Raw genomic sequence first — 40,375 nt, 5'->3', positions numbered from 1 at the left:
CCGGGCAACGTTCCCGTGGGAGTGCACCGTGCGCAACCTGATTACCGACTACCTGGGCGTCCACGCCCAGGCCATGCCGTTGCGCGAACAGCGGATGAAGCTGATCGCCAGCAACCTCGGCAATGCCGACACGCCCGGCTACAAGGCCCAGGACCTGGACTTCGATGCCGCCCTGCGCCATGCCCAGGGGCAGGATGCCAACGGCCTGATGGCCACCACCCATGAGCAGCACTACGAAATCAGTAGTGGCCTGAACCCGTTCCAGATCGCGCGCGAGGGCGTGCAGCCCAGCCTGGACGGCAACACCGTCGATCCCGATGCCGAGCGTGCCGCCTATGGCCGAGCCGCGCTCGAGTACCGCGCCTCGCTCAGCTTCGTCGAGAGCAAGGTGCGTTCCATGCTGACCGCGATCACGGGGCAATAAGCCATGAGCAACCTGCCGATCTTCGATATCGCCGGCTCCGCGCTGCAGGCCCAGTCGGTGCGCATGAGCACCATCGCCTCCAACCTCTCCAATGCCGACACCGTCGCCGGTTCTGCCGACGCCGTGTACAAGCCGCTGGAGCCGATCTTCCAGGCCGTCACCAGCAAGAACGATCCCAACATCACCTCGGTGAAGGTGAAGGAGATCACCCAGAGCGAGGCGGCGCCGATCAAGCGCTACGAGCCGGGCCACCCGCTGGCAGACGCCGATGGCTACATCTACCAGCCCGACGTCGATCCGGTGGCGCAGATGGTCAACCTGATCTCGACCTCGCGCAATTACCAGGCCGGCGTGGAGATGTTGACCACCGCCAAGGAACTGGCCCTGGCCACCTTGACCATGGGCCGCTGAGGCCCGCAGCACCGGATACCGCCATGACCACCGCCGTCAACAACCAGACCAGCCAGGACGTCTATTCCGCGCTGGGCCTGAACGCCCCCAACAGCAACGCCACGAAAAAGAAGAACACGCTCGACCAGGCCGACTTCCTGCGCCTGATGACCGAGCAGCTGCAGCACCAGGATCCGCTGAAGCCGATGGACAACACGCAGATGGTCGCGCAGATGGCGCAGATGTCCACCGTGCAGGGCATCACCGATCTGAACAAGACGGTGAAGGGCTTCCAGGAATCGATGGCCAGCGACCAGGTGCTGCGTGGCGCGGCGCTGGTCGGCCACCAGGTGCTGGTGCCATCGGAAAAGCTGGTGCTGGAGAAGGAAGGCAGCGTCGAGGGCACGGTGGCCGCGCCGTCGGCCGGCATCATCACCGTGGATATCACCGATGCCACCGGCGCCAAGGTCACCTCGCTGAGCGTGGAAGCCAAGGCAGCAGGCGAAACCGCCTTCCAGTGGGACGGCAAGGACGCCAACGGCAAGCGCATGGAGCCGGGCAAGTATTCCATCGTTGCCAACCATGTCGATACCGCCGGCAAGAGCACCAAGCTGTCCACCTATGTGCAGGCGCCGGTGGAAAGCGTGACCGTCGGATCCGACGGCCTGTACCTGAACCTCAAGGGCCTGGGCACGGCCCCGATCGACTACGTGCTCCGCGTCAGCTGAGCCGCACATCCCGCATCAACCAGGAGCATCCCATGGGCTTCAATGTCTCGCTGTCCGGCATCAATGCTGCCAACACCGACCTGAGCGTCACCGCCAACAACGTCGCCAACGTCAACACCACCGGCTTCAAGCAGTCGCGCGCCGAGTTCGCCGATCTGTTCGCCTCCACCAGCTATGGCCTGTCGAAGAACCAGACCGGCTCGGGCGTGCGCGTCTCCAACGTCGCCCAGCAGTTCATCCAGGGCCACAACGAGCAGACCGGGCGCAGCCTGGACATGGCCATTTCCGGTGAGGGCTTCTTCACCATGAACATGAACGGTTCGCGTGTGTACTCGCGTGCCGGCAACTTCCAGACCGATTCGGCCGGCTATGTGGTCAATCCGCAGGGCGCGCGCCTGCAGGTGTTCGCGCCGAATGCCGATGGCACCAACTTCGATGCCGGCCGCCTGGTCGACCTGCAGCTGTTGACCACCGACAGCCCGCCGAAGCAGACCAGCGAAGTGAAGGTGGGCTTCACCCTGCCGGCCAACGCCAAGCAGCCGACCGTGGCCACGTTCGACCCGACCGACTCCAACAGCTACAACCACTCCAGCGGCGGCATCACCGTGTACGACTCGCTGGGCGTGAGCCACATCCAGGTCTCGTACTTCGTGAAGGGCGCCAACCCCAACGAATGGACCGTGCACAACTATGTCGATGGCCAGCCCACTGGCACCCCGACCGCGGTCACCTTCGACAACAGCGGCAAGCTGACCGCCCCGGCCAACGGCAAGGTTGGCCTCGGCACCTTCACCCCGACCACGGGCGCTGGCCAGCTGAACATGACGCTGGACATCAGCGGTTCGACCCAGTACGGCGAGAAGTTCGCCCTGCGCAACACCCAGCAGGACGGCTATGCCGCCGGCAAGCTCAACGAGATCACTGTGTCCGAGTCGGGCGTGGTCTATGCGCGCTACTCCAACGGCGACGACAAGCCGCTGGGCCAGGTCGCACTGACCACCTTCAACAACACCCAGGGACTGGAATCGAAGGGCAACAACCTGTGGGTGGAGACCTTCGAGTCAGGCACGCCGCGCACCGGAATGCCGGACACCTCCAATCTCGGCAAGATCCAGGCCGGCTCGCTGGAAGCGTCCACCGTCGATCTCACCGAGCAGCTGGTCAACATGATCACCGCGCAGCGCAACTTCCAGGCCAACGCGCAGATGATCACCACGCAGGACCAGATCACCCAGACCGTCATCAACATCCGTTGATGAGCTGCTGACCCTGTCACGGAACTCCCCGCATGGATAAAGCCCTTTACGTGGCGATGACCGGTGCCCGCGCCTCCCTGCAGGCGCAGGGAACGCTCAGCCACAACCTCGCCAACTCGGACACTCCTGGCTTCAAGGAAGCGCTGGCCAACACCGAAGCCTTCCCGATCAAGGGTCCGGGCTTTGCCTCGCGGGTGGATGCGCTGCACGTCGACGCCGGCTTCAACCGCCGGCCCGGCGCGCAGCACATCACCGGCAAACCGCTGGACCTTGCACTGCAGAGCGGCACCTGGCTGGCGGTGCAGGCGAGCGATGGCAGCGAAGCGTATACGCGTGGCGCAGCCCTGTCGGTGACGCCGAACGGCCAGCTGGTGACCTCTGGCGGCCGTCCGGTACTGGATGACAACAACAACCCGATCGCCATTCCGCCCTACCAGGCGATGGAGATCGGCGCCGACGGCACGATCTCGATCATCCCGCAGGGCGAAGGCCCGCAGACGATGGCGCAGATCGGCCGGATCAAGGTGGTGCAGGCGCCGGACGAGCGCCTCGAGCGCGGCCTGGATGGCCTGTTCCGCAACACCGACCCGCGCCAGCCGTTCGCACCGGCACAGGGCACCGCCGTGCACAGCGGGCAACTGGAGGGCAGCAACGTCGATGCCGCCGGTGCGCTGGTGCAGATGATCCAGCTGCAGCGCCAGTACGAAATGCAGGTTCAGGTGATCAAGCACGGCGACGACAACGCGCGCAGCGCCAACAGCCTGCTCCGCCTGGGCAGCTGACGGATTTCCGGCGCCGCCCGGGCGCGGCGCTGGCACACCGCTTGCACACCCGCTACCAAGGGCCGCATTGCGCGGCCGGCTTCACCCAGACAGGACTCCGAAGATGAACCAGGCATTGTGGATCGCGAAAACCGGACTGGATGCGCAGCAGATGCGCATGTCGGTGGTTTCCAACAACCTCGCCAACACCAACACCACCGGCTTCAAGCAGGACCGCGCCAGCTTCGAGGACCTGCTGTACCAGCAGGTGCGCCAGCCGGGCGGCTCTTCGTCGGCGCAGACGCAGCTGCCGACCGGCCTGCAGCTGGGTACCGGCGTGCGCGTGGTCGCCACCGCCAAGAACTTCGAGCAGGGTGGCCAGCAGCAGACCGGCCGCGCACTGGACGTGATGGTCAACGGACGCGGCTTCTTCGAAGTGCAGATGCCCGACGGCAGCTCGGCCTACACCCGTGATGGCTCGTTCAAGATCAACCAGGACAGCGAGCTGGTCACCAACAGCGGCTACCCGGTGCAGCCGGGCATCCAGATTCCCGAGGGCGCGCAGTCGGTCACCATCGGCAGCGACGGCACCATCAGCGTGAAGATGGCCGACAACGCCGCGTCGGTGGAAGTCGGTGCGCTGACCCTGACCGACTTCGTCAATCCGGCCGGCCTGCAGGCGCGCGGCGAGAACCTGTTCCTGGAAACCACGGCCTCGGGCCCGGCACAGAACGGCAATCCCGGCCTGAACGGTCTCGGCACCGTGGTGCAGGGTGCGCTGGAAGGCAGCAACGTCAATGTGGTGGAAGAGCTGGTGTCGATGATCGAAACCCAGCGCGCCTACGAAATGAATGCCAAGGCGATCTCCACCACCGACTCGATGCTCGGCTATCTCAACAACAAGATCTGACCGGCCCAACCGGGAAACCGCCATGTCGCCCATTTCCAACCTCGCCCGTACTGCCCTCGCCTGCACCGTGGTCGCCCTGCTCGGTGGCTGCGTGATCGCGGGCGACGTGCGCCCCTATCCGGCGATGGCACCGATCCAGCCGATCATGCCGCCGCAGGCCGCGCCCACCGCCGGTGCGATCTACGCCGCTGGCCCGACCCTGCAGCTGTATTCGGACCGCCGCGCACGCGATGTCGGCGACCTGCTGACGATCACCCTGCTGGAAAACACCACCGCGCAGACCAGCGCCAACACAGCCACCAACAAGGAATCCAACCTGAGCCTGGGCACGCCGTCCATCCTTGGTGCGCCGGTCACCCTGGGCGGCAAGGACATCCTCAGTGCGACGGCCAAGGGCGCGCGTGACTTCACCGGCAAGGGCAACAGCGCGCAGAGCAACCGCCTGCAGGGCAGCGTCACGGTCACGGTGATCCAGCGCCTGCCCAACGGCAACCTGGTGGTGCAGGGGCAGAAGAACCTGCGGCTGAACCAGGGCGATGAACTGGTGCAGGTGCAGGGCATCGTGCGCCCGGGCGACATCAGCCAGGACAACACCATTCCGTCCAGCCGCGTGGCCGAGGCCCGCATCGTCTACGGCGGCCGCGGCCCGGTCGCGCAGTCCAACGCGATGGGCTGGCTGAGCCGCTTCTTCAATTCCGGCCTGACGCCGTTCTGAGTATGGCCATGAAAGCTCTCTTCTCTTCTACGTGGCAGCGACGCATGGCGTCGCTCTACGGATCATTCTTCCTTCTGCTGGCAATGGCTGCGCCTGCCAGCGCCGAGCGCATCAAGGACCTGGCCCAGGTCGGCGGCGTGCGCGGCAATGCGCTGGTGGGCTATGGCCTGGTGGTCGGCCTGGATGGCAGCGGCGACCGTACCAGCCAGGCACCCTTTACAGTGCAGAGCCTGAAAAACCTGCTTGGCGAGCTGGGCGTGAACGTGCCGCCGAACGTCAATCCGCAGCTGAAGAACGTGGCCGCCGTGGCGATCCACGCCGAACTGCCGCCGTTCGCCAAGCCGGGCCAGCCGATCGACATCACGGTGTCTTCGATCGGCAACGCGGTGTCGCTGCGCGGCGGCTCGCTGCTGATGGCCCCGCTGCGCGGCGCCGATGGCCAGATCTATGCCATCGCCCAGGGCAATCTGATCGTGGGTGGCTTTGGCGCGCAGGGCAAGGACGGCTCCCGTGTCTCGGTGAACGTGCCCAGCGTCGGCCGTATTCCCAACGGCGCCACCGTGGAGCGTGCCCTGCCCGATCCGCTGGCCAACGGCGGCGACATCACCCTGAACCTGCACAACAACGATTTCACCACGGTCTCGCGCATGGTCGCCGCGCTGAACAACGCATTCGGCGAAGGCGCGGCGCGCGCGATCGATGGCGTGACCGTCGCCGTCACCGCACCGACCGATCCGGGCGCACGCATCGGCCTGCTGGCGCGCATCGAGAACCTGGAACTGACCCCGGGCAGCGCCCCGGCCAAGGTGGTGGTCAATTCACGCACCGGCACCGTGGTCATCGGCCAGCAGGTGCGCGTGGGGCCGGCCGCGATATCGCATGGTTCGCTGACCGTGACCATCCAGGAAAACACCAACGTCAGCCAGCCCAATGCGCTGTCGGGCGGCCGTACCGTTGCCAGCCCGCAGTCCACCATCACCGCCACCAACGACGGCAGCCGCATGTTCAAGTTCAGCGGCGGCACCACCCTGGACGAAATCGTGCATGCGGTGAACGCCGTAGGCGCGGCACCGGGCGACCTGATCGCGATCCTGGAAGCCCTGAAGCAGGCCGGCGCACTGAGTGCCGAGCTTGAGGTGATCTGACATGCGCATCAATCCCGCATTCGACCTGCACCCGGCGCAGCAGAACGATCCAGCGAAGATCGACAAGGTCGCTCGCCAGCTGGAAGGCCAGTTCGCACAGATGCTGGTCAAGAGCATGCGCGATGCCAGCTTCGGCGACTCGCTGTTTCCCGGCGAGAACAAGATGTTCCGCGACATGTACGACCAGAAGATTGCCGAGGCGATGACCCGCGGCAAGGGCCTGGGCCTGTCCGGCATGATCACCCGCCAGCTGTCCGGCCAGGCCGCCGAAGGTCCGGCACTGGATACCCGCGTGGATCCGGCCAAGGCCAGCCGCGCTTACCAGCTCAACGCGCCGGCCAGGCCGGCACCGTCGCTGCCCCTGGAAGATGGCAGCCAGGCCGTGCGCATGCTGCAGCAGATGGCCGCAGGCGCGCAGCACGGTGCGCAGGCCGCGCTGGCACCGATGGAGCAGGCACTGGACCTGATCGCCGGCCGTGAGAGCAGCGGCCTGCACCGCTCGCTGGGCACCGAGGATCCGTACATCGGCAGCCTGCAGGGCGAGGACTGGGCCGCCAACAGCGACCAGTGGACGGCGACGGCCAGCAATCGCGGCACGGCCGTGAGCCGGGCCGATGCCCTGGCCACGCGCACCGCGGTCGCCCAGCTCGGCGAGCATACCCCGGAGGGCTTCGTCGCCAGTATCTGGCAGCACGCACAGAGCGCGGCCAGGGAACTGGGCGTGGATGCCCGCGCCCTGGTCGCGCAGGCCGCGCTGGAGACCGGCTGGGGCAAGCGCCACATCAAGCATGCCGATGGCAGCACCTCGCACAACCTGTTCGGCATCAAGGCCACTGGCTGGAACGGCCAGCGCGCCACGGCCGGCACCCATGAATATGTCGATGGCGTGCGCCGCAACGAAACCGCCAGCTTCCGCGCCTACGGTTCAGCGGCCGAGAGCTTTGCCGACTACGTGCGCCTGCTGAAGACCAGCCCGCGCTACCAGCAGGCCCTGCAGGCCGGCACCGACGTGCAGGGCTTCGCCCGTGGCCTCCAGCGCGCCGGTTACGCCACCGATCCGCGCTACGCCGCCAAGATCGCTGCGATCGCCGGCGGCCCGACCATCGAGCGCGCCGTAGCCGCCGTGGCCGACGCCGGCTCGCGCCTTGGCCAGACCTTCGCCAGCACCGCGACCGCGGCGCTGGGTATCACCCGTCGTTGAGGAACACCATGTCCAGCGTACTTTCCACCGGTACCGGTGCCCTGCTCGCCTTCCAGCGAGCGTTGGCGACCACCAGCCACAACGTGGCCAACCTCAATACACCCGGCTACAGCCGGCAGAAGGTCAACTTCGCCACCGCCGATCCACAGAACTATGGCTACGGCACGGTCGGCAACGGCACCCGCATCACCGACATCCGTCGCACGGCCGACCAGCTGGCGATCTCGCGCCTGCTCGACAGCAGCGGTGAGCTGGCGCGCCTGAAGCAGCTTTCGGGCATGGCCGACCGGGTCAACGCCCTGTTCTCCGATGCTGCCACCAACGTGGCCGGCGTCTGGTCGAACTTCTTCGACTCGGTCAGTGGCCTGTCGTCCAACGCGGCCGGCACCGCCGACCGCCAGAACATGCTCGACGGTGGCAAGGCGCTGGCCAACCGATTCGTGCAGCTCAACACGCACCTGAACAATCTCAACAGCGAGGTCAACAACGGCCTGCTGGCCGGTGCGACCGAGGTCAACCGCCTTGCGCAGGAGATCGCGCAGATCAACGGTGCCATCGGCACCAACATTGCCTCGGCTGCACCGGACCTGCTCGACCGCCGCGATCAGCTGATCACCCAGCTGATCGGCTACACCGGTGGCACCGCGGTGATCCAGGACGGCGGCATCATGAATGTCTACACTGCCGGCGGCAACGCGCTGGTGGTGGGCACCACGGCGACCAAGGTCACCACCGTGGCCGATCCTTACCAGCCCGAGCGCCTGCAGTTGGCACTGGAGACCCAGGGCAACACCATCCGTCTCGACCCGAAAGCGGTCGGTGGCCAGATCGGGGGCCTGCTGGAATTCCGCGACACCGTGCTGACGCCTGCGCAGGCCGAACTGGGCAAGCTGGCGGTGGGCCTGGCCGAGAGCTTCAACCAGGTCCACCACCAGGGTGTGGATCTGTATGGCCAGATGGGCGGGGACTTCTTCAACATCGGCAGCCCGCGCGTGACCGGCAACAACAGCAATACCGGAACCGCCAGCCTCAGCGCCACCTATGGCGACCTGGGCAAACTGGACGCGCAGAACGTGGTGCTGCAGTTCGATGGCACCACCTGGAAGGCCAGCCGCGCCGACACCGGCGCCAGCATTCCCCTGACCGGTACCGGCACCGCCGCCGATCCGCTGGTGATCAACGGCGTGAACCTGGTCGTCGGCGGCACCCCGGCGGCCAATGACCGCTTCCTGCTGCAGCCCACCGCCGGCGTGGCCGGCAGCCTGGAGATGGCCATCACCGATCCGTCGCGCATTGCCGCGGCCGCCGCAGTCAAGGGCGCAGCCGCCACCGCCAACACCGGTACCGGCAAACTGAGCGGCGTCACCGTCACCGATTCGGCCAACGCGAACCTGCGCAATCCGTCGGCGATCGTGTTCACCTCGGCGACCACCTACACCATCGACGGTGGCCCGCCTCAGACCTATACGCCTGGCCAGACCATCAGTGCCAACGGCTGGAGCTTCGTACTGGACGGTGCGCCGAAGGTGGGCGATACCTTCAACATCACCCCGACCCCGGCCGGTTCGTCGGACAACAGCAATGCCTCCAGGCTGGCCAAGGTGGAAAGCACGAAGGCCTTCAACGCCGGAACGGTGACACTGAACGGTGCACTGGGTGGCCTGACCACCCAGGTCGGCGCCGCCGCCCGCTCGGCCGAGTACTCGCTCGATGCGCAGCTGGTGATCAATGACAAGGCACAGGAAGCCCGCGACGAGGTCTCCGGCGTGAATCTGGACGAAGAGGCCGCCGACATGCTGCGCCTGCAGCAGGCCTACCAGGCTGCCTCACAGCTGATTTCCACCGCCGACAGCATGTTCCAGACCATCCTGGGGGCCGTCCGCCGATGAGCAGCCGCATCTCCACCAGCATGATGTTCAACCAGTCGGTGTCGCTGATGATGGCCAAGCAGGCCAAGCTCAGCCACCTGGAGCAGCAGATTGCTACTGGCAGCAAGATCGTCAGCGCCAAGGACGATCCGGTTGCCGCCGGCACTGCAGTCGGCCTTGACCGCAGCCTGGCCGCACTGGACCGCATGAAGCTCAACGCCGGCAATGTGCAGAACCGCCTGGGCGTGCAGGAAAACACCCTGGCGCAGGTCAACGACCTGATGGCGCGCGTCAACGATCTGACCATCCAGGCCAGCAATCCGGCACTGAGCGCGGCCGACAAGAAGACGCTGATCACCGAGGTCAACCAGATCCGCGATGGCCTGCTGTCGCTGGCCAACGCCGACGATGGTACCGGCCGCTACGTGTTCGGTGGCACCAACGACGGTGACCCGCCGTTCGCCAAGATCAACGGCAAGGTCGTCTATCGCGGCGACCAGACCCAGCGCCAGGTTGAAGTCGGCCCCGATACCTATGTTCGCGACGCCCTGCCCGGCAGCGAGATCTTCATGCGCATCCCCACCGGCGACGGCTTCGTTGACGGCAGCGCCGCGGCCGGCAACACCGGCAACGGCGTGCTGACCAACATCACCCGCGACGGCAGCGACAGCTGGAACGGCCAGGGCTTCAGCGTGCGCTTCACCACCGGCACCCAGTACGAGGTGGTGGATGGTGCGGGCAACGTGACCGGCACCGGCACCTACAAGGCTGGCGACGACCTGGAAGTGAACGGTGTGCGCCTGCGCATCACCGGCGCACCCGCAGCGGGCGACAGCTTCAGCGTACAGGCCGCCAGCAGCCGCGACATCTTCGCCACCATGGACAACCTGGTCGCCGCGCTGGGTGCCGACACCGGTACCACCGCGCAGATGACTGCGCAGCAGAATCAGCTGCAGAGCGCACTGCGCGACGTGGCGCGCGCCTCGGAGCGGATGATCGATTCGCGCGCTGCCGGTGGTGCGCAGTTGAAGGCGCTGGACAACGCGGCGGAGATGCGCGAGGCCAATGGCGTGACCCTGAAGACCACGCTGTCGCAGATGCGCGACCTGGATTACGCCGATGCACTGAGCCAGTACCAGCTGCAGAGCACCGCACTGCAGGCGGCGCAGACGATCTTCTCGCAGATGCAGTCGATGTCGCTGTTCAACAAGCTGCGCTGACGCCTCTCCTGCGTCACCCCTGAAAGGCCGCGATGCCCTGCATCGCGGCCTTTTTCGTTTGCGCGCCTGCCCGCCACCACGCGGCCCTCTGGCCATCTCCGGCCGATTCTCCGTGATTGCCCATCAAGCCGGGTCGCACCCCGCCGATACCTTCATCAGCGCTGGTCAGGCCCTGCCCGACCGCCCCGCCCGGGGTCGCTTCCATCCTGGCAACAGGGCTGAAAACCCCGGGAAAAAAGCTTCAGGCAACGAATTCCGGCTTCAGCGGAATTCACGGCTAAAGGTTGTTGACAAAGCGCCGTTATTCATTTGGCAACGGCGAAGCACACAGCCACACAAAAAAACAGGCGGCGCTTCGTTTCATTCACCAACGGGTTCCATATAAGAGGAGACGACCCCATGGCACAGGTAATCAACACCAATACGATGTCGCTCAACGCTCAGCGCAACCTGAGCACCAGCGGCAGCTCGCTCGCTACCACCATCCAGCGCCTCTCGTCCGGCCTGCGCATCAACAGCGCGAAGGACGACGCGGCCGGCCTGGCCATCAGCGAGCGCTTCACCACCCAGATCCGCGGTCTGGACGTGGCCATCCGCAACGCCAACGACGGCATCTCGCTGGCCCAGGTCGCCGAGGGTTCGCTGAACGAAGTCGGCAACAACCTGCAGCGCATCCGCGAACTGGGTGTGCAGGCCTCCAACGCCACCAACTCGGCCAGCGACCGCAAGGCCCTGCAGGCGGAAGTGACCCAGCTGGTCTCGGAAATCGATCGTGTGGCCAAGCAGGCCGACTTCAACGGCACCAAGCTGCTGGACGGCAGCTTCACCAGCCAGCTGTTCCAGGTGGGCGCCAACGCCGGCCAGGCCATCGCCATCAACAGCGTGGTCAACGCCAAGGCCGATTCGCTGGGGGCTGCCACCTTCGCCAACGGCTACACCGGTACTGCGCTGGCGGTGGACAAGGCCACGGCCGACACCACCTACTCCGGCCTGCAGGTCTCGGTCACCCCGCCGGGCGGCACCGCCACCACGGTCACCATCAGCGACTTCACCGTGAAGGCCGGCGAGTCGATCACCTCGGCCACCGCTGCGGCGATCAACAACAAGCTGGGTGAAACCGGCGTGGTGGCCTCGGTCAATGCCGGCGTCATCAGCCTGGCTTCGGTCAAGGATGGCCAGACCTTCGCCCTGGGCGTCAGCGCAGCAACCCCGCCGGCCGGCGTCACCGCCGCGACCATCGCCGGCCTGGGCCTGACCGAGACCAGCACCAACGGCGGCACCCTGACCGGTGCGGCGGCCAGCTTCGTCAAGGACCTGAACGTCACCACCGCCGAAGGCGCACAGAAGGCGATGTCGATCGTCGACAAGGCCCTGGAATCGGTCAACAGCGTCCGCGCCGACCTCGGCGCGATCCAGAACCGCTTCACCTCGGTGGTCGCCAACCTGCAGACCTCCTCGGAGAACCTGTCCGCATCGCGCAGCCGCATCCGCGATACCGACTTCGCCAAGGAAACCGCCGAACTGACCCGCACCCAGATCCTGCAGCAGGCCGGTACGGCCATGCTGGCCCAGGCCAACCAGGTACCGCAGAACGTGCTCAGCCTGTTGCAGCGCTGACATGAGCCGCCCCCGGGGCACGTCGGGGGCGTCTGACCCAACTCACGTGCAACCGCTCAAGGACCTCTCCTCATGGCACAAGTCATCAACACCAATACGATGTCGTTGAATGCTCAGCGTAACCTGAGCACCAGCGGCAGCTCGCTGGCTACCACCATCCAGCGCCTGTCCTCCGGTTCGCGCATCAACAGCGCCAAGGACGACGCCGCCGGCCTGGCGATCTCCGAGCGCTTCGGCACGCAGATCCGCGGTACCGACGTCGCCATCCGCAATGCCAACGACGGCATCTCGCTGGCCCAGGTCGCCGAAGGCTCGCTGACCGAGATCGGCAACAACCTGCAGCGCGTCCGCGAGCTGTCGGTGCAGGCCGCCAACGCCACCAACTCGGCCAGCGACCGCAAGGCCCTGCAGGCCGAAGTGACCCAGCTCGTCTCGGAAATCGACCGCGTCGCCAAGCAGTCCGACTTCAACGGCACCAAGCTGCTGGACGGTTCGTTCTCCAGCCAGCTGTTCCAGGTCGGTGCCAACGCCGGCCAGGCCATCGCCATCGACAAGACCATCGATGCCAAGGCCAACGCCTTGGGCGGCGCCAAGTTCGACACCAACTCGCTGGCCCTGGCCGACCCGGGCACCAACGCCGACCTCAAGGTCACTGGCCTGCAGATCAATGGCGTGACCATCGCCGACGTCGATGTCAAGCAGGGTGCCGACGCCGCTGCCACCGGCAAGGCCTCCCGCGAGGCGCTGGTGACTGCCATCAACGCCAAGATCGGTGAGACCGGTGTCTACGCCGAAGTGAACGGCACCGCTGGCGTCACCCTGACCTCGGTCAAGGACAGCGTCAACGCCGATGGCTCGTTCAAGGCCATCACCGCTTCGGTGGGCACCTGGACCGGCGCTACCGCACCGACCTTCACCGCCACGCTGGCGACCGCCGCACCGGCGTCCAAGTTCGCCAGTGACCTGGACGTCAGCACGGTCAAGGGCGCACAGCAGGCGATGGAAGTGGTCGACAAGGCCCTGAGTGCGATCAACAGCACTCGTGCCGACCTGGGCGCCGTGCAGAACCGCTTCACCTCGGTGGTGGCCAACCTGCAGACCTCGTCGGAAAACCTGTCGGCTTCGCGTAGCCGCATCAAGGACACCGACTTCGCCAAGGAAACCGCAGAGCTGACCCGCACCCAGATCCTGCAGCAGGCCGGTACGGCCATGCTGGCCCAGGCCAACCAGGTGCCGCAGGGCGTGCTCAGCCTGCTGCGCTGATCCGCTCCCTGATCGACCTCCGGGCGCCGCATGACGCCGCGCCCGGATCCTGAAACACGTTCCACCTTCGCCAAAGGAAAAGCACCATGGCACAAGTCATCAACACCAACACCATGTCCCTGAATGCTCAGCGCAACCTGAGCACCAGCGGCAGCTCGCTGGCCACCACCATCCAGCGCCTGTCCTCCGGTTCGCGCATCAACAGCGCCAAGGACGACGCCGCCGGCCTGGCGATCTCCGAGCGCTTCGGCACGCAGATCCGCGGTACCGACGTCGCCATCCGCAACGCCAACGACGGCATCTCGCTGGCCCAGGTCGCCGAAGGTTCGCTGACCGAAATCGGCAACAACCTGCAGCGCGTCCGCGAGCTGTCGGTGCAGGCCGCCAACGCCACCAACTCGGCCAGCGACCGCAAGGCGCTGCAGGCCGAAGTGACCCAGCTGGTCTCGGAAATCGACCGCGTTGCCAAGCAGTCGGACTTCAACGGCACCAAGCTGCTGGACGGCTCGTTCTCCAGCCAGCTGTTCCAGGTCGGTGCCAACGCCGGCCAGGCCATCGCCATCGACAAGACCATCGACGCCAAGGCCAACGCCCTGGGCGGTGCCCAGTTCGCCACGGCCACTGCTGCCGTCACCGGTGCCGACAACGTTGATACCGCTGTTGCCGCGTTCACCATCACCGACAGCAAGGGCACCGTCGTCAACTTCGACGCGATGACCGTGAAGAGCGTCGGCGATGCGGCCGCCAACACCGCGGCAGCCGGCAAGGCCGTCGCAACCGCGATCAATGCCAAGATCGGCGAGACCGGCGTCTATGCCGAAGCCGACGCGGCCGGCGCGCTCACCCTGACCTCGGTCAAGGACAGCGTCAACAATGCCGGTGCTTTCACGGCCTTCAGCAGCACCATCGCTGGGTTCACCGCAGGTGCCGCGCCGACCGCCAAGTTCGCCGACAAGATCGACGTGTCCACCGTGAAGGGTGCACAGCAGGCGATGGAAGTGGTCGACAAGGCCCTGGGTGCGATCAACAGCACCCGTGCCGACCTCGGTGCGATCCAGAACCGCTTCACCTCGGTGGTGGCCAACCTGCAGACCTCGTCGGAAAACCTGTCGGCTTCGCGTAGCCGCATCAAGGACACCGACTTCGCCAAGGAAACCGCAGAGCTGACCCGCACCCAGATCCTGCAGCAGGCCGGTACGGCCATGCTGGCCCAGGCCAACCAGGTGCCGCAGGGCGTGCTCAGCCTGCTGCGCTGATCCACGGCAAGAAGGCGCCGCTACCGTCGGGTCGAACCGACAGTAGCGGCAACCGGGAAGCCACGATGCACGAAGGCGCGGGCCATGCCCGGCCCGGGATGAGTCCCGAACCGGCTTGGCATCGCCCGCTCCTGCGGACCTCTCTTTCAGCGCTGTACCTTTGACTGTACGTACCGGGCGGCTTCGTCTCCCCCCGATTGTCAGTAGTCTGATCCCTCCCCTGCATTGGGGGAGGGCTTTTTGCAGACTCCCGGCAGCCCGCGGTGAACCCACCCGCACCCTGCCCCAGCCCACCTGCAACCCGCGTGCCAGAACCCGCGCCAGGCGATTGGCACGGCACGTGCATCAACGAAGTCCTCAAGACCCAGCGGCGCAGGCCGCTATTTTCGTTGACGACGGGCCAGCGCACGACGGCCGGGCCCGGATACCAGGAGAAACGACGTGGCAGACTTTGGATACGGTGGCATTGGCTCGGGGCTCAACATCTCGGACATCGTCAACCAGCTGGTCGCAGCCGACCGCAAGCCCGCCGACAATGCGCTGAACCTGCAGCAGTCCAAGGCCAAGATGCAGCTGTCGTCGATCGGCACCATCACCTCGGCCTTCGACAAGCTGAAGACGGCGCTGACCGCACTGAAGGCCACCACGGCGTTCGACACGCGCACCGTGACCGCAAGCAAAGGCGGCGACAAGGGCACCGACGAGATCCTGACGGCGTCGGTCGCGCTGTATGACGTCGGCACAACCAAGGCTGCCGCCTCCAATGGCACGCACGTGGTCAATGTCACCTCGCTGGCCACCGCGCACAAACTGATCGCCGATACCTCGGTACCCAAGACCGACACGTTTGCTGCCGGAACCTTGACGCTGACCGTTGGCGTGGGCGACAAGGCCAAGACCATGAACGTGGAGGTGGAGGACGGCGACACGCTGACCACCATCCGCAACAAGATCGATGCGGCTGGCCGCAAGGAAGGCGTGCAGGCCACCCTGATCAGCTCCGGCGACAACCAGTACCTGTCGATCGCCCAGGAGAAGACCGGTGCCGCCAACGCGATCAAGCTCGAATACGCAGGCAGCGACGCCAAGCTGGGGGGACTGGTCAACAGCCTCAAGCAGAACACCGCCGCCGCCGACGCCGAGCTGACCATCGATGGCGTGAAGGTCGTAAGCGCCAGCAATACGGTGGCCGATGCGGTTCCGGGCCTGACCCTGAACCTGAAGATGCCGGGCACCAGCACGGTGACCATCAGCACCGACACTGCGGCAGCCACCAAGGTGATGCAGGAGTTCGTCACCGCCTACAACGCCGCACTGGCGGCGATCAACACCGAAACCAAGTACGACGCCAAGACCAAGGAAGCCTCCACGCTGACCGGTGATGCGCAGATGCGCGGCGCCACCAGCCAGCTGCGCTCGGTGATGTCGAGCGTGCTCAAGGACCTGGCTGGTGACAAGCTCGATGCCAAGGCGATCGGTCTGGATACCCGCGGCTACCCCAATGCCGACGGCACGCTGATCCTGGACACCACCAAGTTCGCCGCCGCACTGGCCAGCCAGCCGGAGAAGATGCGCCAGGCGATCACCGGAGATACCGGCGGTGCCGGCAAGCTGTACACGCTGGTCGACGGCTATGTCAGCACCACGGTCGGCAAGGAAGGCGCGTTCGTCGCGCGGACCAAGGGACTGAACACCACGCTGGACAACATCGACAAGCGCCGCAAGGATCTCGACACGCGGATGAAGAGCGTGGAAGAGCGCTACAAGAAGCAGTTCATCGCGCTGGACAGCCTGATGGGCAAGTTGCAGCAGAGCAACACGGCGCTGCAGCAGCAGCTGGCACAGTTGAACCGCTGACGATGCGTGCGTGGCACTCAAGTTTGCCGCGCAATGCACCGATAACGGACGCAACAGCAATCATCGCCGCGCCGCCGGCACCGATCCCCACGATCGCCCGGCGGCACCCCGCGCAAGGAGAATCACGAATGTACGGTTCCAGCCGTCAATATGCCGAGCAGTACCGCCAGGTGGGAGTGACCAGTGCGGTCGCCGATGCCGATCCGCACAAGCTGGTGGCGATGCTGCTGGCCGGCGCGCTGGAGCGCGTGCGTCGCGCCCTGGCCAGCCTCGAGCGCGGCGACCAGGCCGGCAAGGGCAAGGCGATCGGCGAAGTCTGCGCGATCGTCGGCCACCTCAACGGCTCGCTGGACCATGAGGCCGGCGGCGAGATCGCCGGCAACCTGTCGGCCCTGTACGATTACGTGCTGCAGCGCCTGACCGAAGCCAACCTGCACAACGACCGCGCCGCGCTGGATGAATCGCTGCAGCTGCTGGGCGAGATCGACAGCGCCTGGAACGCGATCCCGCACGAACAGCGCCGCCCGGCCGCGGTGGCGCCATGAGCCTGCCCGAACTGCACGCGCAGCTGGATGCCTTCGAGAAGGCACTGGGCGATGACGCCCTGGACCAGGCCGACAGCCTGCTCGACGGGCACGACAGCACCCTGCATGCCCTGCTCAGCCAGCCGCTGACCGCTGCGGACCACGCGCCGCTGAGCGCCCTGTTCGAGCGCCAGCAGAGCCTTCTGGGCCTGCTGCGCCAGCGCCGCGATGCAGCAGCCGCACTGATGAATGACGGTCAGCGCTCTCTTCGCGCCGCCCATGCCTACCTGCAGGCAGAATCGCTGGCATGACCCAGCTGCCGACCACGTCGCTGCACCATCCTGCCGAAAGCGAGCTGTTCGACGAAACGCTCAGCTGCGAGCTGGCCCTGCCGGCCGAGTTCCAGGCGGGCAGCGCGGCCGGACGCACCAGCGGTGCCGAAGGCCTGTTGCGCAGCTTGGCACTGGTCGAAGACAGCCGTGTTGACGAGCACGACGAGCGCAACCAGGCCACCCTGCAGCTGCAACGCCTTGAAGCCAAGCTGGACCTGGCGATGGTGCTGCTCGGCCGCTTGGTGCGCCAGCAGGGCCTGGAACTGCCCCTGCGCCCGGTGCGCTGGTCGCGCCGTGGCATCCGCCTGCAGCTGGGCCCGCGCAGTGGTGCCAGCCCCGGACAGGCCGGCGTGGTGCGCCTGCAGCCCAGCGACTGGCTGCCCGACCACATCGACCTGCCGGTGGAAGTGATCGCCGAGGCAGCCGACGGCAGCGGCGGCCACTTCCTGTGGCTGCGCTTCCAGCGCCTCGGCGACGGCCTGGAAATGGCAATGGAACGGCACCTGTTCCGACTGCACCGCCGCCAGGTGGCCGAGGCGCGCCGGGCGCGCTGAAAGCTGCCACCATCACGCTTGGCGGGCAAGCCTTGGCGCGCCCGTTCAGCTAAGTTAAGGTGGACTCCCCTACACGGATCTGTTGCGTGCCTGTGCGAGTTCTCATCGTCGACGATCACACCCTCGTCCGCGCCGGCCTGGCGCGGCTGCTGCAGGGGTTTGCCGACGTGCAGCTCGTCGCCGAGGCCAGCAACGCCGAACAGGCACTGCAGCTGGCGCTGCAGCATGCGCCGGATGTGGTGCTGATGGATCTCTCGTTGCCGGGCCGCACCGGCCTGGAAGCGCTCAGCGACATCCGCCTGCGCGCCCCGGGCACCCGGGTGGTGATGATGACCATGCACGACGATGCCGCCCATGTGCGCGACGCCCTGGATCGCGGTGCGGTCGGGTTCGTGGTGAAGGATGCAGCACCGCAGGAGCTGGAACTGGCGCTGCGCGCCGCGCATGCCGGCCAGGTGTTCCTGAGTCCCCAGATCTCGGCCAAGATGCTGGCACCCATGCTGGGCCGCGAGAAGCCTACCGGCATTGCCGCGCTGTCGCCGCGTCAGCGCGAGATCCTGCGCCGCATCGGCAAGGGCGAAAGCAACAAGGAAATCGCCGCGGACCTCGGCATCAGCGTGAAGACGGTGGAAACCCATCGCGCACGCATGATGGAGTCGTTGGGCTGCCGCCGCGCCAATGACCTGTTGCTGCTGGCCGCGCGCCACCAGCACGAGCTGGAGTGATTGCCTGCGAATGGGGTCAGATCCCTTTCCGCAGGAAAGGGATCTGACCCCTGCCCGGCACTGCACCGGCGACGAATTCCCGTCACCCCGACATTCCCTGACAGGAATCCGTACACCGGCCGCTGCAAAACCCGCTGCGTCGGCACGACGAATCAATGACTTGGCGGCCCGTTTCGTCAATATCCCGAGCCAATGTAGGGATAACCCCTACATCCTGTCGGGACAACCACGAATCCCCTCAGGAACCCCCCGATTCCGCCCACGCCGGATCAAAAGCAAGATGCGTTCCACAAGGCGCCGGGGAGCGGCGCCGGGGAACCACGATGAAGGCTGCACTCTCGACCCAGCTGGGCCAACAACTTCACCTCACCCCGCAGCTGCTGCAGTCGATACGGCTGTTGCAGCTTGATGGCCTGCACCTGGAACAGGAAATCCAGCGCCTGCTGGACTCCAACCCGCTGCTGGAGATCGAAGAGGCCGAAGCGCCGGCCGCTGATGCCACCGAGGTCAGCGCCACCACGCTGGAAACCGCCGCGTTCGACGAGCTGCCGGAGTCTTCGATGTGGGACGTGGCCGGCGCCAGCTGGCAGGACGGCGACGACGACCGCATGGCGCGCATTGCCGCCGGTGAGTCGACCGACCCTCAGCTGCGCGTGCTGCAGCGCCTGGCGCTGGACATGGACGACAGCGAACTGGCGGTGGCCGCGTTCTGGCTCGACCACTGCGACGAGGCAGGCTACCTGCAGGCGCCACTGGCGCAGCTGCAGCTGCTGGCCAGCGCCCAGTTCGACATCGCCGCCGAAGGCGTCGAGGCCATCCGCCAGCAGCTGCTGCACGGTGAACCGGCTGGCATGGCTGCGCAGGACCTGCGCGAAGGCCTGCAGGCACAACTGCGCAGCCTGCACGGCGTGGTCCCCGCGCGTCACCTGGCCGCCCGCATCCTCGCTGGCGCGCTCGAGGCACTGGCCGCGCACGACTACCCCGCCCTCGCCCGCCAGCACGACGCCGAGATCGACGACGTGCGCGAGGCGGTGCGCCTGATCCTCTCGCTGCAGCCGCGCCCCGGCGACAGCCTGCTGCCCGAACGCAACGCTGTGGTAGTGCCGGACGTCGTCGCCTGGCACGCCGATGGGCAATGGAAGGTGGCACTGAACCCGGCCACCAGCCGCCGCGTCTCGATCAACAGCCAGTACGAACAGGCGCTGGCCGAAACCAGCGAAGCCGCGCCGGCACTGCGCGAGATGCTGCAGGAGGCGCGCTGGTTCAGCCGCGGCCTGTCGATGCGCTACGACACCCTGCTGCGCACCGCGCGCGTGATCGTCGAGCGCCAGGCCGCCTTCCTGGTGAGTGGCGAAGAGGCGATGGCGCCGCTGACCCTGAAGGAAGTGGCCGAGGAAATCGGCATGCACGAGTCCACCGTCTCGCGCATCACCACCGGCAAGTTCCTGCAGACCCCGCGCGGCACCTTCGAACTGAAGCACTTCTTCGCCGTGCGCCTGGAAGGCGCCAGCGTCTCCGGCCAGGCGGTGAAAGCCATGGTCCGCCGCCTGATCGACGCCGAACCCGCCGGCCGTCCGCTGGCCGACGAGGCCATTGCCGGCCTGCTGTCACGCCAGGGGGTGAACATTGCCCGCCGAACCGTCGCAAAATACCGAGAACAACTGGATATCGCCCCGGCCCGCGAACGGCGCCGGCTCAGCGCCAGGCAACCGCAGCTGGCCCGGGTGGGCTGAAAAGGATGTTGGACATGAACAAGCTCACGGTCCTGCTGGTCGATGACCACGAGGGCTTCATCAACGCGGCGATGCGCCATTTCCGCAAGATCGACTGGCTGCAGATCGTCGGCAGTGCCGGCAACGGCCTGGAAGCGATCGAGCGCTCGGAAACGCTGCGCCCGCAGGTGGTGCTGATGGACCTGGCCATGCCGGAGATGGGCGGCCTGCAGGCCACCCGCCTGATCAAGTCGCAGGACGATGCACCGTACATCGTGATCGCCAGCCACTTCGACGACGCCGAGCACCGCGAACACGCGCTGCGTGCCGGTGCCGACAACTTTGTCAGCAAGCTGTCCTACATCCAGGAAGTCATGCCGATCCTGGAAGGCCTCAGGGAGGAACAGTCGTGAGTGAATCGCGCATCCTGGTGCTGGACAACGACGCCGTGCGCGCAGAGCGCACCGTTGCCCTGCTGGAATTCATGGACTTCAATCCGCGCTGGGTCTCCGACGCGGCCGACTTCGACCTGGGCCGGCAGCGCCAGAACGACTGGATGGCGGTGATCGTCGGCAGCCTGGACGACAGCCCCGCCAGCACCGCGCTGTACAACTGGCTGGGCGGCAGCAGCCTGCCGCCTCCGGTGCTGCTGGCCGATGGTGATGCCGCAATGTTTGCCCAGCAGCACGGGCTGCATGAAGCGAATATCTGGCCGCTGGAAACGCCGCTGCGCCACGCACAGATGGAAGCCCTGCTGCGCCGCGCCAGCCTCAAGCGCCTGGATGCCGAGCATCAGGCCGGCGCCGCGCAGGACCAGGGACCCACCGGCAACGGCCCGGCAGTGAGCGCCCTGCGCACCATGATCGAGCAGGTGGCCGCATTCGATACTACCGTGCTGGTGCTGGGTGAATCCGGTACCGGCAAGGAAGTGGTGTCGCGCGCCATCCACCAGCGTTCGCCACGCCGTGACGGACCGTTTGTGGCGATCAACTGCGGCGCCATTCCGGCCGACCTGCTGGAAAGCGAACTGTTCGGCCATGAGAAGGGCGCCTTCACCGGCGCGCTCACCGCGCGCAAGGGCCGTTTCGAAATGGCCGAGGGTGGCACCCTGCTGCTCGACGAAATCGGCGACATGAGCCTGCCGATGCAGGTGAAGCTGCTGCGCGTGCTGCAGGAGCGCAGTTTCGAGCGCGTGGGTGGCAACCAGACCATCCGCTGCAACGTGCGCGTGGTGGCCGCGACCCATCGCGACCTGGAGACCCGCATCGCTGAGGGCAAGTTCCGCGAGGATCTGTTCTACCGCCTCAACGTGTTCCCGATTGAAGTACCCGCGCTGCGCGACCGTCGCGAAGACCTGCCGGCACTGGTGGAAACCATCGCCGCGCAGCTGGCCCGCACTGGCCGTGGCGAAGTGCGCTTCACCCCGGAAGCCCTGCAGGCGCTGGCCGGCTACGAATGGCCGGGCAACGTGCGCGAGCTGACCAACCTGGTCGAACGACTGGCCGTACTGCATCCGGGTGGCTCGGTGCGCGTACAGGACCTGCCGGCCCGTTATCGTGGCGATGCGGCACTGGCCGCCGTCGCTGCGCTGGCGCCGGCACCGCCCGCCGCCAGCGAAGAGCGACTGGACCTGCGCAGCTTCTCCTTCCACACACCCGGCAGCGGCAACCAGCCGGCGCTGGAACACGGTATCGCCGTCAATCGCCCGGCGGCACCGGCCGCACTGCCCGACGAGGGCATGGACCTGCGCAACCACATGGCCAGCATCGAACTGGGCCTGATCAACGAAGCACTGGAACGCACCCAGGGCGTGGTCGCCCACGCCGCCCAGCTGCTTGGCCTGCGCCGCACCACCCTGGTGGAAAAGCTGCGCAAGTACGGCATCGAACGCGAGCAGGCCGAACTGGCCGGCTGAACCGCGCCACCAGCATGAAGGGGGCACGAACGCCTGGGCTCGCCCGGGCGTTGGTGTTTTGGGCCCCTGGGCTCACATCCCCTTGCTGCGGAGCGGGATCTGAGCCCATTGCTTTTGCACGTTTTCCTAGAGACAACACCGCCGCAGTGCGGAGCATGGCGAGGACACCCCCAAGGAGGTTCCACCATGCATCGCCTTGCCCTGCTCGCCACCCTGCTCTGCCCGGCCCTGGCCACCGCGGCCAACTGCACGCTACCTGTCACGCTGGACCAGCGCCACTTCACCAACCTCAGCGATCCGTTGTATGCGCCGGACAATCCGAACGCCGGACGCATGGTGCAGGTCAGCTTCACCGGCAACCAGTACGTGCTGGATATCCTCGGCACCGACCTGCGCATCGGCGGCAGCTACCGCTACCAGCGCCTGGCCCCGCATATCGCGGAGATCCAGATGAGCGAAAGCCACCCGGCCGGCCCCGCACGCTACACCCTGCTGCTGACCTGCCTGAGCGACCGCCAGGGCCGCTTCATCTACACCCAGCACGACGGCCCCATCGCCCCGCGCCAGCGCCAGAATTCCGGCCACTGGACCCTGCAGCCGTAGGCCAGAAAACCGACGCCGGTTAAATGGCGCCTTCAATGGGGTCAGAGCCCGTTGCGTTGCAACGGGATACGACCCCGTGCCGACCAACGGTCGGCACCCACCATCAGTAGCAGGTTTCAACAGATCGCGGCCACCTGTCGCCGGACCCAGCCCGCCACCCCACGGATAGCCCGATTTTGACGTTGACGTTGATTCGGCGGGTGCAGGGCGCAGCCCTGCCAGCACACACACACCAGACCCTCACGTCACTGAATCGAAAACCGGTTTCGGCACGGCACTTGCACCTGCTCCAGCAGACAACCCCATCCCTGTTTCTGGAACCGTTGCAGATGTCCCACTCCGTCACTTCGATCCTTTCGCAGATCCGCTCCTATCAGACCCAGATGGGGCAGCCGGCGCTCAACCCGCTGGGCGAAACGCCGCGCAGCAACGCCCTGCCGGGCACGGTGCTGGACGCGCCGCAGGCCCAGCCGGCCAGCTTCACCGAAACCCTGCGTGGTGCGATTGCCGGCGTCAACGATGCGCAGCAGAAGTCCGGCGCCCTCGCCAAGGCCTTTGAAATGGGCGACCCCAGCGCCGACCTGGCCAAGGTGATGGTCGCCTCGCAGCAGTCCCAGATCGCCTTCCGCGCCACCGTGGAAGTCCGCAACCGTCTCGTCCAGGCCTACCAGGACGTGATGAACATGCCGCTGTAAGGAACATTGACGCATGGCACTGACGCTCTCCAAGGACAGCCTGAACGCCGAGAAGGCCGGGCAATGGTTCGACCGCCTGCAGAGTCTGCAGATCACCCGTCGGCTGGGCCTGATGGCGATGATCGCGGTGGCGGTGGCGGCAGGCCTGTCCGTGTTCTTCTGGTCACAGAAGCCGGGCATGGTCCCGCTGTACACCGGCCTGGACCAGAAGGCGACCGCTGAGGCGACCGACCTGCTGCGCGCCGCGCAGATTCCGTTCGCGCTCGATCCGGCCACCGGTGGCATCACCGTGCCGGAAAAGAACCTGCACGACGCTCGCCTGAAGCTGGCCGGCTCCGGCCTGACCGACAGTGGCAAGCTCGGCTTCGAGCTGATGGAACGCGACCCGGGCTTCGGCGTCAGCCAGTTCGTGGAAAGCGCGCGCTACCAGCACGCGCTGGAAACCGAGCTGTCGCGCACCATCAACACGCTGCGCCCGGTACGTGATTCACGCGTGCATCTGGCCATTCCCAAGCCCAGCGCCTTCACCCGCCAGCGTGACGTGGCCAGCGCCTCGGTCACCCTGGAACTGCGGGGCGGCCAGCAGCTGGAACGCAGCCAGGTGGACGCCATCGTGCACATGGTCGCGGCCAGCATTCCGGACCTGGCGCCGGAACGGGTGACCGTGGTCGACCAGAGCGGGCGCATGCTCAGCATCACCGACCCGAACAGCGAGGCGGCGGTCAACGCCGCGCAGTTCGAGCAGGTGCGGCGCCAGGAAACCTCGTTCAACCAGCGCATCCGCGAGCTGCTGGAGCCGATGACCGGCCCCGGCCGCGTCAACCCGGAAGTGAGCGTGGACATGGACTTCTCGGTGACCGAGGAAGCCCGTGAGCTCTACAACGGTGAACCGCAGAAGCTGCGCAGCGAGCAGATGAGCGAGAACACCACCAGCACGCCGGGTCCGCAGGGCGTGCCGGGTGCAACCAGCAACAGTCCGCCGGGCCAGCAGGCCGCGCCGGCCACCGCGCAGACCCCGACCGAAAGCAGCAAGAACGCCACCCGCAACTACGAGCTGGACCGCACCCTGCAGCACACCCGCCAGCCGGCCGGCCGCATCAAGCGCGTGTCGGTGGCGGTGCTGGTGGACAACGTGCCGCGCGCCGGCGCCAACGGCAAGATGAGCCCGCAGCCGCTGTCGGCCGCCGAACTGACCCGCGTCGAGGCGCTGGTCAAGCAGGCCGTCGGCTTCAACGCCGAGCGTGGCGACACCGTGTCGGTGATGAATGCCCCGTTCGTGCGCGAGACCACGCCCGAACAAGGCCCGGCCTGGTGGGAGCTGCCGTGGGTGCACGATGCCGGCCGCATGCTGCTGGGCGCGGTGGTGGTGCTGGCGCTGCTGTTCGGCGTGCTGCGTCCGGCGCTGCGCGCGATCACCGGCCAGAGCAGGAAGGCAGACGAGCAGGCGCTGGAGCCGCATACGGCGGATGTGCAGCTGGTCGATGACGATGGCATTGCGCTGCCAGCGCTGGGCACCGACCGGGCAAGCCTGGGCGGACCGGATGCGCTCGCACTGCCGGTGGATTCATATGAGGAACGACTGCGGATGGCGCGTGAAGCCGTGAAGACCGACTCCAAGCGCGTGGCCCAGGTGGTCAAAGGCTGGGTGGCCAATGACTGAGGCACAACTGACCGGAGTACAGCGCGCGGCCGTGCTGCTGCTTTCGCTGGGTGAGCTGGATGCGGCCGAAGTGCTGCGCCACATGGAACCCAAGGAAGTACAGAAGATCGGCATCGCCATGGCCACCATGACCGACATCACCCGCGAGCAGGTGGAGCGGGTGATGGACCAGTTCGGCCAGGAACTGGGCTCGAAGACCTCGCTGGGCGTGGGCTCGGATGACTACATCCGCAACATGCTGGTGCAGGCGCTGGGCAGCGAGAAGGCCGGCAACCTGATCGACCGCATCCTGCTCGGCCGCAACACCACCGGCCTGGACGCGCTGAAGTGGATGGACCCGCGTGCAGTGGCCGACCTGGTGCGCAACGAGCACCCGCAGATCATCGCCATCGTGATGGCGCACCTGGAAACCGACCAGGCCGCCGACGCGCTGAAGCTGCTGCCGGACCGTACCCGCGTGGATGTGCTGCTGCGCATCGCCACCCTCGACGGTATTCCGCCGAACGCGCTCAATGAACTCAACGAGATCATGGAGCGCCAGTTCGCCGGCAACCAGAACCTGAAGTCGTCGAACATCGGCGGCGTGCAGTGCGCGGCCAACATCCTGAACTTCATGGACAGCGGCCAGGACCAGGCAATCCTGGGCGAAATCGCGCGCATCGATGCGCCGTTGAGCAACCGCATCCAGGACCTGATGTTCGTGTTCGACGACCTGGTCGACCTGGACGATCGCGAGATGCAGCTGGTGCTGCGCGAGGTGAGCGGCGAGCGCCTGGGCCTGGCCCTGCGCGGCGCCGACATCAAGGTGCGCGACAAGATCACCCGCAACATGTCGCAGCGCGCGGCCGAGATCCTGCTGGAGGACATGGAAGCCCGCGGCCCGGTGCGCCTGTCCGACGTGGAAGGCGCACAGCGCGAGATCCTGGCGATCGTCAAGCGCATGGCCGATGAAGGCACCGTCACCATCGGTGGCAGCGCGGAGGCCATGCTGTGAGCAACGTCGTGCGCTGGCTTGCCCCGGACCTGCTGGCCCAGCCCGAACCGGTACTGGAGCAGGAGGGTGCTTTCGAACTCACCGAGCCGGATCCGGAACACGATCCGGAGCCGCCGCTGCAGCTGCCGACCCTTGAAGAGATCCAGGCGATCCAGGACAGCGCCGAGAAGGAAGGGTTCGAACAGGGCCATGCCGACGGCTACGGCCAGGGCCAGGCCGAAGTACGTCGCCTCGCCGCACAGATCGAAGGGATCCTGGACAACTTCAGCCGGCCGCTGGTGCGGCTGGAGAACGAAGTGGTCGGCGCCCTCGGCGAACTGGCGGTGCGCATCGCCGGCGCACTGGTCGGCCGCGCCTACGAAGCCGAGCCGGCACTGCTGGCGCAGCTGGTCGGCGAAGCGATCGACGCCGTGGGCGGCAGCACCCGCGAGGTGGAAGTGCGGCTGCATCCGGATGACATCGCTGCCCTCGCCCCGCTGTTGAATCTTTCGCCGACGCAGCGCCTGGTACCGGATACCAGCCTCAGCCGTGGCGACCTGCGCGTGCACGCCGAAGCCGTGCGCATCGACGGCACCCTGGAAGCCCGCCTGCGCGGTGCGCTGGATGCGGTGATCCGCCAGACCGGAGCGACGGCATGAGTGCCGGACCACAAACCACTCCGCCGCCGGCCGACTGGGCCGTAGCCCGCAACCTGCGCCTGGCGCGGCGCCTGGATGGCCTGCGCGTGGACACCGCGCATGGTCGCGGCCTGATCCGCGAGGGCGTGTTGCGCCGTGCGGTCGGGCTCACCCTGGAAGCGGTCGGCTGCGAAGCGCCGCTGGGTGCCAGCTGCAAGGTGGAAGTGGTCGACGGTGGCTGGGTCGATGCAGAAGTGGTCGGCTTTGCCGGCGAGCGCACCTACCTGATGCCCAGCGCCGAACTGCATGGCCTGCTGCCCAATGCCCGGGTGGTGCCATCGGCGCGCCGGGGCGGCGTGGAAGTGGGCGAAGGCCTGCTCGGCCGCGTCATCGACAGCGACGGCGTGCCGCTGGATGGCAAGGGCCCGATCCGCGCCGAGGGCCATGTTGGCATGGCCGGCGTGTCGATCAATCCGCTGGCGCGTGAACCGATCACCCAGCCGCTGGACGTGGGCGTGCGCGCGATCAACGCGCTGCTGCCGATCGGCCGCGGCCAGCGCGTCGGCCTGTTCGCCGGATCCGGCGTCGGCAAGTCGACGCTGCTGGGCATGATGACCCGCTACACCGCCGCCGACGTGATCGTGGTCGGCCTGATCGGTGAACGCGGCCGCGAAGTGCGCGATTTCGTCGAGACCACGCTGGGCGAGGAAGGCCTGCGCCGCGCCGTGGTGGTCGCCAGCCCTGCCGACCGGCCGCCGCTGGCGCGTCTGCATGGTGCCTACCGCGCCACCGCCATTGCCGAGTGGTTCCGCGACCAGGGCCTGAACGTGCTGCTGCTGATGGACTCGCTGACCCGCTTCGCCCAGGCGCAGCGCGAGATCGGCCTGTCGGTCGGCGAACCGCCGACCACCCGCGGCTATCCGCCGTCGGTGTTCGCCAAGCTGCCGGCACTGGTCGAACGCGCCGGCAATGGCGCCAAGGGCCGTGGCTCGATCACCGCGTTCTACACGGTGCTGACCGAAGGCGATGATCCGCAGGATCCGATCGCCGATGCCGCGCGCGCGATCCTCGACGGCCACATCCTGCTCTCGCGCCGCGTGGCCGACAGCGGCTTGTACCCGGCCATCGACGTCGAGTCGTCGGTCAGCCGCGTGGTCACTGAAATCGCCGACGAACCGTGGCGCCTGCGCATCCGCAAGTTGAAGCGACTGGTCTCGGCCTATTCGGCCAACCGGGACCTGATCGCGATCGGTGCTTACCAGCGCGGCAACGACGCGGCCACCGACGAAGCCCTGGAACGCTGGCCGGAAATCATGGAGTTCCTCGGCCAGGACGTTGCCAAGGCCGCAGATCTCCCGCACAGCCAGGCGGCGCTGCAGCGCCTGGTGGAACAAGAGAGTTAAGCCATGAACCAGTCCAAGCGCATCGATCCCCTGCTCAAGCGGGCCCAGGAACATGAGGACGCGGTCGCCCGCGACCTGGCCGAACGCCAGCGCGTGCTCGACACCCATCTGTCGCGACTGGACGAACTGCGCCGCTATGCCGAGGAGTACGCCAACGCACAGATGGCGGCGACCAGCCCGGCACAGTTGCTCAACCGCCGCGCCTTCCTCGATCGACTGGACAGCGCGGTCGAGCAGCAGCAGGCCACGGTCAATGGCAACCGCGAAAAAGTGGAGGCCGAGCGCGCACGCCTGATCCTGGCCAGCCGTGACAAGGCGGTGCTGGAGCAGCTGGCCGCCAGCTACCGGGCGCAGGAAAAGGTGGTGACCGACCGCCGCGACCAGCGCGAGATGGACGACATTGGCGCACGGCGTGCACGCCTGGTGCAGGCCGAAGACCAGGACGGCGCCGAGCAGGGAGGCCGCTCGTGATGCCCGCCCCGCTCGCCAGCAGCGCCAACACGGCCACGCCCGCCACCAGCAACAGTGCCGCACGCGCCTCGCGCAGCGAAGGCGGAAAGGACTTCAGCCAGCTGCTGCAGGGCGGCGCACCGTCTGCACCCACGCCAGCCGGGAGCGCCACGACACCGATGCCATCCACGCCGAGCCAACCATCGACCGCCGACAGCAATGGCCAGGCACCGGGTGAACGCACCGCGGACGCCGAAGCGGCAACTGCTGAAACGCCGTCGCTGCCGCCCGTTGCCGTGACCCCGGCTGGACCCGGCACCGAAAAGAACAAGCCCGCCCCGACCGAGGACGCCCCGTGGCCACCGCCCGGCCTGGCCGGCCTGGTGCTGGCGATGCCGATGCCTGCCGATCCGGCCGCTGCTCTGCCGACCACCGCTGCACCGGCGCTGGCCAGCGACGGTAGCGCGCTGCCTGCTGCTGCCCCCGCCACGAACCCGACACTGCCTGCAGACGCACCGGCGACGGCCACCACAACCCCAGTGGCGGCTGACGCCAAACCGGCGGCGACCAGTGCGGACGGTGCCACGGCGCTGCCACTGCCGGAGATGATCCTGCCCGGCAAGCGCAGCGAGCGCGGCGAAGGCAGTGACGTGGCCGCCGTTGGCGACCGCGCCAGCACACCCCTGCTGCACGCTCCGGCAGCAGCCGCCGTACAGGACCTCAAGGCGGCGCTCGCCGCCGGCAATGCGATCTTCAATGGCGAGCCGACGCCGAAACCCGTGCTGGGTGACGATGGCTTCGACCAGGCCATCGGCGCACGCCTGGGTTGGCTGGCCGACCAGAAGATCGGCCACGCCCACATCCGCCTGAGCCCGGACGACATGGGCCCGGTCGACGTGCGCCTGCAGTTGAACGGCGACAAGGTGCATGCCAGCTTCAGCAGCCCGCACGTGGACGTGCGGCAAGCGCTGGAAAGCAGCCTGCCGCGCCTGCGCGAGCTGCTGGGCGAACAGGGCTTCCAGCTGGCCCACGCCGATGTCGGCCACCAGTCCCCGGGTGGTGAGGGCAATGCGCCGGGCCAGCCCGGTGGCAGCGGCATCATCGGCGACGGAGAACCGACGCCGGGCGATGCCAGCGTGTCGTCGGCGCAGTTGATCCGCCAGCGCGGACTGCTGGACGCCTACGCCTGACAGGCGTGCCGACCAAGGTTGGCACCTACCGGCACAGGGTTCCGACGGAATTCCGTCGCATCCCGCTGCCCGGCCTTCGGCATGCCCCTTGCATATCCCGGTGAAGCAACCCTCAGGAGCTTCACCCGTGGCCGCAGCCGCTGACAAAACCAAGAAGACCGCAGAGAAGGACAAGGCCGCCAAGCCGCGTAGTCCGATCCTGATCACCGCGCTGGTGGCCGTACTGGCCGCCGCTGCCGCCGGTGGCGGCGTGTGGTTCTTCACCCAGTCCAAGCACGAAGAGAAGACCGCGCAGGCGCCGAAGAAGAGCGCGACCCCAGCCCCGGCACAGTACTTCGCGCTGGACCCGGCCTTCGTGGTCAACCTCAATGGCCCGGTCGACGGCCCGCGTTACCTGCAGCTGGAGGTCCAGCTGATGACCCGCGACCCGGCCGCGCTGGAAGCGATCAAGACCCACGCCCCGGCCATCCGTGCGCGCCTGCTGATGCTGTTCTCGCAGGTCAGCCCGGACCAGATCGCCGATGTCGCCGGCAAGCAGAAGCTGCAGGCCGCCTCATTGGCCGAGGTGCAGAAGGTACTCAAGGCCGAGACCGGCAGCAACGGCGCCGACGATCTGCTGTTCACCAGCTTCGTGACCCAGTAAGGGCCCACCGATGAATGATCTGCTGTCCCAGGACGAGATCGATGCCCTGCTCCACGGCGTGGACAGTGGCGCGGTCGAGACCGATGCGGAACCCCCGTCAGGCGAAGCGCGCTCGTACGACTTCGCCAGCCAGGACCGCATCATCCGTGGTCGCATGCCGACCCTGGAAATGGTCCATGAGCGCTTCGCGCGCCTGTGGCGGATCGGCCTGTTCAACCTGATCCGCCGCTCGGCCGAACTGTCGGTGCGCGGCATCGAACTGATCAAGTTCAACGACTACATGCACTCGCTGTATGTACCGACCAACCTGAACCTGATCCGCTTCAAGCCGCTGCGCGGCACCGGCCTGATCGTGTTCGAGCCGACCCTGGTGTTCGCCATCGTCGACAATTTCTTCGGCGGCGACGGGCGCTACCCCACCCGCATCGAGGGCCGCGAGTTCACGGCTACTGAAATGCGGGTCATCCACCTGCTGTTGAAGCAGACCTTCGCCGATCTGCGCGAAGCGTGGGCACCGGTGATGGATGTCGACTTCGAGTACATCAACTCGGAGATCAACCCGCATTTCGCCAACATCGTGACCCCGCGCGAATATGTGGTGGTGTGCCGCCTGCACGTCGAGCTCGACGGTGGCGGCGGCGACATCCACGTCACCCTGCCCTACTCGATGCTGGAACCGATCCGCGAACTGCTCGACGCCGGCATCCAGAGCGACCGCAACGACCGCGACGAGAGCTGGGGCAAGACCCTGCGTGAGCAGCTCAACGTCGCCGAAGTCACCCTGTCCAGCGTGCTGGCCAGCAAGCGCATGACCCTGCGCGACCTGACCCAGCTGAAGGTCGGCGACATCCTGCCGATCGAGCTCAGCCCGCAGGTGCCGCTATGCGTGGAGAACATCCCCGTGTTCACCGGCGAGTTCGGCATCGCCAACGGCATGAACGCCGTGAAGATCACCGCTACCCATCCGCCGGGCACCCGCCCGCGCGTACCCGTCATCCAGGAAGACCCGCAATGAACGATATCGACGCCCTCGAACCGACCCCGGCCCAGTTCAGCAGCCTGCAGGCCGATGAGACAAATGGTCCGGACCTGAACCTGGACGTGATCCTCGATGTGCCGGTGACCCTGTCGCTGGAAGTCGGTCGTGCCCGCCTGCCGATCCGCAACCTGCTGCAGCTCAACCAGGGCTCGGTGGTGGAACTGGAACGCGGTGCAGGCGAATCGCTGGACGTGTTCGTCAACGGCACCCTGATCGCCCACGGCGAAGTGGTGGTGATCAACGACCGCTTCGGCGTGCGCCTGACCGACGTGGTCAGCCCCAGCGAGCGTATCCGGAGACTGCGTTGAGCCTGCTGGCCTCCACCCTGCTCGCGGTCGGCAAGGCCGCCGCGCCGATCGGCCCGCAGGTCGGCCAGCATGCGGCCGCCGCACCCAGCCTGTTCGGTGCGGTGCTGGCGCTGCTGGCGGTGCTGGCGCTGGTGATCGGCCTGGGCTGGCTGCTCAAGCGCATGCCTGGCAGCGGCTTCCGCCCGGCCGAAGGCATGAAGCTGGTAGCCAGCCTCAGTGTCGGCGCCAAGGAGCGCGTGGTGGTGGTGGAGGTCAATGGCCAGCAACTGCTGCTGGGCGTCACCGCCGGCGGCATCAATACCCTGCATACCCTGCCCGAGCCGCTGCCGCCACCGGCACCGGTGCGCGTGCCGGACTTCAAGAACCTGCCGAATTTCGCCCAGCTGCTGCAGCAGCGGCTGCGCAAGGATCCCTGACATGCGTGTCACCCGTACCCGACTTGCCACCCTGATGCCGTGGCTGCTGTTGCTTGCCCTGTGCCTGTTGCCGGCGCTGGCGTTGGCCGCGCCCGGCGCGCCGGCCACCCCTCTGCCGGACGTCAACGTCGGCAAGATCGGCGGCCAGCCGGTCAGCCTGCCGCTGCAGACCCTGCTGCTGATGACCGCGATCACCCTGATCCCGTCAATGCTGCTGGTGCTGACCTCGTTCACCCGCATCATCATCGTGCTGGGCCTGCTGCGCCAGGCGCTGGGCACCGGCCAGACGCCGTCCAACCAGGTGCTGCTGGGCCTGGCCCTGTTCCTCACCGCAATGGTGATGATGCCGACCTGGGACAAGGCGTGGAGCGCGGGCATGGCGCCCTACCTCAACGGCGACATCGACTTCCAGACCGCATGGACGCTGACCACGCAGCCACTGCGCGGCTTCATGCTGGCGCAGATCCGCGAGACCGACCTGATGACCTTTGCCGGCATCGCCGGGCATGGCACCTACGCCAGCCCCGACGCGATCCCGTTCCCGGTGCTGGTCGCTTCGTTCGTCACCAGTGAACTGAAGACCGCCTTCGAGATCGGATTCCTGATCTTCATCCCGTTCGTGATCATCGACCTGGTCGTTGCCAGCGTGCTGATGTCGATGGGCATGATGATGCTGTCGCCGATGCTGGTCTCGGCGCCCTTCAAGATCCTGCTGTTCGTGCTGGTCGATGGCTGGGTGCTGACCGTGGGTACGTTGGCGGCGAGCTTCAATCCGGCCTGATATCCCCCGTAACGCGCAGTCGAGCAGGGCTCGACTCTACATGAGCAGATGGAACCCGAATGTCTCCCGAACTTGCCCTGACTGAACTGCGTGGCGGCCTGATCACCGTGTTGTGGGTGGCCGGCCCGCTGCTGCTCACCGTGCTGGTGGTGGGCGTGGTGGTCGGTGTCGTGCAGGCCGCGACCCAGCTCAACGAACCGACCATCGCCTTCGTCGCCAAGGCGGCAGCGCTGACCGCAGTGCTGTTCGCGCTGGGCAGCCTGCTGATCGGCCACCTGGTTGAATTCACCACGCTGCTGTTCCAGCGCATCCCACACCTGATCGGCTAGGGCACGCGCTTCGATGGACGCCGCGACACAGATGGCGGCCGACGGCCTGCAGGCCTTCGGCATGATCGGCACGGTGCTGTGGACCATGCTGCGCATCGGCGCAGTGGCCATGGCCATGCCCATGGTCGGCACGCGTGCGGTGCCATCGCGGGTGCGCGTGGTGCTGGCCGGCACCCTGGCCATCGCACTGGCCCCGCTGCTCCCCCCGGTACCGGACTGGACCGGCTTCGACGCGGCTACCGTGCTGACCATTGCCCGTGAACTGGCCATTGGCGTATCCATCGGCTTCCTGCTGCGGCTGGTGTTCGAAGCCGGTGCGATGGCGGGCGAACTGATCGCGCAGGGCACCGGCCTGGCCTTCGCGCAGATGAGCGACCCGCTGCGCGGTGGTACCTCCGGCGTGATCGGACAGTGGTTCTATCTGCTGTTCGGACTGCTGTTCTTCACCGCCAACGGCCACCTGGCGCTGATCTCGCTGCTGGTGGACAGCTATCGCGCGCTGCCGATTGGCGCCCCGCTGCCTGATCCCCATGCCTTCTTCAGCATCGCTCCGACCTTCCTGCTGACCGTACTGCGCGGTGCGCTGACCCTGGCCATCCCGCTGACCGTGGCGATGTTGGCGGTGAACCTGGCCTTCGGTGTCCTGGCGCGTGCCGCCCCTGCGCTGAACCCGATCCAGCTGGGCCTGCCGGTCTCGCTGCTGCTGGGCCTGTTCCTCCTGGCGCTGCTGGCCGGGGAAATGGGGCCGCCGGTACAGCGCCTGTTCGACGCCGCCTTCCAGGCCGCGGACGCGGTCACACGCTGACCCGGTCATCACGTATTGCCGCTTGAAGTCCCCCCCGGTCTGCGCGTTAGAGTGAATGCGCGGCAACCGGGGGGATGCCGCACCTGGCCGGCGCCCGTTCGCGTTGGCCTGCCTCATGCATGCCCCACCGTGGTTTCCGTCGACAGGCAGGTCCGGGAGACTGACGAATGCTGGTAGGCACGTACAACCCGTGGCTGGTGGCGATCTCACTGCTGGTCGCCGTGATGGCGTCGTACACGGCGCTGGCCATGGCAGGGCGCACGGTCACCGCCCCGGGCAGGGCAGCTGCCTGGTGGTGGCGCCTGGGGGGCGGATTCGCCATGGGCCTGGGTGTCTGGTCGATGCACTTCATCGGCATGCTGGCCTTCGATCTGCCCATTGCACTGGGCTACGACCTGCCCATCACCCTGCTCTCGCTGGCCCTGGCGATCGCCTCGTCGGTGTTCGCACTGTGGCTGGTCTCACTGCGTACCCTGCCCCATCCTCGATTGGCCGGTGGTGCCCTGCTGATGGGCACCGGCATTGCCGGCATGCACTACGTCGGCATGGCAGCGATGCGCATGCAGCCCGGGATCGACTACGACCCGGGCTGGCTGCTGCTCTCCCTGGTGGTGGCGGTGGCCGCTTCGTGGACCGCGCTGTACGTGGCGTTCCGCCTGCGCGCGCAGCGCACCCGCGTCGGTGACCGGTTGGCGGCCGCCGGCCTGCTCGGCCTGGCCATCGTCGGCATGCACTACACCGGCATGGCCGCCGCGCGTTTCCCGGAAGGCAGCATTTGCGGCGCCGCGGTCGGTGATGGCCTGCAGAGCGAGTGGCTGGCGATGCTGGTGGTGGTGTTGACGGTTGCGATCCTGGCGGTGGTGCTGGTGGTCTCGTGGCTGGACCAGCGTGTGGAGGCGCAGCTGCTGCGGCTTCGCAACTCGATGCTGAGCACCTCGTTGACCGATGCCCAGCAGGAATTGACCCAGGCCGCACTGCACGACCCGCTGACCCGCCTGCCGAACCGCCTGCTGCTGCAGCGGCGCATCGTGCAGGCGCTGGCCGAAGCCGAACAGGGCGGCAGCCGTTTCGCGGTGATGTTCATGGACCTGGACGGATTCAAGCAGGTCAATGATGCCTACGGCCATCAGGCCGGCGACGCACTGCTGGTGGCGGTGGCCGAGCGTACCCGCCAGCTGCTCCGGCCCAACGATATGCTCGCCCGTCTGGGCGGCGACGAATTCGTGCTGGTGGTGCGCATCGAGCACGACGAGGACCTGCCCACCCTCGCCCGGCGCATCCTGCAGGCGGTGGGCAGCGGCCCGTTGCTGCCGGACAACGAACTTCAAGTGACCGCCAGCATCGGCGTGGCGATCTGCCCCGACCACGCTGCCAGCGAGCGCCAGTTGATGGCCTTCGCCGACGCGGCGATGTACCAGGCCAAGGAATCCGGACGCAACGCCTTCGTGCTGTTCGCCGACTGGATGAACGACAGTGCCGAGCAGCAGTTCCGGCTGCTGGCCGACCTGCGCCGTGCGATCGGCAGCGAGCAGCTGTTCCTGCACTATCAGCCGAAGATCCGCGTGGCCACCCAGAAGGTGGCCGGTGCCGAAGCGCTGATCCGCTGGAAACACCCGGAGCACGGACTGATCCCACCGGACCGCTTCATCCGCCTGGCCGAACGCAGCGGCGCGATCAACGAGATCGGTCGCTGGGCACTGGACCAGGCCTGCCAGCAGCTGCGGCGCTGGCGCGACGCCGGGCATGAAGGCTGGTCGATGTCGGTGAACCTGTCGCCGGTGCAGTTCAGTTCGCCACACCTGCTGCAGGATGTGCGTGAAGTGATCGAACGCTATGGCATTGCCCCGCGCCACCTGGTGCTGGAGATCACCGAAAGCACGGTCATGCGCGATACCGATACCAGCCTTCGCCTGCTGCAGGCGCTGTCGGCGCTGGGCGTGGGCATCTCCATCGACGATTTCGGAACCGGCTATTCCAGCCTGCTGTACCTGAAGCGGCTGCCCGCCACGGAGATCAAGATCGACCACGCGTTCGTGCGTGACCTGGAACACAGTGCGGAGGACGTGGTGATCGTCTCTGCGATCGTGGCGCTGGGCCATGCCCTGGACATGGACATCGTCGCCGAAGGCGTGGAAACCGCCGCGCAGCGCGCCTACCTGGAGCGCCTGGGCTGCGACTTCCTGCAGGGTTATCTGCTCGGCCGCCCGGTCGACGCGGCGCGCTTCATGCAGCTGCACGACCTGCCCCGGCCGCGGGTGGAACTGGCGCAGAGCCCACCGCCGCAACACCCGCCCGGCTGACTCCGGGCCGCGCGCGCCCCATCACGCAGCAGTTCCTGCGACACGTTCCTGTAGAGCCGAGCCGACACTCGGCTGCGCTTCTCGCCTGGACACAACCGCAGCCGAGCGTGGGCTCGACCCTACAACACCGGCGGTGGGCAGCACCACGCCACGCGTGGAACAGTTCTTGCACGCACCTGGGCAACCCCAGCCGCAGTGCCCGTGATGTCCGAGAACGAATCCGCCGGAGAAAAGACCGAACAACCGACCGAAAAACGCCTGCGCGACGCCCGTGAACAGGGCAACCTGCCGCGCTCGCGCGAACTCGGCACCGCCGCCGTGTTCGGCGGCGGTGTGCTGGCGGTGATGGCCATGAGCGGCTCGATCGGCCGTGGCGCCACGGCCTGGATGAAGCAGGCGCTCAGCCCGGAACAGAGCCTGCGGCAGAACCCGAAGGAACTGTTCGGCCACTTCGGCGACCTGCTGTTGCAGTTCATGCTGGTGATCGCACCGCTGGTGCTGGTCTGCCTGCTGGCCAGCTTCGTCGCCCCGCTGGTGATGGGCGGCCTGCGCTGGTCGCAGAAGGCGTTGCTGCCTGACATCAACCGCATGAACCCGATGAGCGGGCTCAAGCGCCTGTATGGCCCCGAGGCGATTGCCGAGTTCACCAAGTCGCTGCTGCGCGTGGCCTTCGTCGGTGTGGCCGCCGGGCTGGTGGTCTGGACCGGCTTTGACACCCTGCGCGGGCTGATCCACCACCCGCTGGAGACCGCCATCACCGACGGCCTCGGCTTCACCCTGCGCCTGCTGCTGGCCACGGCCGGCGCGATGCTGGTGCTGGCCGCCATCGACGCGCCGTACCAGCGCTGGAACTGGATGCGCAAGCTGAAGATGACCCGTGAAGAGCTGCGCCGGGAAATGAAGGAAAGCGAAGGCAGCCCCGAGGTGAAGGGCCGCATCCGCCAGCTGCAGCAGCAGATGGCCAACCGCCGGATGATGGAAGCGGTGCCCACCGCCGACGTGGTGGTGGTCAACCCCACCCATTACGCGGTGGCCCTGAAGTACGAAGGCGGCGCCATGAACGCCCCCACCGTGGTCGCGCTGGGCGTGGACGAGACCGCCCTGCGCATCCGTGAAGTGGCCGACGGCAACAAGGTCGCGATCGTCTCCGCCCCGCCTTTGGCACGCGCCTTGTATCGGGAAGGCCAACTCGGAAAGGAAATTCCCGTGAGACTGTATTCGGCCGTCGCCCAGGTCCTGTCCTACGTCTACCAGCTGCGCGCCTGGCGCACTGGCCCGATGCCGGACGCCCCGCACATCCAGGTGGATGAATTCGGCAAGGGAGGCCGCCCGTGAGCGCCCAGCCCGCCACCGGATTCAACACCCGCCGCGCCCTGGAAATGATCCGCCAGGGCCTTGGCGCGCCGCTGATCGTGCTGGCCCTGCTGGCCATGGTCGTGGTGCCACTGGCCGCGCCTGTCCTCGATGCGCTGTTCACCTTCAACATCGCCATCTCGCTGATGGTGCTGCTGGCGGTGGTCTACGTGAAGCGCCCGCTGGATTTCACCATCTTCCCGATCGTGCTGTTGATCACGACCATGCTGCGGCTGGCGCTGAACGTGGCCTCCACCCGCGTGATCCTGCTCAATGGCCAGAACGGGCACGATGCCGCGGGCAAGGTCATCGCCGCCTTCGGTGAATTCGTGATCGGCGGCAACTACGCGGTCGGCATCGTGGTGTTCGCGATCCTGACCATCATCAACTTCGTGGTCATCACCAAGGGCGCCGGCCGCGTCTCGGAAGTGACCGCGCGCTTCATCCTCGACGCGATGCCCGGCAAGCAGATGGCGATCGACGCCGACCTCAACGCCGGTTTGCTGACGCGTGAAGAAGCCAAGCTGCGCCGCGAGGAAGTCCGCGAGGAAGCCGACTTCTACGGTGCGATGGACGGTGCCAGCAAGTTCATCCGCGGCGACGCCATCGCCGGCATCCTGATCCTGTTCATCAACATGCTCGGCGGCCTGGCCGTGGGCGTGCTGCAGCATGGCATGCCGTTCGGCGAAGCCGCCGCCACCTATACCCTGCTGTCGATCGGTGACGGCCTGGTGGCACAGCTGCCGGCGCTGCTGGTCTCCAGCGCGGTGGCGATGCTGGTCACCCGCGCCTCGCGCTCGCAGGACATGGCCCAGGCCATGACCGGCCAGGTGTTCGGCCAGTACCGGGCGCTGGCGATCACCGCCGGCATCATCGGCCTGGTCGGCCTGGTGCCGGGCATGCCCAACGTCGCTTTCCTGACGCTGGCCTCGATCCTCGGCTTCATCGCCTGGAAGCTGTATCGCAAGACCAAGGCACCGGCTGCCGATGCGACAGGCAGTGGCACCGATGCCGCCGCGCTCACTGCGCTCGGCCGCCCGGCCGCCGCGGCCCCCACCGCCGAACTGAGCTGGGACGAACTGCGCCCGGTCGATCCGCTGGGCCTGGAGGTCGGCTATCGGCTGATTCCGCTGGTGGACAGCAACCAGGGCGGCGAACTGATGGCGCGCATCAAGGGCGTGCGTCGCAAGCTGACCCAGGATGTCGGCTTCCTGATCCCGTCGGTGCACATCCGCGACAACCTGGAACTTCCCGCCAACGGCTACCGCGTGCTGGTGCACGGCGTACCGGTGGCCACCGCCGAGATCCACCCCGACCGCGAGCTGGCCCTGGATCCAGGCAGCGCGCTCGGCGCACTGGAGGGCATTGCCGGCAAGGATCCCGCGTTCGGCCTGGATGCCACCTGGATCCAGCCGCACCAGCGCGCCCAGGCCGAAACGCTGGGCTACACGGTGGTCGACCCGGCCACCGTGGTCGCCACCCATCTGTCGCACCTGATCCGCGAACACGCGCCGGAACTGCTCGGCCACGAAGAAGTGCAGCACCTGCTGGCCAACCTGGCCAAGAGCGCGCCCAAGCTCGTCGAAGATCTGACGCCCAAGGCGCTGCCGCTGTCGGCGGTGGTGCGCGTGCTGCAGAACCTGTTGGTGGAGCGCATTCCGATCCGCCAGCTGCGCAAGATCGCCGAAGCGCTGGTCGAACATGCGCCCGCCAGCCAGGACCCGGCCGTGCTGACCGCCGCGGTGCGCACCGCACTGGGCCGCTTCATCGTGCAGGAGATCGCCGGAATGTCGGCGGAGCTGCCGGTGTTCACCCTCAACCCGCAATTGGAACGTGTCTTGCAGGAGTCCACGCAGGGCAACGGCGCCGCGCTGGAACCCGGACTCGCTGAGCGACTGCACCAGAGCCTGGCCGAATGTGTCAGCAAGCAGGAAGCCCGCAACGAGCCCGCGGTCGTGCTGGTACCTGGCCCGGTGCGCGCCGCGCTGGCCCGCCTGGTCCGCCACAGCGTTCCGTCGCTGTCGGTGCTGGCCTACAGCGAGGTGCCGGAGGACAAGCGCCTGAAGCTGGTCGGAACGATCAGCTGACGCCCGCCCGCCGATGCGCCAGAAAACAGACACCGCTTTCGAACCAACGCAACTGACAGACACCAAGGGGAACCCGCACCGTGCAAACCACCGACCACCCGAGTTCCCCGACCGCCACCCCGCCGTCTTCGCCCCGTGACCACAGCATGAAAATCAAACGATTCGTCGCCGCCGACATGCGCTCGGCCATGAACCTGGTGCGCAAGGAACATGGTCCTGACGCCGTGATCCTGTCCAACCGCCGGATCGAGGAAGGCATCGAGATCGTCGCCGCCGCCAACTACGACGAGAGCGCGGTGCAGCGTGCGCTGGAAGCCTCGCGCCGTGAC

At 67.2% G+C, this 40,375-nt stretch carries 40 protein-coding genes and 1 pseudogene; all 41 read left to right on the top strand.

Features of this window, described 5'->3' with window-relative positions; genetic code table 11:
- The first annotated feature begins 28 nt into the window (after positions 1–28).
- Positions 29–424 carry a flagellar basal body rod protein FlgB gene (gene flgB / locus N5E02_RS08685; RefSeq protein WP_005409576.1) on the top strand — a complete coding sequence of 132 codons (396 nt, stop codon included), beginning with the start codon at positions 29–31 and terminating at the stop codon, positions 422–424.
- A gap of 3 nt (positions 425–427) precedes the next feature.
- Positions 428–835: a flagellar basal body rod protein FlgC gene (gene flgC, locus N5E02_RS08680; RefSeq protein WP_005416461.1), complete on the top strand. Its 408-nt coding sequence runs from the start codon at positions 428–430 to the stop codon at positions 833–835.
- 23 nt (positions 836–858) lie between these two features.
- Positions 859–1,542: a flagellar hook capping FlgD N-terminal domain-containing protein gene (locus N5E02_RS08675; protein ID WP_005416460.1), complete on the top strand. Its 684-nt coding sequence runs from the start codon at positions 859–861 to the stop codon at positions 1,540–1,542.
- A gap of 32 nt (positions 1,543–1,574) precedes the next feature.
- Positions 1,575–2,798: a flagellar hook protein FlgE gene (flgE, locus tag N5E02_RS08670; RefSeq protein WP_279946184.1), complete on the top strand. Its 1,224-nt coding sequence runs from the start codon at positions 1,575–1,577 to the stop codon at positions 2,796–2,798.
- A 32-nt stretch (positions 2,799–2,830) separates the two neighbouring features.
- Positions 2,831–3,580 (top strand): flagellar basal body rod protein FlgF, encoded by a 750-nt coding sequence (locus N5E02_RS08665; RefSeq protein WP_279946183.1) that lies wholly within the window; start codon positions 2,831–2,833, stop codon positions 3,578–3,580.
- Positions 3,581–3,683: 103 nt separating this feature from the next.
- The gene (gene flgG / locus N5E02_RS08660) at positions 3,684–4,469 is read left to right on the top strand and encodes a flagellar basal-body rod protein FlgG (RefSeq protein WP_005416457.1); all 786 of its coding nucleotides are present in this window, start codon (positions 3,684–3,686) and stop codon (positions 4,467–4,469) included.
- A gap of 22 nt (positions 4,470–4,491) precedes the next feature.
- A complete protein-coding gene (flgH, locus tag N5E02_RS08655) occupies positions 4,492–5,184 on the top strand; it encodes a flagellar basal body L-ring protein FlgH (RefSeq protein WP_005416456.1) in 693 nt (230 codons plus the stop codon).
- A 2-nt stretch (positions 5,185–5,186) separates the two neighbouring features.
- The gene (locus tag N5E02_RS08650) at positions 5,187–6,329 is read left to right on the top strand and encodes a flagellar basal body P-ring protein FlgI (protein ID WP_032954158.1); all 1,143 of its coding nucleotides are present in this window, start codon (positions 5,187–5,189) and stop codon (positions 6,327–6,329) included.
- A 1-nt stretch (position 6,330) separates the two neighbouring features.
- Positions 6,331–7,530 carry a flagellar assembly peptidoglycan hydrolase FlgJ gene (flgJ, locus tag N5E02_RS08645; protein ID WP_065178554.1) on the top strand — a complete coding sequence of 400 codons (1,200 nt, stop codon included), beginning with the start codon at positions 6,331–6,333 and terminating at the stop codon, positions 7,528–7,530.
- 8 nt (positions 7,531–7,538) lie between these two features.
- Positions 7,539–9,419 carry a flagellar hook-associated protein FlgK gene (flgK, locus tag N5E02_RS08640; RefSeq protein WP_053496686.1) on the top strand — a complete coding sequence of 627 codons (1,881 nt, stop codon included), beginning with the start codon at positions 7,539–7,541 and terminating at the stop codon, positions 9,417–9,419.
- Complete coding sequence (flgL, locus tag N5E02_RS08635) at positions 9,416–10,618, top strand: flagellar hook-associated protein FlgL (RefSeq protein WP_053496687.1); 1,203 nt, start codon at positions 9,416–9,418, stop codon at positions 10,616–10,618. Before flgK ends, flgL begins: the two co-directional genes overlap by 4 nt.
- Before the next feature lie 399 nt (positions 10,619–11,017).
- Positions 11,018–12,235: a flagellin gene (locus N5E02_RS08630; protein WP_005416451.1), complete on the top strand. Its 1,218-nt coding sequence runs from the start codon at positions 11,018–11,020 to the stop codon at positions 12,233–12,235.
- A gap of 72 nt (positions 12,236–12,307) precedes the next feature.
- A complete protein-coding gene (locus tag N5E02_RS08625; protein WP_061478705.1) occupies positions 12,308–13,498 on the top strand; it encodes a flagellin in 1,191 nt (396 codons plus the stop codon).
- Positions 13,499–13,584: 86 nt separating this feature from the next.
- Positions 13,585–14,754 carry a flagellin gene (locus N5E02_RS08620; RefSeq protein WP_061478706.1) on the top strand — a complete coding sequence of 390 codons (1,170 nt, stop codon included), beginning with the start codon at positions 13,585–13,587 and terminating at the stop codon, positions 14,752–14,754.
- Between the two features lie 441 nt (positions 14,755–15,195).
- Entirely contained in the window at positions 15,196–16,611 is a 1,416-nt protein-coding gene (fliD, locus tag N5E02_RS08615) for a flagellar filament capping protein FliD (protein ID WP_005416448.1), read from the top strand.
- A 128-nt stretch (positions 16,612–16,739) separates the two neighbouring features.
- Entirely contained in the window at positions 16,740–17,156 is a 417-nt protein-coding gene (fliS, locus tag N5E02_RS08610) for a flagellar export chaperone FliS (protein ID WP_005416447.1), read from the top strand.
- Positions 17,153–17,446, top strand: a complete 294-nt coding sequence (locus tag N5E02_RS08605) for a hypothetical protein (RefSeq protein ID WP_005416446.1) — start codon at positions 17,153–17,155, stop codon at positions 17,444–17,446. Before fliS ends, N5E02_RS08605 begins: the two co-directional genes overlap by 4 nt.
- Positions 17,443–18,021 carry a PilZ domain-containing protein gene (locus N5E02_RS08600; protein ID WP_279946182.1) on the top strand — a complete coding sequence of 193 codons (579 nt, stop codon included), beginning with the start codon at positions 17,443–17,445 and terminating at the stop codon, positions 18,019–18,021. The genes N5E02_RS08605 and N5E02_RS08600 overlap by 4 nt, the downstream gene beginning before the upstream one ends.
- Positions 18,022–18,113: 92 nt before the next feature.
- On the top strand, positions 18,114–18,746 hold the full coding sequence (locus N5E02_RS08595) for a response regulator transcription factor (RefSeq protein ID WP_005413261.1): 633 nt from the start codon (positions 18,114–18,116) through the stop codon (positions 18,744–18,746).
- A gap of 323 nt (positions 18,747–19,069) precedes the next feature.
- Complete coding sequence (gene rpoN / locus N5E02_RS08590; protein WP_164093465.1) at positions 19,070–20,479, top strand: RNA polymerase factor sigma-54; 1,410 nt, start codon at positions 19,070–19,072, stop codon at positions 20,477–20,479.
- Between the two features lie 14 nt (positions 20,480–20,493).
- Positions 20,494–20,871 (top strand): response regulator transcription factor, encoded by a 378-nt coding sequence (locus tag N5E02_RS08585; RefSeq protein WP_005409556.1) that lies wholly within the window; start codon positions 20,494–20,496, stop codon positions 20,869–20,871.
- Positions 20,868–22,373 (top strand): sigma-54 dependent transcriptional regulator, encoded by a 1,506-nt coding sequence (locus tag N5E02_RS08580; RefSeq protein WP_279946181.1) that lies wholly within the window; start codon positions 20,868–20,870, stop codon positions 22,371–22,373. The genes N5E02_RS08585 and N5E02_RS08580 overlap by 4 nt, the downstream gene beginning before the upstream one ends.
- Positions 22,374–22,559: 186 nt before the next feature.
- A complete protein-coding gene (locus tag N5E02_RS08575) occupies positions 22,560–22,976 on the top strand; it encodes a hypothetical protein (RefSeq protein ID WP_049460596.1) in 417 nt (138 codons plus the stop codon).
- A gap of 329 nt (positions 22,977–23,305) precedes the next feature.
- Complete coding sequence (gene fliE / locus N5E02_RS08570) at positions 23,306–23,671, top strand: flagellar hook-basal body complex protein FliE (protein ID WP_005409552.1); 366 nt, start codon at positions 23,306–23,308, stop codon at positions 23,669–23,671.
- 13 nt (positions 23,672–23,684) lie between these two features.
- The gene (gene fliF, locus N5E02_RS08565; protein WP_049412900.1) at positions 23,685–25,331 is read left to right on the top strand and encodes a flagellar basal-body MS-ring/collar protein FliF; all 1,647 of its coding nucleotides are present in this window, start codon (positions 23,685–23,687) and stop codon (positions 25,329–25,331) included.
- Positions 25,332–25,338: 7 nt separating this feature from the next.
- Entirely contained in the window at positions 25,339–26,325 is a 987-nt protein-coding gene (fliG, locus tag N5E02_RS08560) for a flagellar motor switch protein FliG (protein ID WP_024958226.1), read from the top strand.
- 53 nt (positions 26,326–26,378) lie between these two features.
- On the top strand, positions 26,379–26,963 hold the full coding sequence (locus tag N5E02_RS08555; protein WP_231109035.1) for a FliH/SctL family protein: 585 nt from the start codon (positions 26,379–26,381) through the stop codon (positions 26,961–26,963).
- Positions 26,960–28,345: a FliI/YscN family ATPase gene (locus N5E02_RS08550; RefSeq protein ID WP_065178546.1), complete on the top strand. Its 1,386-nt coding sequence runs from the start codon at positions 26,960–26,962 to the stop codon at positions 28,343–28,345. The genes N5E02_RS08555 and N5E02_RS08550 overlap by 4 nt, the downstream gene beginning before the upstream one ends.
- A gap of 3 nt (positions 28,346–28,348) precedes the next feature.
- Positions 28,349–28,816: a flagellar export protein FliJ gene (fliJ, locus tag N5E02_RS08545; protein ID WP_005416437.1), complete on the top strand. Its 468-nt coding sequence runs from the start codon at positions 28,349–28,351 to the stop codon at positions 28,814–28,816.
- A complete protein-coding gene (locus N5E02_RS08540) occupies positions 28,816–29,985 on the top strand; it encodes a flagellar hook-length control protein FliK (protein WP_279946180.1) in 1,170 nt (389 codons plus the stop codon). The genes fliJ and N5E02_RS08540 overlap by 1 nt, the downstream gene beginning before the upstream one ends.
- A 127-nt stretch (positions 29,986–30,112) precedes the next feature.
- Complete coding sequence (locus N5E02_RS08535; RefSeq protein WP_005416435.1) at positions 30,113–30,628, top strand: flagellar basal body-associated FliL family protein; 516 nt, start codon at positions 30,113–30,115, stop codon at positions 30,626–30,628.
- Between the two features lie 10 nt (positions 30,629–30,638).
- Positions 30,639–31,643, top strand: coding sequence for a flagellar motor switch protein FliM (gene fliM / locus N5E02_RS08530; RefSeq protein ID WP_005416434.1), 1,005 nt, complete (start codon positions 30,639–30,641; stop codon positions 31,641–31,643).
- Positions 31,640–31,975, top strand: coding sequence for a flagellar motor switch protein FliN (gene fliN / locus N5E02_RS08525; protein ID WP_279946179.1), 336 nt, complete (start codon positions 31,640–31,642; stop codon positions 31,973–31,975). Before fliM ends, fliN begins: the two co-directional genes overlap by 4 nt.
- 17 nt (positions 31,976–31,992) lie before the next feature.
- Entirely contained in the window at positions 31,993–32,391 is a 399-nt protein-coding gene (fliO, locus tag N5E02_RS08520) for a flagellar biosynthetic protein FliO (RefSeq protein WP_171956126.1), read from the top strand.
- Position 32,392: 1 nt separating this feature from the next.
- Entirely contained in the window at positions 32,393–33,172 is a 780-nt protein-coding gene (gene fliP, locus N5E02_RS08515) for a flagellar type III secretion system pore protein FliP (RefSeq protein ID WP_049460579.1), read from the top strand.
- Positions 33,173–33,231: 59 nt separating this feature from the next.
- Positions 33,232–33,501, top strand: coding sequence for a flagellar biosynthetic protein FliQ (locus N5E02_RS08510; protein WP_005413254.1), 270 nt, complete (start codon positions 33,232–33,234; stop codon positions 33,499–33,501).
- Positions 33,502–33,514: 13 nt separating this feature from the next.
- The gene (gene fliR / locus N5E02_RS08505; protein WP_049460577.1) at positions 33,515–34,306 is read left to right on the top strand and encodes a flagellar biosynthetic protein FliR; all 792 of its coding nucleotides are present in this window, start codon (positions 33,515–33,517) and stop codon (positions 34,304–34,306) included.
- A 167-nt stretch (positions 34,307–34,473) separates the two neighbouring features.
- Positions 34,474–36,606 carry a bifunctional diguanylate cyclase/phosphodiesterase gene (locus N5E02_RS08500; RefSeq protein ID WP_065196749.1) on the top strand — a complete coding sequence of 711 codons (2,133 nt, stop codon included), beginning with the start codon at positions 34,474–34,476 and terminating at the stop codon, positions 36,604–36,606.
- Between the two features lie 204 nt (positions 36,607–36,810).
- The gene (gene flhB / locus N5E02_RS08495) at positions 36,811–37,941 is read left to right on the top strand and encodes a flagellar biosynthesis protein FlhB (RefSeq protein ID WP_065184906.1); all 1,131 of its coding nucleotides are present in this window, start codon (positions 36,811–36,813) and stop codon (positions 37,939–37,941) included.
- A gap of 44 nt (positions 37,942–37,985) precedes the next feature.
- Positions 37,986–40,046, top strand: a complete 2,061-nt coding sequence (gene flhA, locus N5E02_RS08490; RefSeq protein WP_171974417.1) for a flagellar biosynthesis protein FlhA — start codon at positions 37,986–37,988, stop codon at positions 40,044–40,046.
- A gap of 146 nt (positions 40,047–40,192) precedes the next feature.
- Positions 40,193–40,375 (top strand): annotated as a pseudogene (locus N5E02_RS08485) (flagellar biosynthesis protein FlhF); the annotation flags it as partial.

It is taken from the genome of Stenotrophomonas sp. GD03777 (assembly GCF_029842485.1).
GTDB lineage: Bacteria > Pseudomonadota > Gammaproteobacteria > Xanthomonadales > Xanthomonadaceae > Stenotrophomonas > Stenotrophomonas sepilia.
The sequence above is the reverse complement of the archived record's forward strand: the minus strand, read 5'-3'. Positions and strand labels throughout refer to the sequence as shown.

Coding starts and splice junctions, on each gene's coding strand:
- flgC (WP_005416461.1), top strand. CDS start 428: ATGAGCAACCTGCCGATCTTCGATATCGCCGGCTCCGCGCTGCAGGCC.
- N5E02_RS08675 (WP_005416460.1), top strand. CDS start 859: ATGACCACCGCCGTCAACAACCAGACCAGCCAGGACGTCTATTCCGCG.
- flgE (WP_279946184.1), top strand. CDS start 1,575: ATGGGCTTCAATGTCTCGCTGTCCGGCATCAATGCTGCCAACACCGAC.
- N5E02_RS08665 (WP_279946183.1), top strand. CDS start 2,831: ATGGATAAAGCCCTTTACGTGGCGATGACCGGTGCCCGCGCCTCCCTG.
- flgG (WP_005416457.1), top strand. CDS start 3,684: ATGAACCAGGCATTGTGGATCGCGAAAACCGGACTGGATGCGCAGCAG.
- flgH (WP_005416456.1), top strand. CDS start 4,492: ATGTCGCCCATTTCCAACCTCGCCCGTACTGCCCTCGCCTGCACCGTG.
- N5E02_RS08650 (WP_032954158.1), top strand. CDS start 5,187: ATGGCCATGAAAGCTCTCTTCTCTTCTACGTGGCAGCGACGCATGGCG.
- flgJ (WP_065178554.1), top strand. CDS start 6,331: ATGCGCATCAATCCCGCATTCGACCTGCACCCGGCGCAGCAGAACGAT.
- flgK (WP_053496686.1), top strand. CDS start 7,539: ATGTCCAGCGTACTTTCCACCGGTACCGGTGCCCTGCTCGCCTTCCAG.
- flgL (WP_053496687.1), top strand. CDS start 9,416: ATGAGCAGCCGCATCTCCACCAGCATGATGTTCAACCAGTCGGTGTCG.
- N5E02_RS08630 (WP_005416451.1), top strand. CDS start 11,018: ATGGCACAGGTAATCAACACCAATACGATGTCGCTCAACGCTCAGCGC.
- N5E02_RS08625 (WP_061478705.1), top strand. CDS start 12,308: ATGGCACAAGTCATCAACACCAATACGATGTCGTTGAATGCTCAGCGT.
- N5E02_RS08620 (WP_061478706.1), top strand. CDS start 13,585: ATGGCACAAGTCATCAACACCAACACCATGTCCCTGAATGCTCAGCGC.
- fliS (WP_005416447.1), top strand. CDS start 16,740: ATGTACGGTTCCAGCCGTCAATATGCCGAGCAGTACCGCCAGGTGGGA.
- N5E02_RS08605 (WP_005416446.1), top strand. CDS start 17,153: ATGAGCCTGCCCGAACTGCACGCGCAGCTGGATGCCTTCGAGAAGGCA.
- N5E02_RS08600 (WP_279946182.1), top strand. CDS start 17,443: ATGACCCAGCTGCCGACCACGTCGCTGCACCATCCTGCCGAAAGCGAG.
- rpoN (WP_164093465.1), top strand. CDS start 19,070: ATGAAGGCTGCACTCTCGACCCAGCTGGGCCAACAACTTCACCTCACC.
- N5E02_RS08585 (WP_005409556.1), top strand. CDS start 20,494: ATGAACAAGCTCACGGTCCTGCTGGTCGATGACCACGAGGGCTTCATC.
- N5E02_RS08575 (WP_049460596.1), top strand. CDS start 22,560: ATGCATCGCCTTGCCCTGCTCGCCACCCTGCTCTGCCCGGCCCTGGCC.
- fliE (WP_005409552.1), top strand. CDS start 23,306: ATGTCCCACTCCGTCACTTCGATCCTTTCGCAGATCCGCTCCTATCAG.
- fliF (WP_049412900.1), top strand. CDS start 23,685: ATGGCACTGACGCTCTCCAAGGACAGCCTGAACGCCGAGAAGGCCGGG.
- N5E02_RS08550 (WP_065178546.1), top strand. CDS start 26,960: ATGAGTGCCGGACCACAAACCACTCCGCCGCCGGCCGACTGGGCCGTA.
- fliJ (WP_005416437.1), top strand. CDS start 28,349: ATGAACCAGTCCAAGCGCATCGATCCCCTGCTCAAGCGGGCCCAGGAA.
- N5E02_RS08540 (WP_279946180.1), top strand. CDS start 28,816: ATGCCCGCCCCGCTCGCCAGCAGCGCCAACACGGCCACGCCCGCCACC.
- fliM (WP_005416434.1), top strand. CDS start 30,639: ATGAATGATCTGCTGTCCCAGGACGAGATCGATGCCCTGCTCCACGGC.
- fliN (WP_279946179.1), top strand. CDS start 31,640: ATGAACGATATCGACGCCCTCGAACCGACCCCGGCCCAGTTCAGCAGC.
- fliP (WP_049460579.1), top strand. CDS start 32,393: ATGCGTGTCACCCGTACCCGACTTGCCACCCTGATGCCGTGGCTGCTG.
- N5E02_RS08510 (WP_005413254.1), top strand. CDS start 33,232: ATGTCTCCCGAACTTGCCCTGACTGAACTGCGTGGCGGCCTGATCACC.
- fliR (WP_049460577.1), top strand. CDS start 33,515: ATGGACGCCGCGACACAGATGGCGGCCGACGGCCTGCAGGCCTTCGGC.
- N5E02_RS08500 (WP_065196749.1), top strand. CDS start 34,474: ATGCTGGTAGGCACGTACAACCCGTGGCTGGTGGCGATCTCACTGCTG.
- flhB (WP_065184906.1), top strand. CDS start 36,811: ATGTCCGAGAACGAATCCGCCGGAGAAAAGACCGAACAACCGACCGAA.
- flhA (WP_171974417.1), top strand. CDS start 37,986: ATGATCCGCCAGGGCCTTGGCGCGCCGCTGATCGTGCTGGCCCTGCTG.